The sequence below is a fragment of the Streptomyces sp. NPDC001880 genome (assembly GCF_053594575.1).
On sequence record NZ_JBSFET010000010.1, the window covers coordinates 1 to 57671 of the forward strand.

At 70.2% G+C, this 57671-nt stretch carries 49 protein-coding genes (1 of these 49 running past the window's edge); 26 read left to right on the forward strand and 23 right to left on the reverse strand.

The window, feature by feature from the left end; all coding sequences use genetic code 11:
* The 7 genes from ACWCQ6_RS08565 to ACWCQ6_RS08595 all read left to right on the forward strand — a co-directional run.
* Window positions 1-439, forward strand: a 439-nt coding sequence (locus ACWCQ6_RS08565) for an LLM class flavin-dependent oxidoreductase (protein ID WP_451086813.1), incomplete at its 5' end; no start/stop codon positions are given.
* 200 nt (window positions 440-639) lie between these two features.
* Window positions 640-1497, forward strand: coding sequence for a homocysteine S-methyltransferase (gene mmuM / locus ACWCQ6_RS08570; RefSeq protein ID WP_451087060.1), 858 nt, complete (start codon window positions 640-642; stop codon window positions 1495-1497).
* 214 nt (window positions 1498-1711) lie between these two features.
* Entirely contained in the window at window positions 1712-3235 is a 1524-nt protein-coding gene (locus tag ACWCQ6_RS08575; protein WP_451086815.1) for a 3' terminal RNA ribose 2'-O-methyltransferase Hen1, read from the forward strand.
* On the forward strand, window positions 3232-5805 hold the full coding sequence (locus tag ACWCQ6_RS08580) for a polynucleotide kinase-phosphatase (protein ID WP_451086817.1): 2574 nt from the start codon (window positions 3232-3234) through the stop codon (window positions 5803-5805). Before ACWCQ6_RS08575 ends, ACWCQ6_RS08580 begins: the two co-directional genes overlap by 4 nt.
* 112 nt (window positions 5806-5917) lie before the next feature.
* Window positions 5918-7150, forward strand: coding sequence for an arginine deiminase (locus tag ACWCQ6_RS08585; protein WP_451086819.1), 1233 nt, complete (start codon window positions 5918-5920; stop codon window positions 7148-7150).
* 112 nt (window positions 7151-7262) lie between these two features.
* Entirely contained in the window at window positions 7263-8279 is a 1017-nt protein-coding gene (gene argF, locus ACWCQ6_RS08590) for an ornithine carbamoyltransferase (protein ID WP_451086821.1), read from the forward strand.
* Window positions 8280-8454: 175 nt separating this feature from the next.
* The gene (locus ACWCQ6_RS08595; RefSeq protein WP_451086823.1) at window positions 8455-9897 is read left to right on the forward strand and encodes an amino acid permease; all 1443 of its coding nucleotides are present in this window, start codon (window positions 8455-8457) and stop codon (window positions 9895-9897) included.
* A gap of 9 nt (window positions 9898-9906) precedes the next feature.
* Here the strand turns inward: ACWCQ6_RS08595 and ACWCQ6_RS08600 are convergent, their stop codons facing one another.
* Window positions 9907-10338: an ATP-binding protein gene (locus tag ACWCQ6_RS08600; protein WP_451086825.1), complete on the reverse strand. Its 432-nt coding sequence runs from the start codon at window positions 10336-10338 to the stop codon at window positions 9907-9909.
* A 289-nt stretch (window positions 10339-10627) separates the two neighbouring features.
* Between ACWCQ6_RS08600 and ACWCQ6_RS08605 the strand changes: the two genes are divergently transcribed.
* Together ACWCQ6_RS08605 and ACWCQ6_RS08610 are read left to right on the forward strand one after the other, a co-directional pair.
* Window positions 10628-11455 carry an enoyl-CoA hydratase family protein gene (locus ACWCQ6_RS08605; protein ID WP_451086827.1) on the forward strand — a complete coding sequence of 276 codons (828 nt, stop codon included), beginning with the start codon at window positions 10628-10630 and terminating at the stop codon, window positions 11453-11455.
* A gap of 4 nt (window positions 11456-11459) precedes the next feature.
* Entirely contained in the window at window positions 11460-13772 is a 2313-nt protein-coding gene (locus tag ACWCQ6_RS08610) for a bifunctional salicylyl-CoA 5-hydroxylase/oxidoreductase (RefSeq protein ID WP_451086829.1), read from the forward strand.
* Here the strand turns inward: ACWCQ6_RS08610 and ACWCQ6_RS08615 are convergent.
* The 3 genes from ACWCQ6_RS08615 to ACWCQ6_RS08625 all read right to left on the reverse strand — a co-directional run bounded on the left by ACWCQ6_RS08615 (window position 13759) and on the right by ACWCQ6_RS08625 (window position 16047).
* Entirely contained in the window at window positions 13759-14190 is a 432-nt protein-coding gene (locus tag ACWCQ6_RS08615) for a hypothetical protein (RefSeq protein WP_451086831.1), read from the reverse strand. The genes ACWCQ6_RS08610 and ACWCQ6_RS08615 overlap by 14 nt on opposite strands.
* Complete coding sequence (locus ACWCQ6_RS08620) at window positions 14187-14375, reverse strand: hypothetical protein (RefSeq protein ID WP_451086833.1); 189 nt, start codon at window positions 14373-14375, stop codon at window positions 14187-14189. The genes ACWCQ6_RS08615 and ACWCQ6_RS08620 overlap by 4 nt, the downstream gene beginning before the upstream one ends.
* A gap of 70 nt (window positions 14376-14445) precedes the next feature.
* Complete coding sequence (locus ACWCQ6_RS08625; protein ID WP_451086835.1) at window positions 14446-16047, reverse strand: AMP-binding protein; 1602 nt, start codon at window positions 16045-16047, stop codon at window positions 14446-14448.
* A gap of 194 nt (window positions 16048-16241) precedes the next feature.
* On the opposite strand from ACWCQ6_RS08625, the gene ACWCQ6_RS08630 reads away from it, so the two are divergent.
* Window positions 16242-17369: an acyl-CoA dehydrogenase family protein gene (locus ACWCQ6_RS08630; protein ID WP_451086837.1), complete on the forward strand. Its 1128-nt coding sequence runs from the start codon at window positions 16242-16244 to the stop codon at window positions 17367-17369.
* Complete coding sequence (locus ACWCQ6_RS08635) at window positions 17366-17767, forward strand: RidA family protein (RefSeq protein WP_451086839.1); 402 nt, start codon at window positions 17366-17368, stop codon at window positions 17765-17767. Before ACWCQ6_RS08630 ends, ACWCQ6_RS08635 begins: the two co-directional genes overlap by 4 nt.
* Window positions 17768-17835: 68 nt before the next feature.
* Here ACWCQ6_RS08635 and ACWCQ6_RS08640 read toward each other — a convergent pair whose 3' ends face one another.
* The 5 genes from ACWCQ6_RS08640 to ACWCQ6_RS08660 all read right to left on the reverse strand — a co-directional run bounded on the left by ACWCQ6_RS08640 (window position 17836) and on the right by ACWCQ6_RS08660 (window position 23601).
* Entirely contained in the window at window positions 17836-18969 is a 1134-nt protein-coding gene (locus ACWCQ6_RS08640; RefSeq protein ID WP_451086841.1) for an FAD-dependent monooxygenase, read from the reverse strand.
* A 284-nt stretch (window positions 18970-19253) separates the two neighbouring features.
* Window positions 19254-19823 carry a GTP-binding protein gene (locus tag ACWCQ6_RS08645; protein ID WP_451086843.1) on the reverse strand — a complete coding sequence of 190 codons (570 nt, stop codon included), beginning with the start codon at window positions 19821-19823 and terminating at the stop codon, window positions 19254-19256.
* 6 nt (window positions 19824-19829) lie between these two features.
* A complete protein-coding gene (locus tag ACWCQ6_RS08650; protein WP_401529497.1) occupies window positions 19830-20234 on the reverse strand; it encodes a DUF742 domain-containing protein in 405 nt (134 codons plus the stop codon).
* Window positions 20231-20668, reverse strand: coding sequence for a roadblock/LC7 domain-containing protein (locus ACWCQ6_RS08655; RefSeq protein ID WP_451086846.1), 438 nt, complete (start codon window positions 20666-20668; stop codon window positions 20231-20233). Before ACWCQ6_RS08655 ends, ACWCQ6_RS08650 begins: the two co-directional genes overlap by 4 nt.
* Window positions 20665-23601: a nitrate- and nitrite sensing domain-containing protein gene (locus ACWCQ6_RS08660; protein ID WP_451086848.1), complete on the reverse strand. Its 2937-nt coding sequence runs from the start codon at window positions 23599-23601 to the stop codon at window positions 20665-20667. The genes ACWCQ6_RS08655 and ACWCQ6_RS08660 overlap by 4 nt, the downstream gene beginning before the upstream one ends.
* A 245-nt stretch (window positions 23602-23846) precedes the next feature.
* Between ACWCQ6_RS08660 and ACWCQ6_RS08665 the strand changes: the two genes are divergently transcribed.
* From ACWCQ6_RS08665 to ACWCQ6_RS08705, 9 genes are all read left to right on the forward strand, one after another.
* The gene (locus ACWCQ6_RS08665; RefSeq protein ID WP_451086850.1) at window positions 23847-26774 is read left to right on the forward strand and encodes a Na+/H+ antiporter subunit A; all 2928 of its coding nucleotides are present in this window, start codon (window positions 23847-23849) and stop codon (window positions 26772-26774) included.
* A complete protein-coding gene (locus ACWCQ6_RS08670; RefSeq protein ID WP_451086852.1) occupies window positions 26771-27373 on the forward strand; it encodes a Na(+)/H(+) antiporter subunit C in 603 nt (200 codons plus the stop codon). The genes ACWCQ6_RS08665 and ACWCQ6_RS08670 overlap by 4 nt, the downstream gene beginning before the upstream one ends.
* Window positions 27370-29025, forward strand: a complete 1656-nt coding sequence (locus tag ACWCQ6_RS08675; protein ID WP_451086854.1) for a Na+/H+ antiporter subunit D — start codon at window positions 27370-27372, stop codon at window positions 29023-29025. Before ACWCQ6_RS08670 ends, ACWCQ6_RS08675 begins: the two co-directional genes overlap by 4 nt.
* Window positions 29022-29651 carry a Na+/H+ antiporter subunit E gene (locus ACWCQ6_RS08680; RefSeq protein ID WP_451086856.1) on the forward strand — a complete coding sequence of 210 codons (630 nt, stop codon included), beginning with the start codon at window positions 29022-29024 and terminating at the stop codon, window positions 29649-29651. The genes ACWCQ6_RS08675 and ACWCQ6_RS08680 overlap by 4 nt, the downstream gene beginning before the upstream one ends.
* Window positions 29648-29986: a monovalent cation/H+ antiporter complex subunit F gene (locus tag ACWCQ6_RS08685; RefSeq protein WP_451086858.1), complete on the forward strand. Its 339-nt coding sequence runs from the start codon at window positions 29648-29650 to the stop codon at window positions 29984-29986. The genes ACWCQ6_RS08680 and ACWCQ6_RS08685 overlap by 4 nt, the downstream gene beginning before the upstream one ends.
* On the forward strand, window positions 29983-30336 hold the full coding sequence (mnhG, locus tag ACWCQ6_RS08690) for a monovalent cation/H(+) antiporter subunit G (RefSeq protein ID WP_451086860.1): 354 nt from the start codon (window positions 29983-29985) through the stop codon (window positions 30334-30336). Before ACWCQ6_RS08685 ends, mnhG begins: the two co-directional genes overlap by 4 nt.
* Window positions 30337-30422: 86 nt before the next feature.
* Window positions 30423-31259 (forward strand): hypothetical protein, encoded by an 837-nt coding sequence (locus ACWCQ6_RS08695; protein WP_451086861.1) that lies wholly within the window; start codon window positions 30423-30425, stop codon window positions 31257-31259.
* Window positions 31260-31405: 146 nt separating this feature from the next.
* On the forward strand, window positions 31406-31558 hold the full coding sequence (locus tag ACWCQ6_RS08700; protein ID WP_451086863.1) for a hypothetical protein: 153 nt from the start codon (window positions 31406-31408) through the stop codon (window positions 31556-31558).
* Window positions 31555-32544 carry a transposase domain-containing protein gene (locus tag ACWCQ6_RS08705; protein WP_451086865.1) on the forward strand — a complete coding sequence of 330 codons (990 nt, stop codon included), beginning with the start codon at window positions 31555-31557 and terminating at the stop codon, window positions 32542-32544. Before ACWCQ6_RS08700 ends, ACWCQ6_RS08705 begins: the two co-directional genes overlap by 4 nt.
* Here the strand turns inward: ACWCQ6_RS08705 and ACWCQ6_RS08710 are convergent.
* Window positions 32444-33286: an ABC transporter permease gene (locus ACWCQ6_RS08710; protein WP_451086867.1), complete on the reverse strand. Its 843-nt coding sequence runs from the start codon at window positions 33284-33286 to the stop codon at window positions 32444-32446. The two genes, ACWCQ6_RS08705 and ACWCQ6_RS08710, sit on opposite strands and share 101 nt — an antisense overlap.
* Window positions 33287-33411: 125 nt before the next feature.
* A complete protein-coding gene (locus tag ACWCQ6_RS08715) occupies window positions 33412-34437 on the reverse strand; it encodes an ABC transporter substrate-binding protein (RefSeq protein ID WP_451087062.1) in 1026 nt (341 codons plus the stop codon).
* Window positions 34438-34700: 263 nt separating this feature from the next.
* Here ACWCQ6_RS08715 and ACWCQ6_RS08720 point away from each other — a divergent pair, with 263 nt between their 5' ends.
* Window positions 34701-35486 carry an ABC transporter ATP-binding protein gene (locus tag ACWCQ6_RS08720; protein ID WP_451086869.1) on the forward strand — a complete coding sequence of 262 codons (786 nt, stop codon included), beginning with the start codon at window positions 34701-34703 and terminating at the stop codon, window positions 35484-35486.
* Between the two features lie 2 nt (window positions 35487-35488).
* On the forward strand, window positions 35489-36490 hold the full coding sequence (locus ACWCQ6_RS08725) for an LLM class F420-dependent oxidoreductase (RefSeq protein WP_451086871.1): 1002 nt from the start codon (window positions 35489-35491) through the stop codon (window positions 36488-36490).
* Here ACWCQ6_RS08725 and ACWCQ6_RS08730 read toward each other — a convergent pair.
* Entirely contained in the window at window positions 36396-37721 is a 1326-nt protein-coding gene (locus tag ACWCQ6_RS08730) for an McrC family protein (protein ID WP_451086873.1), read from the reverse strand. The genes ACWCQ6_RS08725 and ACWCQ6_RS08730 overlap by 95 nt on opposite strands.
* Window positions 37718-39535 carry an AAA family ATPase gene (locus tag ACWCQ6_RS08735; RefSeq protein WP_451086875.1) on the reverse strand — a complete coding sequence of 606 codons (1818 nt, stop codon included), beginning with the start codon at window positions 39533-39535 and terminating at the stop codon, window positions 37718-37720. The genes ACWCQ6_RS08730 and ACWCQ6_RS08735 overlap by 4 nt, the downstream gene beginning before the upstream one ends.
* 610 nt (window positions 39536-40145) lie before the next feature.
* Here ACWCQ6_RS08735 and ACWCQ6_RS08740 point away from each other — a divergent pair.
* A complete protein-coding gene (locus ACWCQ6_RS08740; protein ID WP_451086877.1) occupies window positions 40146-40577 on the forward strand; it encodes a hypothetical protein in 432 nt (143 codons plus the stop codon).
* Window positions 40578-40846: 269 nt separating this feature from the next.
* On the opposite strand, the gene ACWCQ6_RS08745 is transcribed toward ACWCQ6_RS08740, so the two are convergent.
* The 10 genes from ACWCQ6_RS08745 to ACWCQ6_RS08790 form a co-directional block, all read right to left on the reverse strand.
* Entirely contained in the window at window positions 40847-42157 is a 1311-nt protein-coding gene (locus ACWCQ6_RS08745; protein WP_451086879.1) for an MFS transporter, read from the reverse strand.
* Between the two features lie 248 nt (window positions 42158-42405).
* The gene (locus tag ACWCQ6_RS08750; RefSeq protein WP_451086881.1) at window positions 42406-43221 is read right to left on the reverse strand and encodes an IclR family transcriptional regulator; all 816 of its coding nucleotides are present in this window, start codon (window positions 43219-43221) and stop codon (window positions 42406-42408) included.
* A 110-nt stretch (window positions 43222-43331) separates the two neighbouring features.
* Window positions 43332-43835 (reverse strand): MarR family winged helix-turn-helix transcriptional regulator, encoded by a 504-nt coding sequence (locus tag ACWCQ6_RS08755; RefSeq protein WP_451086883.1) that lies wholly within the window; start codon window positions 43833-43835, stop codon window positions 43332-43334.
* A gap of 49 nt (window positions 43836-43884) precedes the next feature.
* Entirely contained in the window at window positions 43885-44751 is an 867-nt protein-coding gene (locus ACWCQ6_RS08760; protein WP_451086885.1) for a fumarylacetoacetate hydrolase family protein, read from the reverse strand.
* Between the two features lie 33 nt (window positions 44752-44784).
* A complete protein-coding gene (locus ACWCQ6_RS08765; protein ID WP_451086887.1) occupies window positions 44785-45822 on the reverse strand; it encodes a cupin domain-containing protein in 1038 nt (345 codons plus the stop codon).
* 23 nt (window positions 45823-45845) lie between these two features.
* Window positions 45846-47060: an FAD-dependent monooxygenase gene (locus ACWCQ6_RS08770; protein ID WP_451086889.1), complete on the reverse strand. Its 1215-nt coding sequence runs from the start codon at window positions 47058-47060 to the stop codon at window positions 45846-45848.
* 352 nt (window positions 47061-47412) lie between these two features.
* Window positions 47413-48942: a helix-turn-helix domain-containing protein gene (locus tag ACWCQ6_RS08775; protein ID WP_451086891.1), complete on the reverse strand. Its 1530-nt coding sequence runs from the start codon at window positions 48940-48942 to the stop codon at window positions 47413-47415.
* A 286-nt stretch (window positions 48943-49228) separates the two neighbouring features.
* The gene (locus ACWCQ6_RS08780; protein WP_451086893.1) at window positions 49229-49852 is read right to left on the reverse strand and encodes an RraA family protein; all 624 of its coding nucleotides are present in this window, start codon (window positions 49850-49852) and stop codon (window positions 49229-49231) included.
* A 512-nt stretch (window positions 49853-50364) separates the two neighbouring features.
* Window positions 50365-51261 carry an aminoglycoside phosphotransferase family protein gene (locus ACWCQ6_RS08785; protein ID WP_451086895.1) on the reverse strand — a complete coding sequence of 299 codons (897 nt, stop codon included), beginning with the start codon at window positions 51259-51261 and terminating at the stop codon, window positions 50365-50367.
* A 441-nt stretch (window positions 51262-51702) separates the two neighbouring features.
* Window positions 51703-52347: a class I SAM-dependent methyltransferase gene (locus ACWCQ6_RS08790; RefSeq protein WP_451086897.1), complete on the reverse strand. Its 645-nt coding sequence runs from the start codon at window positions 52345-52347 to the stop codon at window positions 51703-51705.
* Window positions 52348-53100: 753 nt separating this feature from the next.
* Between ACWCQ6_RS08790 and acnA the strand changes: the two genes are divergently transcribed.
* The 3 genes from acnA to ACWCQ6_RS08805 all read left to right on the forward strand — a co-directional run.
* Window positions 53101-55815: an aconitate hydratase AcnA gene (gene acnA, locus ACWCQ6_RS08795; RefSeq protein ID WP_451086899.1), complete on the forward strand. Its 2715-nt coding sequence runs from the start codon at window positions 53101-53103 to the stop codon at window positions 55813-55815.
* Window positions 55816-56217: 402 nt separating this feature from the next.
* Window positions 56218-57177: an aminoglycoside phosphotransferase family protein gene (locus tag ACWCQ6_RS08800; RefSeq protein ID WP_451086901.1), complete on the forward strand. Its 960-nt coding sequence runs from the start codon at window positions 56218-56220 to the stop codon at window positions 57175-57177.
* A 332-nt stretch (window positions 57178-57509) separates the two neighbouring features.
* Window positions 57510-57671, forward strand: partial view of a histidine phosphatase family protein gene (locus ACWCQ6_RS08805; RefSeq protein WP_451087064.1) — the start only. The gene runs 483 nt beyond the window's last position; 162 of the gene's 645 nt are visible here — the first part of the coding sequence; the start codon lies at window positions 57510-57512; its stop codon lies beyond the right edge, outside the window.

The following is a 57671-nucleotide window of genomic DNA, read 5'->3' on the forward strand; positions in this document are numbered from 1 at the left end:
GCCCAAGCCTGCGCAGTCCAGGGTGCCGGTGCTGATCGGCGGTCACGGTGCGACGCGCACACCGCGGCTGGCAGCCCGCTACGCGAGCGAGTTCAACATCCCCTTCGCGTCGCTGGAGGACAGCGAGAAGCAGTTCGGACGGGTCCGGGAGGCCGCCAAGGCGGCCGGCCGTGCACCGGACGACCTGGTGTACTCCAACGCCCTGGTGGTCTGCGTCGGGAAGAACGACGTGGAGGTGGCGCGCCGCGCCTCCGCCATCGGGCGTGAGGTGACGGAGCTGAAGGCGAACGGGCTGGCGGGTTCGCCCGCCGAGGTGGTCGACAAGATCGGCCGGTACGGCGCGATCGGCTCGTCCCGGATCTACCTCCAGGTCCTGGACCTGGAGGATCTGGACCACCTGGAGCTGATCTCCTCCCAGGTCCAGTCCCAGCTCGGCTGAGGCCCTGAGGCCCTGAGGCCCTGAGGCCCTGAGGCCCGGGGCCCTGAGGCCCGGGGCCCGGGCCCGAGAACAGAAGGACATCAGGACGAAGGGAGTCACCTGTGCACCCCGCCCGGCCGTCCGGCGGCCCGTCGTCCCTCCGCGCGTCCGCCCGGGAACCCGCCAGTGCGCTCGGCAGTGCTCTCACGGCGGGGCCGGTCGTGCTGGACGGGGGCCTGTCCAACCAGCTGGAGGCGCAGGGCTGCGATCTGTCCGACGCCCTGTGGTCGGCCCGACTGCTGACCGACGGGCCCGGACAGATCGAGGCGGCCCACACCGCCTATGTGCGTGCCGGTGCGCAGGTGCTCATCACGGCCGGCTACCAGGCGACCTTCGAGGGGTTCGCGCGGCGGGGGATCGGCCGGGGCGAGGCGGCGGAGCTGTTCGCCCGCAGTGTCCGGCTGGCGCGACGGGCCGCCGGTGCGGTGGAGCGGGAGGTGTGGGTCGCCGCTTCGGTCGGCCCGTACGGGGCGATGCTGGCGGACGGCAGCGAATACCGGGGCCGCTACGGGCTCTCGGTTCAGGAGCTGGAGCGCTTCCACCGGCCCCGGATCGAAGCGCTGGCCGCCGCAGGACCCGATGCGCTGGCGCTGGAGACGGTGCCGGACATCGACGAGGCGGAGGCGTTGTTGCGGGCGGTCGAGGGGGTCGGGCTGCCCGTCTGGCTCTCGTACAGCGTGGCCGGCGGGCTGACCAGGGCCGGCCAGCCGCTGGAGACGGCGTTCGGGCTGGCCTCTGGCCACGACGAGGTGATGGCCGTGGGGGTGAACTGCTGCGATCCGGCGGATGCGGACCGGGCGGTGCGGGTGGCCGCCGAGGTGACCGGGAAGCCGGTCGTCGTGTACCCGAACAGCGGCGAGCGGTGGGACGAGGAGGGCCGGCAATGGGCCGGAGCCCCCACGTTCGACCCGGGCAGGGCAAGGGCCTGGGTGGACGCCGGCGCCCGGCTGATCGGCGGCTGCTGCCGGGTCGGCCCGGACACCGTGGCGGAACTGGCCGGGCTGCTGGTGCCCCGATAGGCAACGTTCGCCCCGTCGCGACGCCCGGCACGCGCTCCCGCCGCACCGCCCGAAAGCCCGAGTGCATCCAGTACGAGGACTTCCGGCCGGCACGCCGAGAGCACGCACCGCGCGCCGCACCTCGACGGGCGAACGTTGCCTGCAGCGGCCTAGGGCCCGCGGACACGTGAAAATACCTGGTGGGGGGAGAGTGGACCGGACCATACTCGGACGTGTGTTCCTGACAATCAGCACGACCGGCAACCCCGAACGCCCGGCGACCGACCTCGGCTACCTGCTGCACAAGCATCCCGAGAAGGCGCAGACGTTCTCCACCTCCCACGGCACCGCGCATGTCTTCTATCCCGAGGCATCCGCCGAGCGCTGCACCGCGGCGCTCCTGCTGGAAGTGGATCCCGTGGCCCTGGTGCGCCGCGGCAAGGGCAAGGGCCGGGGCGGCGCTCCCGACGCGGCGCTCGCACAGTACGTCAACGACCGCCCGTACGCGGCGTCCTCGCTGCTGTCCGTCGCCATGAGCGCGGTCTTCAAGTCCGCGCTGAACGGCGTGTGCCGCGCACGGCCCGAGCGCGCACAGGCAGCGATGCCGCTGCGGATCGAGGTGCCCGCGCTGCCGGCCCGCGGCGGTGCGGAGCTGGTGCGCAAGCTCTTCGGGCCGCTCGGCTGGACGAGCGTGGACGCCGTGGCCGTACCTCTGGACGAGCAGTTCCCGGAGTGGGGGGAATCGCGGTACGTACGGCTGGTGCTCCAAGGCGAGTTGCGGCTGGCGGACGCGTTGCGGCAGCTCTACGTCCTGCTGCCGGTGCTCGACGACGCCAAGCACTACTGGGTCGCACCGGACGAGGTGGACAAGCTGTTGCGGGCGGGTGAGGGCTGGCTCGCCGCCCACCCCGAGCAGAAGCTGATCACCAGCCGTTATCTCTCGCGGCGCTGGGGTCTGACCCGGCAGGCGATGCAGCAGCTCGAACTGGTGCGGCTCGCCGAGTCGGACGACCTCGACGTCGAGAGCATCGACAACGCCGTGGACGAGACCACCGACACCGAGGAGAAGCCGGTCCCGCTCGCCGAGCAGCGGCGTGCCGCGATCCTCGACGCGCTGCGGGCCGCGGGCGCGAGCCGGGTCCTCGACCTGGGCTGCGGGCAGGGCCAGTTGGTGCAGGCCCTGCTCAAGGACGTGGGCTTCACGGAGATCGTCGGCGTCGATGTCTCCGTGCGCGCCCTCACCATCGCGTCACGCCGGCTGAAGCTGGACCGGATGGGGGAGCGGCAGGCCGCCCGGGTCACGCTCCGGCAGGGCTCGCTCACCTACACCGACAAGCTGCTCAAGGGGTACGACGCGGCCGTGCTCAGCGAGGTCGTCGAACACCTCGACCTGCCGAGACTGCCCGCGCTGGAGTACGCCGTGTTCGGGTCGGCCCGCCCCCGGACCGTGCTCGTGACCACGCCGAACGTCGAGTACAACGTCCGTTGGGAAACCCTGCCCGCCGGACATGCGCGCCACGGCGACCACCGGTTCGAATGGACCAGGGCCGAATTCCGCGCCTGGGCCGGGGAAGTGGCGCAGCGGCACGGATACGGAGTCGACTTCGTCCCCGTGGGGCCCGACGACCCGGAGGTGGGGCCGCCCACGCAAATGGCCGTGTTCACGATGACCGCGGCCGACGAGACCGCGAAACCCCACCGGAACGAAACCGCGAAGCAGAACAGCGACCGGACCGAGAAGGAGGCGAATGCCGCATGACCACTACCTCACGCACGCTGCCGGTGACCGACCTCTCCCTCGTGGTCCTCATCGGGGCCAGCGGCTCCGGCAAGTCCACCTTCGCCCGCAAGCACTTCAAGCCCACGGAGATCATCTCCTCGGACTTCTGCCGCGGCCTGGTCGCCGACGACGAGAACGACCAGAGCGCCAGCCGTGACGCCTTCGACGTCCTGCACACCATCGTGGCCAAGCGGCTGGCGGCCGGACGGCTGACCGTCGTGGACGCGACCAGCGTCCAGTCCGAGAGCCGCAAGCAGCTGGTCCAGCTGGCCAGGAGCCACGACGTGCTGCCCATCGCGATCGTCCTCGACCTGCCCGAAGAAGTCTGCGTCGCGCGCAACGCGGCCCGGCCCGACCGCGCCGACATGCCACGCCACGTCATCCAGCGCCACCGTCGCGAACTGCGCCGTTCGCTGCGCGGACTGGAGCGCGAGGGCTTCCGCAAGGTGCACATCCTGCGCACCGAGGAGGAGGCGGCCCACGCCGAAGTGGTGCTGGAGCGCCGCTACAACGACCTGCGCCATCTCACCGGCCCCTTCGACATCATCGGCGACATCCACGGCTGCAGCTCCGAGCTGGAGTCCCTGCTCGGCAAGCTCGGCTATGTCGACGGCGCACACCCCGAAGGGCGTACGGCGGTCTTCGTCGGCGACCTGGTGGACCGCGGCCCCGACAGCCCCGGGGTGCTGCGCCGCGTCATGGCCATGGTGGCGGCGGGCAACGCCCTGTGCGTGCCGGGCAACCACGAGAACAAACTCGGCCGCTACCTCAAGGGCCGCAAGGTCCAGCTCACCCATGGGCTCGCCGAGACCATCGAGCAGCTGGACCGGGAGGACGAGAAGGACCCGGCCTTCCGAGGGCAGGTGCGGGAGTTCATCGACGGCCTCGTCAGCCACTACGTGCTCGACGAGGGCAAGCTCGTCGTCTGCCACGCCGGACTGCCCGAGAAATACCACGGCCGCACCTCCGGACGGGTCCGCTCGCACGCGCTGTACGGGGACACCACCGGCGAGACCGACGAGTTCGGCCTGCCCGTGCGCTACCCGTGGGCGGAGGAGTACCGGGGCCGTGCCGCCGTGGTCTACGGCCACACCCCGGTGCCCAACACCTCCTGGGTCAACAACACCATCTGCCTGGACACCGGAGCCGTGTTCGGCGGGAAGATGACCGCGCTGCGCTGGCCGGAGCGCGAGCTCGTCGACGTACCCGCCGAGCGGGTCTGGTACGAGCCGGCCAAGCCGCTGGCCACCGAGGCACCCGGTGGCCGGGAGGGGCGGCCGCTCGACCTCGCCGATGTGCAGGGCCGCCGGATCGTCGAGACCCGGCACATGGGCCGCGTCGCGGTCCGTGAGGAGAACGCCGCCGCCGCGCTCGAAGTCATGAGCCGGTTCGCCGTCGACCCCCAATTGCTCGGCTACCTCCCGCCGACCATGGCGCCCACCGCCACCTCGCGCGAGGACGGCTATCTGGAGCACCCCGCCGAGGCCTTCGCGCAGTACCGGGCGGACGGTGTCGCCAAGGTCGTGTGCGAGGAGAAGCACATGGGATCGCGTGCGGTGGCCCTGGTCTGCCGGGACGCGGCCGTCACCCGTGAGCGGTTCGGTGCGGGTGGCTCCCCGGGTGCCTCCGGATCCGCCGGTGGCCCGACCGGGGCGCTGTACACCCGTACCGGACGGCCGTTCCTCGACGACGTCGCGCTGACCGAGGTGATTCTCGGCAGGCTGCGCGCCGCCGTCACCGCCGCCGGGCTCTGGGAGGAGTGGGGCACCGACTGGGTGCTGCTCGACGCCGAGCTGATGCCCTGGTCCCTCAAGGCGGGCGGGTTGCTGCGCTCGCAGTACGCCGCGGTCGGTGCCGCGTCCGGCGCCGCCCTGCCGGAGGCCAACGCGGCCCTCGCGGCGGCGGCGGCCCGCGGTGTGGACATCGGCGCTCTCGCCGACCGCCAGCGGGGCCGGGCCGAGGACGCCGCCGCGTTCACCGAGGCGTACCGCCGGTACTGCTGGAGCACCCAGGGTCTGGACGGGGTGCGGTTCGCGCCGTTCCAGGTCCTCGCCGTCCAGGGCCGCTCACTGGCCTGCGTACCGCACGACGAGCAGCTGGCCTGGCTCGACCGGCTGGTCGAGCACGACCCGACGGGGCTCCTCCAGACCACCCGCCGGCTTGTCGTCGACACGGGGGACGAGGCGTCGGTCCGCGCCGGCGTCGACTGGTGGCTGGAGATGACCGGCCGAGGCGGCGAGGGCATGGTCGTCAAGCCGCTCGCCGCACTTGTACGGGACGGCAGGGGCAGGCTGGTCCAGCCGGGCATCAAGGTACGCGGCCGGGAGTATCTCCGGATCATCTACGGACCCGAGTACACCCGCCCGGAGAACCTGGAACGGCTGCGCGACAGATTCCTCGGCCACAAGCGCTCGCTGGCCCTGCGGGAGTACGCGCTGGGGCTCGAAGCGCTGGACCGGCTGGCCGACGGGGAGCCGTTGTGGCGGGTCCACGAGGCGGTGTTCGCGGTGCTGGCCCTGGAGTCGGAGCCGGTCGACCCGAGGCTCTGAGGCCTGCCGCGGAGGGCCGGGGAGTCGCCGGCGGGTTTTCCGGTGCGATGAACGGAGAACCCGCTGGCGATTCGCCGGAGTGAACGGGCCTGCGCACGGTGAGGATGGAGACATGGGATTCCACGTCGACTCCGAGGCCGGGCGGCTGCGCCGCGTCATCCTGCACCGCCCCGATCTGGAACTGAAGCGCCTCACCCCCAGTAACAAGGACGCGCTCCTGTTCGACGATGTGCTCTGGGTGCGCCGGGCCCGCCAGGAGCATGACGGCTTCGCGGACGTGCTGCGCGACCGAGGCGTGGCGGTGCATCTCTTCGGCGACCTGCTCCGTGAGTCGCTGGACATCCCCGTGGCCAGACGGCTCGTCCTGGACCGGGTCTTCGAGGAGAAGGAGTACGGACCGCTCGCCACCGAGCATCTGCGGGCCGCCTTCGAGGAGTTGCCCAGCAGCGAGCTGGCCGACGCGCTCGTCGGCGGAATGACCAAGCGGGAGTTCCTGGCCGGGCACAGTGAGCCGACCTCCGTCCGTTTCCATGTGATGGACCTGGACGACTTCCTGCTCGACCCGCTGCCGAACCACATCTTCACCCGGGACACCTCGGCCTGGATATACGACGGGGTGTCCATCAACGCGATGCGCTGGCCGGCCCGGCAGCGCGAGACCGTCCACTTCGAGGCGATCTACCGCCACCACCCCCTCTTCACCGGCCCCGACGCGGGCGCCTTCCACCACTGGTCCCAGGGGCAGGACGACTACCCGTCCACCATCGAGGGCGGCGACGTACTGGTCATCGGCCGCGGCGCCGTGCTCATCGGGATGAGCGAGCGCACCACCCCGCAGGCGGTGGAGATGCTGGCCCGCGGACTGTTCGACGCCGGTTCGGCCCGCACGATCGTGGCGCTCGACATGCCCAAGCGCCGGGCGTTCATGCACCTCGACACGGTGATGACGATGATCGACGGCGACACCTTCACCAAGTACGCCGGCCTGGGCATGCTCCGCTCGTACACCATCGAGCCCGGCGAAGGACCCAGGGACCTGAAGGTCACCGACCATCCGCCCGAGCACATGCACCGGGCGATCGCACAGGCCCTGGGGCTGGACTCGATCCGGGTCCTCACGGCCACCCAGGACGTGCACGCCGCCGAGCGCGAGCAGTGGGACGACGGCTGCAATGTGCTGGCCGTGGAGCCGGGCGTCGTCGTCGCGTACGAGCGCAACGCCACCACCAACACCTTTCTGCGCAAGGAGGGCATCGAGGTCATCGAGATCCGCGGCAGCGAACTCGGCCGGGGCAGGGGCGGTCCCCGCTGCATGAGCTGTCCGGTGGTGCGCGACCCGGTGTAGAGGCCGCAGGGCTCGGGTCGGGCGAGGAGCGCGCCGTATAGCGATGCACGGTGTCGTATAGACTTCCAGAGTCACTGTATGTGCGACCCTCGCCCGACCCAGGAGCTGTCCCATGGCCATAGACCTCGCAGGCCGCCACTTCCTCAAGGAGCTGGACTTCACGGCCGAGGAGTTCCGCGGCCTGATCGAGCTCGCGGCCGAGCTCAAGGCCGCCAAGAAGTCGGGCATCGAGGCGCAGCGGCTGCGTGGCAAGAACATCGCGCTGATCTTCGAGAAGACCTCGACCCGCACCCGCTGCGCCTTCGAGGTGGCCGCCGCGGACCAGGGTGCGTCCACGACCTATCTGGACCCCTCCGGCTCGCAGATGGGACACAAGGAGTCGGTGAGGGACACGGCCCGGGTCCTCGGCCGGATGTTCGACGGCATCGAGTACCGGGGTGACAGTCAGGCGGCCGTCGAGGAGTTGGCCGCCCACGGAGGCGTTCCGGTCTTCAACGGGCTCACCGACGACTGGCACCCCACCCAGATGCTCGCCGACGTCCTCACCATGACCGAGCACAGCGACAAGCCGCTGGAGCGGATCGCCTTCGCCTACCTCGGCGACGCCCGCTTCAACATGGGCAACTCCTACCTGGTCACCGGTGCCCTGCTCGGCATGGACGTCCGGATCGTCGCGCCGAAGGCGTACTGGCCCGCCGAGGCGATCGTCGCCGAGGCCCGCCGGCTGGCCGGTGCGAGCGGTGCGACCATCACCCTCACCGAGGACATCGCCGACGGCGTCAAGGGCGCCGACTTCGTCGTCACCGACGTCTGGGTCTCCATGGGCGAGCCCAAGGAGGTCTGGGCCGAGCGCATCGAGGCCCTGGCGCCCTACGCCGTGACCATGGACGTGCTCCGCGCCACCGGCAACGCCGACGTGAAGTTCCTGCACTGCCTCCCCGCCTACCACGACCTCGGCACCGCGGTCGGGCGGGAGGTCGAGGCCGCCTACGGGCTGGCGGAGCTGGAAGTCACCGACGAGGTCTTCGAGTCCGCGCACTCGGTCGTCTTCGACGAGGCGGAGAACCGGATGCACACGATCAAGGCCGTTCTGGTGGCGACCCTTGCGCCCCCGGCGGCCAAGGGGTGATCGCTGCATGGCCATGCGCCCGATTGGGTGAATATGCGTGGAGGTGGCTAATATGTTGCCTCCTGGTGGGGTTCGGGCTCGCACGCTCGAACCCCATTTCCGTGTGGCGCCGGAGCCCCCACGGCCCCGGCGCACCTCCCCCCCCACGTGCTCCATCAGAGAAGAGATCGACCCCGTGAGTCCGCTGCGCCCACCGAGCCCCCCGCGCCCGTCCGGGCCGCGCATCAAGAACCCCCACCAGCTGATCGCCGAGTCCGGCGCCGACCTGGAGGGGCACGGCCTCAAGCGCACCATGGGGCTCTTCCAGCTGGTGTGCTTCGGAGTCGGCGCCGTCGTCGGCACCGGAATCTTCGTCGGCCTCTCCGACAGCGTCGCCGAGGCGGGCCCCGCGGTCGTGCTCTCCTTCGTGCTCGCCGCGATCACCTGCATCTTCACCGCGTTCTCCTTCGCCGAGCTGGGCAGCGCCATCCCGGTCTCCGGCAGCTCCTACTCCTTCGCCTACGCGACCTTCGGCGAGCGCGTCGCGTTCCTCGTCGGCTGGTGTCTGCTGCTGGAGTACGGCGTCTCGGTCTCCGCGGTCGCCGTCGGCTGGAGCCAGTACGTCAACGAACTGCTGGACAGCCTGTTCGGCGCGCAGCTGCCGGCCGCCCTCTCGGCGGGTCCCGGCGACGGCGGCGTGATCAATCTGCCCGCCGTCCTGGTCGTCCTGATGGCCGCCACCCTGCTGGTGCGCGGTGTCCGGGAGAGCGCCGGGGCCACCGCCGCGATGGCGGTCCTCAAGATCGCCATCCTGGCCCTGTTCTGCGCCATCGCCTTCACGGCCTTCGAGCACGGCAACCTCACGCCCTTCTTCGCCCATGGCGTGGGCGGGGTCACGGCCGGTGCGTCGCTGGCGTTCTTCTCGTACATCGGCTTCGACGCCATCACCACCACGGGCGAGGAGGTCAGGAACCCGCGGCGGAACATCCCGATCGCGATCATGGTCTGCATCGGCCTGGTCACCCTGCTCTACTGCGCGGTCGCGCTCGCCGCCATCGGCGCGCTGGGGCCGAAGGCCGTGGCCGACCGGCCCGCGGCGCTCTCGATCGTCGTCGACCAGGTCACCGGCTCGACCGTCGGCGGCGGAATCATCGCCTTCGGAGCGGTCGTCGCGATCGCGTCCGTCGTGCTCGCGGTGATGTACGGGCAGACCCGCATCCTGATGTCGATGTCCCGTGACGGACTGATCCCGCGGGTCTTCGAGCGAGTCTCGCCCCGGACGTCGACGCCGGTCGCCAACACCTGGATCGTGGCCGTCGTCTTCGCGGTCCCGGCGGCCTTCTCGTCGCTCGATTTGGTGGTGAACCTGACAACCATCGGCACGCTGGCCACCATGGTCGTGGTGAACCTCGCGGTGATCGTGCTGCGGCGCCGCAACCCGGAGGTGAAGGGGTCGTTCCGGGTGCCGCTCTACCCGCTGAGCCCACTCCTGGGTGTCGGCTTCTGTCTCTATCTGATGTACGGGACGGGCTGGGCGACCTGGGTCCAGTTCGCGGTCTTCCTGGCCGTCGGATCGGCGGTGTACACCTTCTACGGCCGCAGCCGCTCCCGGCTGGCCGGAGCCGACGTGACCCGGTGAGGGCGCGGATCAGCTCTGAGGCGTGAGGGACGGCAGGGTGAACCACACCGCCTTGCCGTGCTCCGTCGTGCGGTGACCGCAGGACGAGCTGAGCGTACGGATCAGCAGCAGACCCCGACCGCGTTCCTGCCAGGGGTCCGGCTCGCTGCCGGGCCGGGGGAAGGAGAGGCCGCCCGGCGGGGCGGGGTCGCGATCGTGGACCTCGACCTGACAACCGGTCGGCAGAAGCTCCACCACCAGCTCGATCGGCTCGTCGCCGCGGGTGTGCTCGACCGCGTTGGCGACCAGCTCCGCGGTGAGGAGCTCGGCGGTGTCGGTGTCGGCCGGTGCGTCGATGTCCGCGAGTACGGTACGGATCAGAGCGCGGGCGATCGGTACGGCCGCCGTCGAATGCGGCAGCGCGATTCGCCAGGAGGCGGGACGGGGGACATCGGGGTGCACGGCATGGTTTCCGTTCCTGGGTGAGGGGGCGGGTGCGGGTTCACGAGGGCGAAGGCTCTCTGGGCTTTCCGGGCTCTTCTGGCTCGCCGGGGCTTTCCGAGGGGCAATACTTCTTAGTTTCAACCTTACGAAGCGCAATGATCTGGGCAAGGGACCGCTGACCGGTATGAAAGGGACGTTGGTCACTGTGTTCTCACACTCCGCTTATTGCGTGCTCATGACGGAAGTCACGTACCAGTGATAAGTTCGGGCGCAGGCAGCAGCCCCACGGTTGAAGGGGAGCCCCTCCATGAGCCCGTTTCCCAGCTCCGCCCCGCACACGGACGACTGGCGCCATCTGCGGCTGACGACGGACGACGGGGTTGCCACCGTCACGCTCGCCCGGCCCGAGAAACTCAACGCGCTCACCTTCGGTGCCTATGCGGACCTGCGCGACCTGCTCGCCGAACTGTCCCGCGAGCGCAGCGTGCGCGCTCTGGTGCTCGCGGGGGAGGGCCGCGGATTCTGCTCCGGCGGCGATGTCGACGACATCATCGGCGCGACACTCGCCATGGACACCGCCCAGCTCCTCGATTTCAATCGCATGACCGGACAGGTGGTGCGGGCCCTACGTGAAACCCCCTTCCCCGTCATCGCCGCCGTACACGGGGTGGCGGCGGGCGCAGGGGCGGTGCTCGCGCTGGCCTCCGACTTCCGGATCGCCGATCCCTCGGCCCGCTTCGCCTTCCTGTTCACCAAGGTCGGCCTCTCCGGCGGCGACATGGGCGCCGCCTACCTGCTGCCACGCGTCGTCGGCCTCGGCCATGCCACCCGGCTGCTGATGCTCGGCGAACCCGTCCGCGCACCGGAAGCGGAACGGATCGGGCTGATCAGCGAGATGACCGACGAGGGCCAGGCGGACGTACGCGCTGCCGCGCTCGCCCGAAGCCTCGCCGACGGACCGGCCCTCGCCCTCGCCCAGACCAAGGCCCTGCTCACCGCCGAACTCGACATGCCACTCGCCGCCGCCGTCGAGATGGACGCCGCCACCCAGGCCCTGCTGATGCACGGCGAGGACTACGCGGAATTCCATGCCGCCTTCACCGAGAAGCGGCCCCCGAAGTGGCAGGGCCGGTAGCGCCATGGCGCCCGAAGCAGCTGCGGCCGGTGCGACCCTGACCGGCGTGAAGCGCATCGCGGTCATCGGCGGCGGGCCTGGCGGGCTCTACGCCGCGGCCCTGCTCAAGCGGCTCGACCCGGACCGCGAGATCACCGTCTGGGAGCGCAACGCCCCCGAGGACACCTTCGGTTTCGGCGTCGTCCTCTCCGACGAGACCCTAGGCGGCATCGAACACGCCGACCCCGTCGTGTACCGGGCCCTCAGGGACGAATTCGTACGGTGGGACGACATCGACATCGTCCACCGGGGCGTCACCCAGACATCCGGCGGCCACGGCTTCGCCGCGCTGGGCAGACGCAGGCTGCTGCGCATCCTGCACGACCGCTGCCGGGCCCTCGGCGTACACCTCCGCTTCCGCACCGGGGCGCCGCCGGCCGCCGAGCTGGCCGCCACCCACGACCTGGTGATCGCCGCCGACGGTGTGCACAGCCTCACCCGCGCCGCCCACGCCGACACCTTCCGACCCCGCCTCACCACCCACCGCTGCCGCTACATCTGGCTCGCCGCCGACTTCGCCCTCGACGCCTTCCGCTTCGAGACCGCCGAGACCGCGTACGGAGTGATGCAGCTCCACGGCTACCCCTTCTCGGCCGACGCCTCCACCGTCATTGTCGAGATGCGTGAGGAGGTCTGGCGGGCCGCCGGCTTCGACAACTGCGCGGTCGAGCACTCGACGCTGCGGTGTGCCAAGATCTTCACCGAGGCGCTCGGCGGCCGGCCGCTGCGCTCCAACAACTCCTCCTGGCTCACCTTCCGCACCGTCGTCAACGCCCACTGGTCGCACGGCAACACGGTCCTCATCGGCGACGCCGCCCACACCGCGCACTTCTCCATCGGCTCCGGCACCAAACTCGCCGTCGAGGACGCCCTCGCCCTCGCCGCCTGCATCGAGGAACAGCCCGACCTGCCGCGCGCCCTGGCCGCGTACGAGGCCGAGCGCCGACCGGTCGTCGAATCGACCCAGCGGGCCGCTGCGGCCAGCCTGCGCTGGTTCGAGGAACTGGGCACCTACGTCGACCAGCCACCCCGGCAGTTCGCCTTCAACCTCCTCACCCGCAGCCGCCGCGTCACCCACGACAATCTGCGGCTGCGCGACGCCTCCTTCACCGCCGCCGTCGAGGAGGAGTTCGGCTGCGCCCCGGGTGTCCCGCCGATGTTCGCCCCGCTGCGGCTGCGCGGCCTCGAACTGCGCAACCGCGTCGTCGTCTCACCCATGGACATGTACTCCGCCGTCGACGGCGTCCCCGGCGACTTCCACCTCGTCCACCTGGGCGCACGCGCGCTCGGCGGCGCCGGTCTCGTCATGACGGAGATGGTGTGCGTCAGCGCCGAGGGCCGTATCACCCCCGGCTGCACCGGCCTCTACACCCCCGAACAGGCCGCCGCCTGGACCAGGATCACCGACTTCGTCCATGCGAGCGCACCGGGTACGGCCATCGGCGTGCAGCTCGGCCACTCCGGGCGCAAGGGCTCCACCAAACTGATGTGGGAAGGCATCGACCAGCCCCTCGACCACGGCAACTGGCCGCTCGCCGCCGCCTCCCCGATCCCGTACGCTCAGGGCGTCAACCAGGTCCCGCACGCCCTGGACCGGGCCGGACTCGACGCCGTGCGCGAACAGTTCGTCTCCGCGGCCCGGCGCGCCGACCGCTGCGGCTTCGACCTGCTCGAACTCCACTGCGCCCACGGCTATCTGCTCTCCGGCTTCCTCTCGCCGCTCACCAATCACCGCACCGACGAGTACGGCGGACCACTGCGCAACCGGCTCCGCTTCCCCCTCGAAGTCTTCGACGCGATCCGTGCCGTCTGGCCCGACGACCGGCCCATGACCGTCCGGATCTCCGCCACGGACTGGGCCGAGGGCGGCACCACCGCCGAGGACTCCGTCGAGATCGCCCGTGCCTTCGTCGCGCACGGGGCCGATGCCATCGACGTCTCCACCGGCCAGGTCGTGCCCGACGAGCGCCCCGAGTACGGCCGCTCGTACCAGACCCCGTACGCGGACCGGATCCGCAACACGCTGTGCGTGCCCGTCATCGCGGTCGGTGCGATCTCCTCCTGGGACGACGTCAACTCCCTGCTGCTCGCGGGCCGGGCCGACCTCTGCGCGCTGGCCCGCCCCCATCTCTACGACCCGCACTGGACCTTGCACGCGGCGGCCGAGCAGGGCTACGACGGGCCGGGCGCGCCCTGGCCGCCGCCGTACCGCGCGGGCAGCCGCACCCCGCCGACCGGCCGCACGGACGCACCCAGGCCCCGGCTCACCCTGGACTGACGGGCAGGCACTCGTGACACCGGCACCCGTCCGGGTGCGGGGCCCCGTGGTGGACGTGCCGCTCCTCGCGGGCGACCCGCTCCAGCAGCGCGGCCGGCTCCGCGGCCTCCTCCCGCGTGCCGAACCCCCGACCGTCGCACCGCTTCAGCACGGCCGGGACATACACCAACTGCGCCCGGAAGGTGTGCAGATGACGGACTCCGGTGTCGATGGTGATCCAGCGACCGGTGTGCCGCCCGTGCCCCACCGTGGTCAGCTGCTGGTGCCCCGTCCCCGGGTAGGTGCCCACGACATACACCCTCGCCCCGCCCCGGTACGCCTTCGTGCCCGGCCGCAGCTCCTGGCCCAGCTCCCCGTACCGCCGCCACAGCACCACGTTCGCGGCGACCGGCCGGACGGGTTCCGGCGGTCCGCTCATTGCTCCGCCGCGCTGATCAGCAGACGGTCCGAGACCGGCCGGTAGCCGAGGCGCCGGTACACGCCGTCGCGCCGGAGCGTCGCGGTGACGGTCAGCACCAGGGTGTTCTCGGCGGGCCGGGCGGCCAGCGAGGCGCCGGCCGCGTCCAGGAAGACATCGACGTCATCGGTGAAGGTCCAGGGCACGGTTCATCCTGCCGGGCGAGCGGGGAGCATGGCACCCGCATTTCCGTTTCAGCCGTCACACAGCTCCGTTTCAGCCGTCCCGCAGCCGGAAGCGCTGGAGCTTGCCGGTGGCGGTGCGGGGGAGGGCGGGCAGGAACTCGATGACGCGCGGGCACTTGTGCGGGGCCAGCTCGTTCTTCACGAACGCACGCAGTTCCTCGGCCGCCGTCGCCGCGCCCTCGCGCAGCACCACGTACGCCACCACGATCTGGCCACGCAACTCGTCCGCCCGGCCCACCACGGCCGCCTCGGCCACCGAGGGGTGGCGCTGCAGGGCGTCCTCCACCTCGGGGCCCGCGATGTTGTAGCCGGAGGAGATGATCATGTCGTCGGCGCGGGCCACGTAGCGGAAGTAGCCGTCCGCTTCGCGCACATAGGTGTCACCGGTGAGGTTCCAGCCGTGTGCCACGTAGTCCCGCTGGCGCCCGTCGGCGAGATAGCGGCAGCCGACCGGACCGCGGACGGCGAGCAGTCCGGGCTCGCCGTCCGGCACCGGCCGGCCGTCGCGGCCCAGCACCCGGGCCTGCCAGCCGGGCACGGGGATCCCGGTGGTGCCGGGGCGGATCGCGTCGTCGGAGGCCGAGATGAAGATGTGCAGCAGCTCGGTGGCGCCGATGCCGTTGATGATGCGCAGCCCCGTCCGCTCGTGCCAGGACCGCCAAATGGCCACCGGAAGGTTCTCCCCGGCCGAGACACAGCGGCGCAGCGTGCTCAGGTCGTGCTCGTCGATGCGGTCGAGCATCACACGGTAGGCCGTCGGCGCGGTGAACAGCACCGAGACCCGATGGGTGGCGAGCGCGGGCAGCAACTGGGCAGGACCGGACTGTTCGAGAAGCAGGGCACTGGCACCGGCCCGCAGCGGGAAGACCACCAGACCGCCGAGCCCGAAGGTGAAGCCGAGCGGCGGACTGCCCGCGAACACATCGTCGGGAGTGGGCCGGAGCACATGGGCCGAGAAGGTGTCGGCGATGGCGAGCACATCCCGGTGGAAGTGCATGCAGCCCTTCGGGTGTCCGGTGGTGCCCGAGGTGAACGCGATCAGCGCGACATCGTCCGCCGCCGTGTCCACGGCGCGGTACGGCCCGGTCCTGGCCTCGGCCAGCCGCAGCAGGTCGTCCGGGGCGTCACCTCCGTACACCGTGATCCGCAGCCCCGGCACCTCGGCCTTCACCAGGTCGTCGGCCGCCCGGACGTCGCACAGCGCGTGACTCACCCGGGCGATGGAGCAGATGGTGGCGAGTTCGGCGGACCGCTGCCGGTCCAGCACCGTGACGGCGATCGCGCCGGCCTTCAGCACCGCGAGCCAGCAGGCGGCCAGCCGGGGGGTGGTGGGGCCGCGCAGCAGGACACGGTTGCCGGGGACGACCCCCAGATCGGAGGTGAGGACATGGGCGATCCGGTCCACTCGCTCCCGCAGCTCCCCGTAGCTCCAGACCCCGCCGTCGGGGGTGCGGAAGGCGGGCCGGTCGGGGCCCACGCGCTCGGCCGTGCGGTCCAGCAGTTCCGCCGCGCAGTTGAGGCGGTCCGGGTAGCGCAGTTCGGGAAGGTCGAAGAGCAGCTCCGGCCACTGGTCCTGGGGTGGCAGGTGCTCCCTGGCGAAAGTGTCGAGGTGCGCTGAGGTCTTCGGGTCCATGACGGATCGCCCCCTTGTCGCCCCTGGAGCGTATCGTTTGGGTGACGGTAGTCAACGGTCCGCGATAAGGCGAGTGGACTGGAATTCGAACGAGCGGGAAGACGAGCACGGGAACGGACAGGACGACAGGCCGGAGCGCCGATGCGAAGAACGGGCACGCGAAACCGAGAAGACGCCACAAGAGAGGTGCCGGTATGACGGCATTCTCGCTCGAACCGGCACAAACCGCCTGGTGTGAAGAGCTGAGGACCCTTGCCGAGCAACGACTGCGCCCCCTCGCGGAGAAAGGTGACCCCGGACATGTCAACCGCCCCCTGATCGCCGCACTCGGCGAATCGGGCCTCCTCGACCGGATGCTGGACTCCGGCGCGCTCGACCTCTGCCTGCTCCGCGAGTCCCTGGCCCGTGGCTGCACCGAGGCCGAGACCGCGCTGGCCCTCCAGGGCCTCGGCACCCACCCGCTGCTCCGGTCGGGCACCCCGGCCCAGCGCGGACGCTGGCTCCCCGAGGTGCGGGCGGGCCGCGCCGTCGCCGCCTTCGCGCTCAGCGAGCCGGGCGCGGGCTCCGACGCGGCGGCCCTCGCCCTGAACGCCGATCACACCTCCGGCGGCTGGCGGCTGACCGGTGAGAAGTGCTGGATCTCCAACGCGCCGGAGGCCGATTTCTACACGGTCTTCGCCCGCACGACCCGGGGCACGGGCTCCCGCGGCGTCACCGCGTTCCTGGTTCCCGCCGACCGACCGGGACTGACCGGCACCGCCCTGGACATGCTCTCGCCGCACTCCATCGGGGCGCTGGACTTCGACGGTGTCCCGGTCACCCCCGACGACATCCTCGGCGAACCGGACCGGGGCTTCCGGGTCGCCATGGACACCCTCAACCTGTTCCGTCCCAGCGTCGGCGCGTTCGCCGTCGGAATGGCCCGCGCGGCCCTCGACGCCACGGTGGAGCACACCGCCCACCGCACCGCGTTCGGCGGCCCGCTGAAGGACCTTCAGGCCGTCTCCCACCAGGTCGCCGAAATGGCGACCCGGACCGAGGCCGCCCGGCTCCTGGTGTACGCGGCCGCCGCCGCGTACGACGCGGGGGAGACCGGCGTGCCGCGCCGGGCCGCCATGGCGAAGCTGTACGCCACCGAGACCGCGCAGTTTGTCGTCGACACGGCCGTCCAACTGCACGGCGCCCGCGCCCTGCGCCGCGGCCACCTCCTGGAACACCTCTACCGGGAGGTCCGCGCGCCACGGATCTACGAGGGCGCCAGCGAGGTCCAGCGCACCATCATCGCCAAGGAGCTGTACGCGAGCCGGGAGGCGTCCGCATGAGTCCGGTCCACCGGATCAACCCCGTCGAGCTGTCCCCGCCGACGGGCTTCTCGCACGCCGTCACCGTGACCGGCGGCCAGCTGGTCTTCCTGGCCGGGCAGACCGCCCTCGACCAGGACGGCAAGGTCGTCGGTGACGATCTGCCCGAGCAGTTCGCGACGGCGCTCACCAATCTGCTCACCGCGCTGGGCGCGGCGGGCGGCGCCCCGGCGGACCTCGCCCGGGTCACCGTGTACGCCACCGACGTGGCCGACTACCGCGAACGGGCCGAGGAACTGGGCCGGATCTGGCGGCTGCTGGCGGGCCGCGACTACCCGGCGATGGCGGTCATCGGGGTGGCCAGGCTCTGGGACGAGCAGGCCCTGGTGGAGATCGACGGGGTGGCCGTACTGCCGTGAACGCACCGTACGGGCCCGGTGATCCGGGCCCGTACGGCCGTCGGCGCGTCAGCGCGCATCGGTGCCGATCAGTACGGCTTCACCAGCACGTGCGCCGCACCCGGAATGCCGACCTTCAGAAGCTCGTCCTCCTCGGGCGTCGTCTCGGTGCCCGTCTCCTGCTTGAGCACCGCACGCGACATGGCCTGCACCCACATGGCCCGGGGGCGGCGGCGCGCCTCCCAGGCGTCGAGGGCCGCGGCCACATCGGCCTCGGCGTCCAGCGAATCGGCGAGCACCAGCGCGTCCTCGACGGCCATCGCCGCGCCCTGCGCGATGTGCGGGGTGGAGGCGTGCGCGGCGTCACCGGCCAGGACGACCCGGCCGACGTGCCACGGCTCCTCGACCGTCACCTGGGAGATCCGCGAGTACACCACCGTGGCCGGGTCGGTGACCGCGGCGAGCGCCTCGGCGACCGGTCCGGAGAACATCGACAGCCGCTCCGTGAGCTGCTCGTGGGCCCGCTCCGGGTCCGGCCGGAACTCCTCGGCCTCCGCGAACACCGCACCCAGGTACATCAGTTCCTCGGTGATCGGGGTGAGCAGCGCCTTGGCGTCCTTGCCCGCGGTGCCCATCACCACGCCCCGCACCAGGGGCTGCCGGGGAACCGTCACCCGCCAGTTGGCGAAGCCGGTGTACTCGGGGGTGTAGCGGTCCCCGTAGAGCCGGGTGCGCAGCGGCGAACCGATGCCGTCGAAGCCGACCACCAGGTCCCAGCGGCCCGAGGAGCCGTCGGACAGGGTGACGTCCACGCCCTGGCCGTCGTCGGCCAGTTCGGTGATGGTGGTGCCGAAGCGGATCTTCGCGCCCGCGCCGACTGCGGCGGAGTTCAGCACCCGGGCCAGGGCGGGGCGCGGGATGCCGTTGTTGGACGGGGCGTCGCCCATCCGGGGCTGGGGTATCTCGGCGAGCGTGTTGCCGGCCGGGTCGGCGATGGTCAGGACCTCCCACTCGAAGCCCGCCTCCAGGCAGTCGTCGAGGACCCCGATCTCCCGCATGACGTGCAGTGCGTTGGACGGCTGGATGATGCCGACGCCGAGCGCGTCCACCTCGTCACGGAGTTCGGCGACCTCCACGGTGTGGCCGCGCCGGGCCAGTGCGGTGGCGAGGGTGAGCCCGCCGATGCCGCCGCCGTGAATCAGGACGCGCAGGGGTGTTGCCATCTCAGGTGTCTCCAGAGCGAGAAGGGTACGGAGAGAGTCGGGGTCTTTCGTCGGGATCACGCCGGGCTCGCGGGGTGAGGCGTGATCCGAACGAAGAGGCCTCGGAGGCTGTCGGGTGACCTCGGATCGGAAGGCGGACGCGGTCCGGTGCGAGCGGTTCCAAGGCGGAGGAGGGAGTCAACGCGGAGCGTTGGCGACCGACGACAACGCGGGAAGCGTGCGCACCAGGGCGTGGCCGCCCGGTCGGAGGTCACCCGACAGCCTCTCAGGGAGGAAGCGGACGGTCAGCCGGCCGCGGCGGGCAGAGTCATCAGGTGGTCCACCAGGGCCAGCAGCACGTCCCGGCCGAACGGCCGCTCGCGGACGTCGCCGATCAGCAGCGGTACGTGCGGGTCGAGGTCGAGAGCGGCCCTGATCTCGTCCGGTGTACGGGTGTTGTGGCCGTGGAAGCAGTTGATCGCGACCACGAACGGGATGTCCCGGCTCTCGTAGAAGTCGATCGAGGCGAAGCTCGTCTCCAGCCTGCGGGTGTCGGCGATCACCACTCCGCCGAGCGCCCCGTTGACCAGGTCGTTCCACATGAACCAGAAGCGTTCCTGGCCGGGGGTGCCGAAGAGGTAGACCACCAGCTCGGAACTGACCGTGATCCGGCCGAAGTCCAGCGCCACGGTGGTCGTGTCCTTCTGGCCGACGCCGGCCAGGTCGTCGACGCCGATGCTGGCCTTGGTCAGGTACTCCTCGGTGCGCAGCGGTGCGACCTCGCTGACCGCGCCCACCAGGGTGGTCTTGCCGACGCCGAAGCCTCCGGCGATAAGTATCTTGACGGCGGCGGGGGCCGCCTGACTGCTTGTCATCTTGGTTCAGAGTCTCCGGAGTCCGTCACGAACGGCGGCCAGCATGCCCATGTCGGCCCCGCCCGCCACCCGCGCCACCGAGAGCGGGGCGCGGGCCAGCAGCAGGCCCTGGGCGACGAGGTCGGCCAGCAGGATCTTGGTCACCGACACCGGGAGGCCGAGGTCGGAGGCGACCTCGGCGACCGCGGCCGGGCGGTGGCAGCGCTCCAGGATCATCCGGTGTTCCGGCTGGAGCCTCCCTGGCCGGACCGGCGCACCGTGCTCGTCCCGGGGGTCCTGGGCGGTCGTGAGCACGGTGATGAGGCTGAAGTCGTCCCGCTCGGGAGCGGTACGGCCCCGGGTGATGGTGTACGGGCGCACCATCGTGCCCGCCCCGTCCTCCTCGGCCTCGTCCTCCCAGTACGGGGTCACGCGCGCTGCCCGTCCCCGTTGCCGAAGGCGTCGAACCCACCGCGGGCCGGGGTGCTGAGCTTCTGGCCGACCTGCTGCACGAGGTTGTGCATGGCGAGCGACATGATCTCGGCGTCCACCTCCTGGGAGGCGATCACGGCCAGGTGGGTGCCCTGGGCGGCGGCGATGATGAAGAGCCAGAGCTCGTTCAGCTCGACGATCACCTGGTGCACGCCGCCGCCGTTGAAGAGCTGGCCGACGCCGCGGGCCAGGCTCTGCTGGCCGGTGCAGATGGCGGCCAGCCGTTCGGCGTCGGACCGGTCGATGGTGCGCGAGTGGCTCACCACGAGTCCGTCGTCGGACAGCAGGACGGCGTGCCGGGTCTCGGCCACCGAGTCCACCAGGCCGTCGAGCAGCCAGTCGAGATCCTGGTGGGTGGCGGTTGTGCGTGTCATGGCCGTTCTTCTCTCGTGGGCTGGGGGATGACGGGGGGTACGGACTGCTGCGATGCCTCGTCGGTCGCGCGGGCGGCACGGGACCGGCGCTGGAACGCCCCGATCGCGGCTCCGGCCCGGCGTGGCTCCGGTCGTGGCAGCGGATTCTCCGGCCGGCTCGGCGACTGCGGTGCGGCGGGCCGGGCGGCCGGGGCGATGCGCAGTTCGTCGGCCAGGCTGGCCTGCCGGACCCGGCGCGGCAACGGGGGTTCCGAGCCGGGGGCGGGGAGCGCGGGCGGCTCGGACCCGTGCTCGGTGCTCCGGGCGCGGACGGCCTCCGGCTCCGGCGGTGCGGGGTGGTCCGGTTCGGACACCGGCAGCGGGGCGGGCCGGATGCTCTCCGGACCGGACCGCGTGGGCGCCGGGATCGGCGGGGATGCTGGGGCCGCCCCGGTGCCGGAGGGGTACGGGGTGGCGTACGGCTGCTGCGGATTTCCGTACGGCTCCTCGGGTGCCGTGTACGGGGGCTGGTCCACGGGGTACTGACCCGCGGCCGTCATGTAGGGCTGCTCGGCCGGGCCGTACGGGGCCTCGTGCGTGGCGTACGGCGCGGCCGGTGCGGCGTAGGGGCCGGCCGGCGCTGCGAATGCCCCGCCGGGCGCCGGGTTCGCTGGCTCCGGTGCCGCGTACGGCTGTTCCTGGCCGGCGAACGGGGCCTCGTGTTCCTGGCCCGCGAACGGGGTCTCGGCCGGCTGGTAGGGCTGTTGCTGCTCCGGTGCCGGGTACGGCTGCTCGGCGGTGGCGTACGGGACGCCCGCCGTGTTCAGCGCGGTGACTCCGGCCAGCGCCTGACCCTGTACGCGGGTGGGCAGCGCGTCGCCGGGCGCGGGGGTGGCGACGGGGGCCGCGGGGGCGGCGGGCGCGTCGGGTGCGGCGGCGGGGGACGGCACACCGACCGGGCCGTTCCTCGGCTCGGGGACGGTCAGCTCGTCGGGGACGAGCAGGACCACGCGGGTACCGCCGTACGCCGAGGAGCGGAACTCCACCCGCAGGCCGTGCTGGTCCGCGAGCCGGGCGATCACGTACAGACCCAGACGGATGTCGTCGGAGTGGGCGAGCACGTCCATCCGGGGCGGGTGGACCATGAGTTCGTTGGCCGCCGCCAGCTGGTCCTCGTCCATCCCGAGGCCGCGGTCCTCGACCTCGATCGCGAGGCCGCGGCTCACCTTGGCGGCCCTGACCTCGACCGGGCTCGGCGGCCGGGAGAAGCTGAGCGCGTTCTCGATGAGCTCGGCGAGCACGTGGGAGACCGGGCCGACGGCCCGCTCCGACAGCCAGGGGCTGCCGTCGAGGTCCAGCACCACTCGCCGGTAGTCCTGCACCTCGCCCTGCGCGGAGCGCATCACGTCCAGCAGCGGAACCGGCTTGCGCCAGCGCCGGTGCGGGGAACCGCCCGCGAGGATCACCAGGTTCTCCTCGTACCGCCGCAGCCGGGCGGTGAGGTGGTCGAGGTCGAAGAGACCGTCGAGCACCTCGGGGTCCTCGTGCTTGCGCTCCAGCTCGTCCAGCTTCTTCAGCTGCTGGCCGATCAACTGCTGGGTGCGGCGGGCGATGCGCTGGAGCAGCCGCTCGAAGCCGCGGTGCTGGTCGGCCTGTTTGACGGCCGCCGCCAGCGCACTGGTGCGCGCGAGGTTGAGCGCTTCGCCGAGCCGGGTCAGTTCGTCGCTCTTGCCGCCCTTGCCGTCGTGCTCGATGGCACGCGCCTCGGCCTCGACATCGATCCGTTCGCCCTGGGCGAGCCGCTCGACGACATCCGGAAGTGCCTTCTCCAGTTCCTCGGCCCGCTCCTGCAGACTGCCGATCCGGCGGCGGAGGTTACGGGTGAGGCGCCAGGTGGTCCAGATGACCGCGATCACGGCCAGCAGACCGACGACCGTGGTCAGCACCATCTTGAACAGCAGTGACATGACACTGCCCTTGCCCTCCTCGACCACGAGGGCGGTGCGGTGCTCCAGCAGCTTCTCGATCTGCGGGGTGAGCTCGTCCATCGCCGTGCGCCAGGTCTTCTCCTCGGCGTCGAGAGCGACGAACCCCTCGGCGTCGGCCTCGGCCGGACGCAGCACATCGTTCTCCACCTGCGTCTTGGTCTTCCAGGCCGCGCTGCGGGTGATCTCCTCCCACATCGCCTTCTCGTCCGGGGGCAGCTGGGGAACGACCTTGGTGGAGTACTGGAGTTCCTGGCCGGAAACCGCCTCCCGGACCAGCTTCAGGTCCTTGGTGCTCAGCTTCCCCTCGGACCAGCCGCGCGCCAGCAGGGCGTCCGAACGGGAGATCATCTCCTTGGTCCAGAACAGGTCGACCAGAGGCTGCGAGAGCGTGGTGATCCGGCCGTTGTCGACATGGCTGAGCGCCGCGAAGAGCTGGAGGTCGACCGCGATCAGATCCGTGTAGTAGCCGTACACGGCCTTCTGCTGGTCGCTGCCGCCGTCGTCGACGAGGGCGCGCTGGGCGGGCAGCTGATTGATGGCCTCGCGGGCCTTGCCGACCGCGTCACGGACTTCGGCGGGGGCGTCGTCGGTCGCCACGTCGGAGAGCGCCTGGAAGCTCTCGACGGCCTCGTCGGTCAGCTTGCGCTGCCGCTGGAGTTCGCCGGTGGCGCCCTTGTGCCGGGCGAGTGCCTCGGCGCTCAGCCGGCGCTCCTGCTGCAGGTTGTAGTACACGATGTTGGACGGCTGGCCGGCCTTCTGCGCCAACTGTCCCTGGGCTGCCTGGCGTTGGAAGTCCAGCAAGGTCTGACCACTGGTGACGGCCCAGAGGGCGGCCAGTGCGACACCGGGAACGATGGCCAGAACGAGCAGGGCTGTCCGCAGCGACATGGTGGTCGACTCGGTCCGCCGTGAGGCGCGCGTGCGCAGGGCGTGCTCCTTGATGATGCCAGCCTCAGGACTGGTCAAATCCGTTGAGAACTTCGACGGATAGATACTAGGCACAGTGAAAAAATGAAAAGAAAGCGGGCTCACAAGTGCATCACCGGTCACGCACGGCGCCGCCACAGCCATCCTGAACTGCCGGGTGCGGCGCGCCGTAAGGGTGTAGCGCGGTCGGGGCTATATCTGTATTTAGTGCTCTTTGCCCGTGATGCATCGCCCAGGCCCCGGACGCCCGACCGGGGCGGGCGCGGGACCCCCACCGGGGCCGTATGACCGCGCTCATCGTCTGCCACTTCGTCCTGGCCGCCTGTGCGCGCCCGCTGGTACGGATGCTGGGCAGGCGCGCCTTCGTCGTCCTCGCGCTGCCACCGGCCGCCGCCACCGTGTGGGCGGCCACGCAGTGGAACACCGCGGCGTCCGGCGGCGCGGTCACCTGGTCGTGGCAGTGGATGCCGGCCTACGACGTCACCGTCGTCTTGCGGTTCGACGCGCTCGCCGAGCTGATGGTGCTGCTCGCGGCCGGGATCGGCACCCTCGTCCTGCTCTACTGCACCTCGTACTTCACCGACGAGACCCCGCAACTGGCCGGATTTGCCGGGAATCTGCTGGCGTTCGCGGGCGCCATGCTCGCACTCGTCCTCGCCGACGACCTGATCTCGCTCTATGTGTTCTGGGAGCTGACCACGGTCTTCTCGTACCTGCTGATCGGCTACGACAGCGAGCGCAAACACAGCCGGCGCTCCGCGCTCCAGGCACTCACCGTGACCACCCTCGGCGGCCTCGCCATGCTCGTCGGCTTCCTGATCATCGGTCGGGCGGCAGGCACGTACCGCATCTCCGTGATCCTCGCCGACCCGCCCCGAACCACCCTCGCCGTCTCCGTCGCGGTGCTGCTGATCCTGTGCGGGGCCCTGTCGAAGTCGGCGGTCTGGCCGTTCAGCCTCTGGCTGCCCAACGCCATGGCCGCGCCCACCCCCGTCAGCGCCTATCTGCACGCCGCCGCGATGGTGAAGGCCGGCGTGTACCTGGTCGCGCGGCTCGCGCCCGGCTTCGCGGACGTGCCCGTCTGGCGGCCCGTCGTGATCGTCCTCGGCGCCGCGACCATGCTGCTCGGCGGCTGGCGGGCGCTGCGCCTGCACGACCTCAAACTGCTCCTCGCCTACGGAACCGTCAGCCAGCTCGGCTTCCTCACCCTGCTCGCCGGGGCCGGCAACCGGGACACCGCACTGGCCGCCGCCGTCATGATCCTGGCCCACGCGCTGTTCAAGGCCCCGCTGTTCCTCGTCACCGGCATCGTCGACCACGCGGCGGGCACCCGCGATCTGCGCAGGCTCTCCGGCGTCGGCCGGGCCCTGCCGCACGTCTGCGCGGTGGCGGTGCTCGCCGCCGCGTCCATGGCGGCCCTGCCCCCGCTGCTCGGCTTCGCCGCCAAGGAGGCCGCCTTCGAGGCGCTGTCGCACGGATCGGCCGCCGACCGCTGGGCGCTGGGCGTCACGGTCGCGGGCTCGGCACTGACCGTCGCGTACACCCTGCGGTTCGTCTGGGGCGCCTTCGCCCGCAAGCCCGGGGCCGAGGACACCCCGGTGCACCGGGTCGGCCGGTCGTTCCTCGCACCGCCCGCCCTGCTCGCGCTCTGCGGGCTGGTGCTGGGGCCGGGCGTCGGATGGACCGACCGGCTGTTCAGCGCCTACGCGGACGCGTTCCCCCCGTCCGCCCATCCCTACCACCTCGCGCTCTGGCACGGCTTCGGGACAGCCCCGCTGCTCTCGGCCGTCGCCGTCGCGGGCGGTGTGGTGCTCTTCATGGGGCGCGCCACCGTGACCCGGTTCTCCCGGCGGATCGCCTGGCCGACCGCCGACAACGTCTTCGGCCATCTGCTGCTCGGCATGGAACGGCTCTCCCTCCAGCTCACCGGCTTCGTGCAGCGCGGCTCGCTCTCCGTCTACCTCGCCACCACCCTGCTCGTGATGCTGGCCGGCCAGCTCACCGTCCTCGTCGTGGACCGGCCCTGGCGCACGGCAGCCGCCCCGAGGATCTGGGACGTCCCCCTGCAGGGCGCCGTCGCCGTGCTGACCTGCGTGGCCGCGCTCCTCTGCCTCACCGTCAGACGCCGGATGAAGGCCGTGGTCCTGGCCGGGCTCACCGGATACGGCGCGGCGCTGCTCTTCGTCGTCCAAGGCGGCCCGGACCTGGCGCTCACCCAGTTCTGCGTCGAGACCGTGTCGATGATCGTGTTCGTGCTGGTGCTGCGGCGGATGCCGGTGCACTTCCAGGAGCCGGCCGGCACCTGGCGGCGGGCCGTGCGCATCCCGGTGGCACTGGCCGCGGCGGCGACGCTCGGCGTGGTGGTGTGGGTCGCGGCGGCCGCCCGTTCCGCGGCCCCGGCGGGCGCGGCCATGGTGGAGGAGGTCTCCCACCACGGCCTGAAGGACGTGGTGGCCACCATCCTCGTCGACCTGCGGTCCTGGGACACGATGGGGGAGTCCGCCGTACTGGCCGCGGCGGCGGTCGGTGTGACGAGCCTGCTCTATCTGCACCGCCGGACCGAGGGATCGTTGCCGCGCGAAGAGGTACGGGGACGTACCGCATGGTCGCTGACGACACCCGGATTGACGGGACTTCCGCGGGGCGTCGAAGGGGCGCCGGAGCGCGACTGGCTGGCGGCCGGCTCGACGCTGGCACCCGAACACCGCTCCGTCGTCTTCGAGGTCGTGGCCCGGCTGCTGTTCCATCCGGTCCTGGTGCTCTCGCTCTATCTGCTGTTCTGCGCCGAGAACATGCCGGGCGGCGGCTTCGTCGCCGGACTCGTCGCCGGGCTCGCCCTGATCACCCGTTACCTGGCGGGCGGCCGGTTCGAACTGGCCGAGGCGGCCCCGCTCCAGCCCGGACTCTTCACCGGCATCGGACTGTTCGTCTCCACCGGCATCGCCCTGCTCGGCCTCGCCGACGGAACGGTCCTGCACGCCTGGACCCACCACGGCCGGCTGCCGCTGATCGGCGAGTACCACATCGGTACACCCGTCCTCTTCGACTTCGGGGTCTATCTGCTGGTTCTGGGCGTGGTGCTGGACATCGTGCGCGCGCTCGGCGCCAAGATCGACCGTCAGATCGAGCGCGAGGCAGCCGAGAAGGCGGCCGCCGCAAGCACCGCCGCACCACCGCGACCGGCACCCGGAACGGAAGGCACCCCCGGATGACCGTCAGCGCCTCCCTCCTGGCCACCGCCGCGGTGCTCTGCGCGGTCGGCGGCATCCTCATGCTCACCCGGCCGCTCACCCGCATCCTGCTCGGCGCGGTGATCGCCGGCAACGGCATCAACCTGCTCGTCCTGGCCGCCGGCGGACGGGCCGGTGAGGAACCGCTCCTCTACGGCGTCCCGCTGGGACGGGTCACCGACCCGCTGCCGCAGGCGATCGCGCTCACCGCGATCGTCATCACCCTCGCCACCACGGCGTTCCTCCTCGCCATGGCCTACCGCAGCAACCAGCTGACCGGCACCGACGAGGTCCACGACGACCTGGAGGACCGTCGCATCGCGCTGCGCGCCGAGGTACTGGGGGAGCGGGACGAACTGCGCGAGCGCTACCGGGCCGCCCCCGAAGTCACGGACGAGGAACGCACCCGCTACCGCGAGGAGCGCCGCCGCCTGCGGGCCCGGTTGCGCGCCGACCGTGCCCTCCAGGCCCGCGGCCGCTACGCCACCGGAGACCTCTGGCACGACGTACTGGGCGCCGACCCCGAGGACTACGCATCACCGCAGCCCAACCCGAACGCCGACCCGGGAGCCACCGGATGAACGCACTCGTCCCCCTGCCGGTGCTGCTGCCGCTCTGCGCCACCGGCCTGAGCCTCGCCTTCGGCACCCGCCTCAAACAGGTCCAGCGCCTCATCAGCGTCGCCGTGCTCACCGCCGTACTCGGGCTCTCCGTCACCCTGATGATCGTCGCCGACACCCGCGGCCCGCTCACCGTCCACCTCGGCGACTTCGCACCGCCGCTCGGCATCACCCTGGTCGCCGACCGGCTGTCCGGACTGATGCTGACCGTCTCCTCGGCCGTCACGCTCTGCGTGCTGGTCTACTCCCTCGGCCAGGGCATGGCCGACCGCGAGGAGGAGACACCCGTGGCGGTCTTCCACCCCGCCTATCTGATCCTGGTCGGCGGGGTCTCCTGCACCTTTCTCGCGGGCGACCTCGTCAACCTCTACGTCGGCTTCGAGATCATGCTGGTCGCCAGCTTCGTGCTGCTCACCCTCGGCGGCACCGGACCCCGCATCCGCGCGGGCTCCACCTACGTGATCATCTCGCTGTTCTCGTCGATGCTGTTCCTCACCGCCATCGCCATGACGTACGCGGCGGCCGGCACCGCGAACTTCGCCCAGCTCGCCGTCCGCCTCCCCGAACTCCCGCTCGGCGTCCAGACCCTGATCCAGGCGATGCTGCTCACCGTCTTCGCCATCAAGGCCGCCGTCTTCCCGCTCGCCGCCTGGCTCCCCGACTCCTACCCGACCGCGCCCGCCCAGGTCACCGCCGTCTTCGCCGGACTGCTCACCAAGGTCGGCGTCTACTCCATGCTGCGTACGGAGACACTGCTCTTCCCCGGCAACCGGCTCGGCGATCTGCTGATGGCCGCCGCACTCGCCTCGATGGTCGTCGGCATCCTCGGAGCCGTGGCCCAGACCGACCTCAAACGGCTGCTCTCCTTCACCCTCATCAGCCACATCGGCTACATGGTCTTCGGTATCGGCCTCGCCACCCGGGACGCGTACGGCGGCGCGATCGTCTACGTCGCCCACCACATCACCGTCCAGACGACGCTCTTCCTGGTGGCGGGGCTGATCGAACGCCGCAGCGGCACCACGGAACTCACCAGGATCGGCGGCCTCGCCAAGGCCGCCCCACTGCTCGCCACGCTGTTCTTCGTCCCCGCCATGAACCTGGCCGGCATCCCGCCGCTCTCCGGTTTCATCGGCAAACTCGGGCTGATGCGGGCCGGGGTCGCCGACGGCGGAGTCTGGGCGTGGATCCTCGTCACCGGGTCGGCGGTGACCAGCCTCCTCACCCTGTACGTGATCGCCAAGGTCTGGAACCTGGCGTTCTGGCGGGCCACACCTCCCGGACAGGCCGCGTACGGCACCGTCCTGGAGTCCGACTCCGACGAGGGCGACACCGACGCCGACGAGGGCCCCGACCGCATCCCCGGCACCGGCGACGAACCGGTCCACCCCCGCCACCAGCCCGCCGGACGGGCGGTCGCGGCCACCCTGCACGGCCATGCCGTCACCACCACGACGAAACTGCCGCGGCCGATGACCGGGGCGACCGCGGCGGCCATCGGACTCGGCCTCGCCTTCACCGTCCTCGCCGGACCGCTGACCTCCTACACCGACCGCGCCGCCGCCGAACTCATCGCGCGGGCGCCCTACACACAGGCGGTGCTCGGCCGGTGAAGCGCCTGATCACACTGTCCTTCCGGGGCAAGGACCTGCCGCCCTTCAGCTGCGAGTTCGGCGGTCGGCGACGGCGCGTGCTCGACCTCCCGCTGATCGCCTGGCTCACCCTCATCTGGGTGCTGCTCTGGTCCAGCCCGAACCCGGTCAATGTGCTCACCGGCGCGGTTGTCGCGGTCGCCGTCTGCCTGGCCTTCCCGCTGCCCCGGGTCGACCTCGGGCTGCGCCTGCACCCCTGGGGCATCCTGATGCTCGCCGGATATCTGCTCTACGACATGTACACCTCGGGCGTACGTGTCACCCGGCAGATCTTCGTGGACCACCCGCACCGGGCCGCCGTCATCGCGGTACCACTGCGCTGCCGCTCCGACCTGATGCTCGCGGCCACCGCCGTCGCCGTGTCCAATGTGCCCGGCGGATCGGTCGTCGAGGTGCGCCGCGCCACGGCCACCGTCTTCCTGCACGTCCTCGACGCGGACCGGCCCGCCGCACTCGACGCGGCCCGCCGCTCCGTCTGGCGCCTCGAACGGCTGACCGTACGGGCCTTCGGCACCCCCGACGAGATCGCCCGCGTCGCCGCACCACCGCCTCCGACCACACCACCCGACAGGGAGGGCGCCGCATGAACGTGCCGGAGACCGTCGACCGGGTGCTGCTCACCGCGTCCGTCGTGGTGATCGTCGTCGCCGGAGCAGGGCTCCTCGCCCGGATCTGGTGGGGCCCCTCCATGCTGGACCGGGCCATCTCGCTGGACGTGTGCGCCGCCCTCATCATCGCGGGCCTCGGCGCCAAGTCCGCCTTCGCGCGCGACTCGTTCTACTTCCCGATCATGCTGGTGCTGGCGTTCCTGGGGTTCACCGGATCGGTCGGCATCGCCCGCTTCATCGCCGTACGCGACCGGCCGCCGAGACACGGCGCGAACGGGGACGGCCGCGACAGCTCCGAGGGGCAATCACGGTGAACGCCTGGCTCCAGATCCTCGACCTGGCGGGCGCGGTCCTGGTCTTCATCGGCGCGGCGATCTGCCTGCTCGGCGTGATCGGGATGCTGCGGCTGCCCGATGTGCTCTCCCGCAGCCACGCCGCGACCAAACCGCAGACCCTCGGCATGCTCCTGGTCCTCGCCGGGGTCGCGCTGCGGCTGCGCAGCGGCATGGACCTCGCCACCCTCGCGCTGATCGGTTTCTTCCAGCTGATGACCGGCCCCGTGGCCGCCCATCTGGTGGCCCGGACCGCCTACCGCACCGGCCAGATCGACCACCGCGAGCTGCTCTTCGACGAACTCGACCAGCAGCTGACGGAGGAGGAGTGAACCGGGCCGGGCACCACGGCCATCCACACGAACAACACCGCACGGGTTCCCCCACACGGAAGGCCCCCGCGACTAGCCTCCGCGTCATGCTGCGTATCGCCGACACCCGCACCGGCCACCTCGTGGAAGTCCCCGCCGCCCCACGCCGCCTGCTGCGCAGCTGCGTGCACCTGCCGGACATCCGCACGGGCCCGGACACCGGCACCGGGCTCGGCCCCGTGCACCTGCGCGTCCCCCTGATCGGCGACGTACTGGCACGCACCGCCGAACTGAACGGCCTCCAGGTCGTCACGGTCCTCACCACTCCAGAGCTGACACGGAATCAGATCCGTGCCCTGGAACGGGTGATGGCGGTGCTCGGCATCCATCCCCCCGCCGTCGTCGGAGCGCACCGCCCGGACGCGGCACTGGGCGGCCCCGCCGATGTCCACGTGACCGCCGCCGGCACCGACCCGGGCGACACCGGGGGCGGCGCCCTGATCGAAGTGGGCCGAGTCGCCACGGCTCCACCGACGGAGGACGCCCCCGACCTCTCCGGCCTTCAGGGCCCTTTGGACGCAACGATTCCGGAGACCGCCGACCCGCTGGCGGTACGCCTGCTGCTGCTCGGCCGCCCCTACGCGACTTCGGTCACGGTCACCGGCCTTGCGCTCGCCGAGGCCCGCCGGACACTGCGCGACTGGCGGCGATCGGTCGCCGACTGGGCGCAGCAGCCGTCCAGACCGATCCCCACCGACCTGCTGCGGCAGTCGCACACGGCTTTCACCGAGAATCTCGACATCGCCGCCGTGCTGGCGCTGCTGGCCGAGGTGGCGGAACGGCCCGATGTGCCGCCGGGCGCCAAGTTCGAGACCTTCGCCCATCTCGACCGCGTTCTCGGCCTGGACCTCGCCCGCGACGTCGGCCACCAACGCCGCCCATGACGGCCGACGGACGCTCGGCCGGCGCCCCCGCATTTGCCCCCGCTGAGCCGGGTGACCTACGCAGCGAACTCGGCACGAAACCCCGCCGGTCCACGAGCGCCAGCGGGACATACCGCCTCGACACCCGGGGGTCACGAATCCGCCGCATGGGCATCGACGAGCAGCGTCGCTACGGATCCGCCTTCCGGGCCCTGTCCGAGTTCGAGGAGGTCACGCGCAAGGTCGACGAGCTGAGCAGGCAGCTTGCCGAAGTCGTCCGTGACGGCCTCGCCACGGGCGCCCTGAAGCCGGAGGAGTGAGTACACGGACGGTGCAGCGGCGGCTGCGTGATCTGCCGTCCCGGGTCGGGGTGTACTTCCTGCTCGCGACGTGTCTGTTCCCCGAGGTCGGCTACCGGCTGGTGTGGGACGAGCTGGTCGGCGGCTTGGCGGGTATGCCGGTGGCCTCGCCGAGCGCGGAGGGGTTGCGGGACCTGCGGCGCCGGCTGGGGACCGCACCGATGCGGGCGCTGTTCGAGGTACTTGCCGGGCAGCTGGCCTGGGCGTTGCTGTCGCTCTACCAGGCGTTGCGGGCGGTGATGGTCGAGGCCGCCGAGTCCGTACCCGGCACCGACCCGGACCGCTGCTGCTTCACCGTGGCCCTCCAGACCGCCCGTGACCAGGTCGTCCAGGCCGCCGGCATCGTGCCCGACGAGGTCGGCGGCCTCGGGTTGATCGGCCGACGGGTCCTGGCCCGGCTCCTCCCGTCCCGTCGGCGCCGGGTCAGCACCCGCAAGGTCAAGTCCCCGATGTCCCGCTACAGCGAGCGACGCGACGACGGCCGCCCCGACCACAGCCGCACCGTCACCCAGCTCGCCGTCACCGTCCTCGAACCCGGCCCCGAACAACCGCCGCTGCCCGCGGTCTCGCGCGACGATCGGAACGCCGTCCCTTCCCAGAGCCGTCGGCACTGCATCCTCGCCCTGCTCCAGGACGACCGAACCGCCTGTGGAGAGTTGCAGAGATCGCCGCCCGCTTCGGCGACATCCGGCTGGACACCATGTATCGGCAACTCTCCCGATGGGCGGACAGTGGCCTCATCCACAAGATCGGCCCCGGTCTCTACACAGCCACGACCTGGACACCAACTGCCTTGCAAACAACGGCAGATCGCTAAATTCCTGGCCTTGGGGGAAGCCCCCGTCCTCAGCCGCGCGAGGTGGTTTCCCGGACCCAGGGCAGCGCGAACCGCTCCATCAGCACCAATACGAAGTAGAGCAGTATGCTCATCAGCCCGATCAGGATGATCGCCGCCCAGGCAGTGGCGGTGTCGCCGACCCCGCCGGCCTGCACGATCAGGTAGCCCAGCCCGCTCTCACCGGCCTGGAACTCGCCGATGACCGCGCCGATCGCGGCGAGTGGCATGGCCGTCTTCAGCCCGACGAAGATCTGCGGCAACGCGGCCGGCAGCCGTACCTTCCGGAACGCCTGCCAGCGCGAGGCGTCCAGCGAGCGCGCCAGCTCCGCCAGGTCCGCCGGGGTCGACGTGAGGCCGGTCGCGGTGGAGAGCACGATCGGGAAGAAGCAGAGCAGAAACACCATGGTCAGGACCGGCTTTTGCCCCCAGCCGAGCGCCCCCACGAGCAGCGGTCCGAGCGCGATCTTCGGAACTGCGTTGACCGCGACCAGCAGCGGCGTGAACATCCGCTCCAGTAATGGCGAGCCGGCCAGTGACAGTCCGATCAGAAATCCGCAGGCGGTGGAGAGCACGAATCCTACGACCGTCTCCACCGTGGTGTCGCCGGTGTGCTCCAGGAACCGGCCCGGGGCTGCTGTGAACGCCGAGAGCACGGCACCGGGCGGAGGCAGCACCACCGGGTGGATCACCTCCAGCACCGACGTCAGCAGCCACCACACGCCGAGGGCGACCAGCAGCCCGGCCGAGGGCAGCAGCACGGCGCCAGTGCCCGCCCCGCGCTGCAGGCCGGATCGTGGCACCGGCTCCGGGCCCGCCGCTGAGGTCTGCTGCGGCGACGAGAGTTCGGTCATCCCATCCTCCTTGGGCCGCCCGGCACCTCCTTTAACTCGGGCCGCTCAGCGCGGAGTCGGGGCGGCAGTGCCGGTGCTCCGCGTCGGCCGCCGGCGGGGAGCACACGTTCGGGCAACCAGTGTGATCAGGCTTTCGGTACGAGGTCGAAGTCGATGATCTGCTCGGGGGTCATGCCGTGCGGCAGCGCACCCGCTCCCTGCAGGATCGCGATGCTTCGGGCTACCCTTCCGGAGTCCAGCGTCCCGATCGCGGTGCTGGAACCGCCAGGCGTGACGTACGCGGCCATCAGTTCCAACTCTGCTGCCGCAGCAGTCGGGTTCGTGGCGTCCACGTTCCGCTTCAGGATCTCGGCGGCCTCCTTCGAGTTGGCCAGGCTGTATTCCAGGCCCTTGAGCAGCGCGGTGGCGAACCGCTTCACCATCTCCGGCTTCTGCTCGGCGATCTCCGTCGAGGTGATCAGTACGTTTCCATAGAGATCAGGCATCACGTCGCTGTACGGCAGCAGGACGGCCTTCTTCTCGGTCACCGCCTCGATGGTCGGCTTGCCCACCACGAACTGGCCGATGCCGTCCACCGAGCCGCTGGCGAGCGTGCCCATCAGGGTCTGCGCGTCGCCGTTGACCCAGGTCACCTTGTCGGCGTCCATCCCGGCCAGTCGGGCGTACGTCGGGAAGAGGTTGCGTACGACGGAGCCGGGTGTGTCGGCGAGACGCTTGCCCTCGAGGTCCTTGGGGGCGGCAATGCCCTTGCCCTCGGTGGTCGCGATCGCGGCCATGGTGCGCTGCTGGATGGCGGCCACCGCGACGAAGTCCTTCGCCTGGCCGCTGCCCATCTGCAGCAGACCACCTGTCAGGTCGATCGGGCCGAACTGCGCCTGGCCGCTCACGACGGCCGGAATTACGCCGCCGGTGCCCTGGCCCGGCTTGATCTCCACGTCGAAGCCGGCCTCCTTGAAGAACCCCTTGTCCTTCGCGACCCAGGCGTACGCGTCCCGGCCGAAGTTGCCGAACGAGGTCAGGTAGGTCACCTTCTCCAACACCGTGCCGCCCGCACCGGCAGCCGTGCCGGAGTCCGATCCGCCGCACCCCGACACCAGCGCCAGCGCCGTTGCCAGGGCCAGCGCGGCGACCGTACGGGCGAGTCTGTTCATGTGCACCGTGTTGTCCTTTCCGCGCCGCGGACCTACGTCGGCGGAGCGGGTCGTCGAGACAGAACGGCGTTACGGAACCGCCGGAGTACATGACACTTCGGGCGGGTAACAGCGTACGAGAACACCGCCTGTGTGACACCGGGTGCGAAGAATTTGCTGACAGGGGCGACAGGTACCGCTGAGCCGTCTGGTCCGGCTGACCTGGCCAGGGGTTACGAATCGGACGGCATCGTTGATCGCCAGTGGATGGGGGAGACCGCCGGATGATCGGACTCACCAGTGTGTCCCGGACCTTCACCAGCCGGTCCGGTGCGACGGCGGCGCTCCAAGGCGTCGACCTGCACATCGCCAAGGGCGAGTTCGTGGCGGTGGTGGGCCGGTCCGGGTGCGGCAAGTCCACACTGCTCCGGCTGATCGCCGGACTGCTGCCGGCCACCAAGGGTGAGATCACCATCGGCGGCGATCGAGTCACCGGAGCCCGGCGGGACGTCGCCATGCTGTTCCAGCGGCCGGCCCTGCTGCCCTGGCGGTCCGTTCTCGACAACGTCCTGCTGCCCGTGGAGATTTTCGGCTGGAGCAAGGCCGAGCACCGCGCCCGGGCACACCGGCTGCTGGAGACGGCCGGCCTGGGCGGCTTCGAGCAGCACCGGCCGCACGAGCTCTCCGGCGGTATGCAGCAGCGTGTCTCGTTGTGCCGGTCGCTCATCGGCGAGCCCCGCGTGCTGCTCATGGACGAGCCGTTCTCCGCGCTCGACGCGCTCACCCGCGCGGAACTCGCAGTGGAGCTGCAGCGGGTCCACATGGAGAACTCCGCCACCGTCGTCTTCGTCACCCACTCGATAGACGAGGCCGTGCTGCTCGCCGACCGTGTGGTGGTGCTCAGCCCGCGTCCGGGCCGGATCCGCGAGGTGGTCGACATCGACATCCCCCGGCCGAGGACGCTGGGCCGTACCGCGCATCTCGGCGAAGTGGCCCGGTGCAGCGCCGACCTGCACGAGCTGCTGACGGAACGGGACATGTCGACGCCGGCCGGAGCGGAAGGACGATGACCATGCGGATCTGCGTCTTCACAGAGCCGCACCGCGGTGCCGACTACGACGATCAGCTGCGCTTCGTACGACTTGTCGAGGCCGGCGGGTTCGAGGGCTTCTTCCGGGCCGACCACTACCAGGCGATGGGCGCCGATCCCGGGATACCCGGCCCCACCGACGCGTGGCTGACGCTGGGCGCGCTCGCCCGGGAGACCTCCCGGATCCGGCTGGGCACCCTGGTCACCTCGGCCACCTTCCGGCTCCCCGGCCCGCTGGCCGTGATGGTGGCGCAGGTCGACCGCATGAGCGGCGGGCGGGTGGAGCTGGGCATCGGCGCCGGCTGGTACGAACGGGAGCACACCTCGTACGGCATCCCGTTCCCAGCCGTCGGCGAGCGCTTCGACCGGCTGGAGGAGCAGCTGGCTGTAATCACAGGCCTGTGGCGGACACCGATCGGCGAAAGCTTCAGCTACCGCGGCGACCACTACCGGCTGGTCGACGCACCCGCCCTGCCGAAACCGGTGCAGGTGCCGGGGCCGCCGATCATCGTCGGGGGCCGCGGCCCCAAGCGCACCCCGGCGCTGGCCGCCCGGTACGCCGACGAGTTCAACATGCCTTTCAAGTCGGTGGCGGAGACGGCGCAGGCGTACCAGCGGGTGGTCGAGGCATGCGATCTGACCGGCAGGGCCGACACCGGTCGGCCACCGCTGGTGCTCTCGGCCGGTGTCGTGGTCGCGATCGGCCGTACCGGCGCGGAGGCGCAGCGGCGGGCCGCCCCGCTGCACGTCAAGAGCGCGCTGCCGCCGGAGGATCCGGTGGTCGGATCCCCGGCCCAGCTCGTCGAGCGGCTCGGCGAGTTCGCTGCGATCGGCGCGAGTCGGATCCATCTGCGACTGACCGACTTCACCGACCTCGACCACCTGGAACTCATCGCGAGTGAGGTGCTCCCGCAGTTGGAGGACGTGAAACCCGGGGCACCCTGCGCTTTGAAGTCAACACCGTTGCCGCCGGGGCCAGCTTGAAGGCGAGTTCCCGGATCGTCGACAGGAGTTGTTCAGGCGTACGGGAGAGGTCGAGGCTGTGCTGGTACAGGCGCACCCCGGGCCGGCCCCCGGCGGCCGTGCCGCGCACCTCGTGGAAGCGCTCCGGCTGCCGTCCGGCCGCGTACACGAGGTGGGCCTCGCGCAGGCCGAGCACCGTGGCGTACGCGAGGGCCTGGTACAGGTCGGCGTTGAGGAGCCCGTCGGCCTTCTCGATCTTGTACTTGGCGTCGGCCACGGCGACCGGAGTACGACCGTCCCCGGTGCGGACGACGAGGTCGGGACGCATCCTCACCAGACCCGCGAGGTCGAGGTGGTGGGGGTCCTGGAGCCGCGCGGTCAGGCCGTGCTCACGAAGAGCCTCGCGCAGCGCGACCGTGACGAAGTCCTCGAACAGCTTGTTCATGTCGAACAGGAAGCCGTCCACGGCGAGTGGTTCGGCCCCGGTCGGCCGGTGCTCCGGCGAGGCGTCGCGCAGCACGGCCTCGGCGAGCCGCAGCGCGGGCTGATAGCGGGAGTTGAGGCGCGACGGATGCCAGAGCGGCAGTTCCTGCCCTCGCACCAGCGGCTGGACATCGGCGAGACGCAGGCGCTGATGGGCGAGGCGCCGACGGACCGGGCCGGGCACTCCGGGCATCCGCAGCAACTGCTCGACGGCGGCACGCAGTATGCGGTTCTCGGCGGTGTCGGTCGTGAACGCGTCGTACGAGATCTCCACGGGCGGCGTCCGGCCGAAGTGCCGCCGGATCTGCTCGGCCTCGCGCAGCCGCCCGCGCACGACCAACGCGGACTCTTCCACTTCGCGGTAGCCCTGGAGAACCCCCTGCCGCAGAGCCGCGTCGATCTGCCGCTCCACGGCGTGCGCGAGCGCGGGGACGACGTCGTCGTGAGCACCGGTGTCGATGGTGCCCTCCCGGCTGTCGCGCCAGGCACGTGCCGGGTCGAGACTGAAGCCGAGGAGGAAGAACAGCCGGCTCACCGGGGTCTTGGGCCTGATCCGCAGGACCGGACCGCCGGGAGTGCGCACGGCGCCGACCCGGCTGCCCGCCCGCAGCAGCCAGTGCCCCTCCCGGCCGGGATCCGGGGTCACGCTCTGCAGGATCCCGGCGGCGGCAAGGGCTTGCCCGGCCCCGGCGGACAGCGGGACGGAGACCGAGGGCCCGTACTCGCGCAGCGTCACATCCGGCACGGTCGCGGTGATGGACGCGGTCACGGGTGCTGCTCGCGCAGCGAGTCGAGGCCGTAGCGGGCGGCGACGTCGAGCCCCTCGCCGTAGTGGTGCTCCTCCAGCAGCGGGAGGACCTTCGTGCGCCAGGTGCGGTCGAGGCCGCCGTCGCGGTACACGCCCGGCTTCATCAAGTAGGACGGCCCGATGGCGAAGTCCGGGTCGTCGATGCGGGCGTTGAGGGCGTCGAGAAGACGAGCGGGTTCCCCGTCCTTGCCCTCGCTCTCAAGCCACCGTGCGAGCAGCCCGGCGGTCGGTTCGGTACGGGGCGACAGCTCCACGAACGCGAAACGGCGCCGCATCGCCGCGTCCACCAGTGCGATCGACCGGTCGGCGGTGTTCATGGTGCCGATCACGAACAGGTTGGGAGGCAGCGCGAAATCGTCTCCGGAGTAGGTGAGACGGACGGACCGTGTCCGGTACTCCAGCAGGAAGTACAGCTCACCGAAGACCTTCGCGAGGTTGGCCCGGTTGATCTCGTCGATGATCAGGAAGTGCGGGACGTGCCGATTGCCCTCGCGGGAGGCGAGATCGGCGAGTTCCCGCAGCGGCCCCGCCGTCAGGCGGAAGGCGACCTCGTGTGTCTCGTCGTCCTCCACGGGCCGGAACCCCTCGAAGAAGTCCTCGTAGGCGTACGACGGGTGGAACTGCACGATCTTGACCTGCTCGGGGCCGCCGCCGAAGTGCTCGGCCAGCTTCATCGCCAGATAGGTCTTGCCCGTGCCGGGCGGGCCGTAGAAGACCAACTGCCGCTCATCGACAAGCAGTTCACGTACCTCCTCAAGCCATTCCTTCTCGTGGACGAGGAGGTCGGCCGTGAGGGCATCGGTCACGTCCGGCAGGGACAGCTCCCGGGGCGCGATCCGCTCGGTGACGGGCTGCAGGGCGGGGTCGGCGGGCGCGGCGGGGTCGACGGGAGCGGCGAGCCCGTCCAACGCCTCCAGGACACCGGTCAGGTCGACGACGTCATGCTGCACGGACAGCTTCTGCTGTACTTCCTCCGGCAGTTCTTCGTACGGGTGGCTGCCGGACTCCCAGGTGACCGTCCGCCGCAGATTGGACAGGCCGCCGGGGGAACCGGTCTGCACGGCCTCCCCGGTGATCCGTCCGAGATGAAGCCGGCCGTCGCCTATGGTGACCACCGTGTCGCCGACGCGCATCTGCGTCAAAAATCCGTGCAACTCGTCGACGAGCCCGCGCTTCTGGTTGTACGAGGCCGCTCCCTCGTACCCGTCCTCGACGAAGCGACGAAGTGTGCTCTTGGTCGGATCGCTCTCCTCCAGGGGCGGCAGATGCGCACCGGAGAGCGAGACGAACCCCTCCTCCAGCCACAGCTGCCGCACCAGGTTGTGCCCCGAGACGTTGTTGCCGCGCACCAGCCACGCCTTGCGCGGAGGGCGCCAGGCGGTGGACAGGTAGTCGGCGAGCGGGTGGCCCTCGGCGGTTCGCCAGGACTCCGGCCCGGAGGCGTGGTAGCCGTACACCAGCGCGGCAGCGGCGGAAGAGGAGTTGCATGGGATGTCACGCGTGGCCACCCAACGCGGCAGCGTCCCGGACCGGTCGGGGTCCACCGGGACGTCGACCAGCGCGCCGCTCGCCCGTAGCTCCGCACGGATTAGGCGTCTGTGGGCGTGGAGGCTGGGCGATGCCTCAGCCACCACGAACGATCCCTCGTGCAGGAGGAACTTGTGCGTGCCGTTCCCGCCGAACTCGGTGAGCAGATGCCCGTGCGCCTCCCCACCGTCATTGGGCAGCTTGATCCGGAAGTCGGGCGCCCCGGGGAGACGGTCGGGCTGTGGCATGGGTGACCTTCCGTGCGGGGTGAGGCCTGCGCGAAATACCACGCAGCCTACCTGTTGACGCCGTCAATCGATCTTTGCTCTGTGTCGCCTGGACGGCAGTACGCTTCCGGCGGCGAAGAGACTGCTCGACTCCGTGAACCGATCAGGTCTTGTTCGCTGATCAGGTCTTGTTCGGCGAGGCGCCCGTGGCGTAGGACCTGGGTGCCCTGAGCGGCTCGGTCGCCGCGTTCCACCCCGTTGCGCAGGGCGTTCCGCTCGGCGGGGAGTGACCTCCCGGGCTCCAGATGGTCAGGAAGTCGGCGTACCGGGCGTGGAGTTCGGCCGCCTACCGGCCGACGGCATGCATGGGTTGTTCGGCATGGACGGTGTGCCGCCTGGAACAACGGGAGCGGGGGCTCATGCGCCACCAGGGCGCCACCGCTGCGGCACCGCGTCACATGCACGACTCTGTGGCGCGGACCGAAGCGACGGGCCCGAAGGCCGAAGCTCAGTTGTCCGCGTACGCACATATGCTCGGTACGACGTCGTACACTGCGGCGGTCTCCGGCGACCGGAAGCAAGCGCTCGGGTTCGCCGGCGCGATCGTCGAAAGGGTGGGTGCCGCGTCCTGATGTTCGACCTCGCCTTTGTAGGTCTTGTCCTGGCCATCCCGGCAGGGCTGCTGATGCTGCGCCGGGGCGCGAAGCGGCCTCCGCCGGCACACAAGCAGCCTGTCGCACTTGTCGGTGCCGCTCTGATCTTCGGGAGTCTCGCCTCCATGGTGTGGGGCTTCGGCATCTTCTCGGGCGGTCTGGACGTTCGGGAAACCTGCGAGCTCACCCTCCACACCACCTACGACCAGGCGTGGCGGGACCGCACGGGCGCGGACGGCACTTCGTACTTCCCGCTGGCCGACGCGTGCAACGAGCATGTCAGCCTCGTGCCCGCATGGGTGAACCCCACGATCGTCGCTCTCGCTGTCCTCGCCGTCAGCGCCCTTGCCCTTGCCCTCTTCCGAATTGCTTCCGCGACCCTCCACAGAAGGGAGCTGGCCTCCTCGTGAGCGGTATGACCCGCAGTGGGCGTCTGCTCGGAGGGGACGCAAACACCGCTGTCGGTCACGCTCTTGCCCTCGTCGGGAGACCGTGCAGGCGGTGACTCGACCGAAGCGACTGCCGAAGACCAAGCAGGTGAAGCTGCCGGAAGGCAGGGAATGGTCCGGACGGAAGTCCACGAACGGCTGGACCATCCTGGCCGAGGCCACCGAACACCGGGTCCAGGGCGCACAGAAACTCAGGGTGTCGTCCGCGTGTTCTCCGGACCAGCGGAAGGCTATGAAGCCGAGGGAGCGGGCTCCGCCACGAGTGCGGTGTCCTTTCCGGGCCGCTTCGCGCGCATGGTGAACAGGAGCAGACCCGCTGCGGCGAATACGACACCAGTGGCTACGTAGAGCCCCCGTGGTGTCCAGCCGGAGTGGAGCAGCCAACCCGCCGCGGAGGGAGCGACGATGGCGCCCACGCGACCGACACTGATGGCTGCTCCCACGCCAGTGGCGCGGAGCTGCGTCGAGTAGACGCTCGGCGTGAGGGCGTAGAGGCCGGCGATGCATCCGTTCACAGCCACACCGATGACCGCACCGAGGGAAAAGGCCAGGACGAGTACATCGGTGGAGGCCGCGAACACGGAGACCAGTGCTCCTGCCAGAAAGAGGTAGGTCCGCAGCACGCTGATCAGGGCGAAGCGTGCGGCCAGTGCACCCAGGAGTGCCGTTCCGAAGATGCCGCCCAGGTTGAGCAGAGTGCCGCCGGTCAAGCCCTGGTTCGAGGACATGCCCGCTTCCACCAGCAGCGTTGGCGTCCAGCTGGTGACGAAGTAGAAGGCCGCCATCACCAGGAAGAAGGCTGCCCAGAGCGTCAGGGTGGGGCGACGTAGCTCCCCTGCGAGCAGAATACGGAACCCGGCCGGACGTGAGTGCTCGGCTCGGGGCGACTCGGGAAGCGCGGTGAGCTCGGGATGTCCCATGCGGCGCGCGAGCGAGTTGACCCTGTCCAGGGCGTTCTTGGGTTTCCTCGTGACGAGGAACTCAAGGGACTCGGGGAGGAACCAGAAGGTGAGCGGTACGACGACCAGAGTGGCTATTCCGCCGACCAGGAATACCGACCGCCACCCGTAGTGGTCGATGAGAGCCACGGATGAGAGGCCGCCGACTGTTGCGCCGACGGCATAGCCGGTGGAGTTGAGGCTGACGGCGAGGCCGCGCCAGCGCTGCGAGGCGAACTCGCCGGCGATGACGTTGCTGCAGGCGAGAACGGCGCCGATCCCGACGCCCGTCACGAGGCGCAGTGCTCCCAGCTGTTGCCAGTTCTGGCAGGCCGAGGAGAGCACCATGCCGACCGCCGCCACAATCAGCCCGGCGAGGATGATGGGCCTTCTGCCGATCCGGTCCGCCCAGGGGGCGACGAAGAGGGCGCCCAGCGCCATGCCGGCCAGACCGCTGCTGAGGAGAAGCCCCAGCGTGCCGGAGTCCAGATGCCACTCACCGGAGATCGTCTTCCCGGTGAAGGACATGACCAGCACGTCGAAACCGTCGAGGGTGTTGAGAAGCACACAGATCACGATTGCGCGCCACTGGAAGCGACTCATGCGACCCGTGTCCAGGGCCTCCTGCAAAGAGGCGCTCATCGGACGACTCGCTGAGCGACGACGCGGCTGAAGAACATGTACATGGCGGCACTCCACTGTCGACTGCGGTAGGTATGACGGAGCCCGAAGAGCGGCAAATGGCCTGTGGTGACTTCGGCTGTCGGCGCAGACATGTTCCGAGCACCTGCGCCCGGCGACCAGGGCCTTTTCCGTATGCCGGGAAAGTAGTCGTGACGGACACGTGCATCTCAGGAAACAGGTGTGTGAAGTACTCGCGAGATGGCACGGCTGCTGGTTCGGACGAGATCTGCCAGTGCTCCCACTGGCATGGATCCATGCCGGACGACGAGGGAGACAGCTGCTGCGACCTCGCCGTCGGCGGTCGTGATGGGTGCCGCAACCGAGAGGGTGTCGGCAGACAGTTGCCGGTCACTCACCGCGTAGCCGCACGCCCGCACTTGCGCGAGGACCCTCCTGAGCTGACTGCTGTCGGTCAAAGTGAAGGGGGTATGGCGCTGAAGCGGTCGGGTCAGCGCGGCATCCTGCACATGAGCCGGGGCGTGGGCGAGCAGGGCCAGTCCCACGCCGGTAGTCGTGATGGCGAGCCGGCCGCCCACGCGTGTCAGCGTCGGCACGGCGCTGCTGGAGCCTATGCGCTCCACGAAGACGATCTCCGAATCATCACGGACGGCGAGTTGCACGTTCTCGCGTGTGAGGGCTGCCAGATCCTCCAGATAGGGCAGCGCGCGCTCACGCAGCCCTTGGGTACGGGGCGCCAGGGACCCGACCTCCCACAACCGCAGTCCGACGCGGTAGCGCCCGTGCTCGTCCCGTTCGAGGGCTCCCCAGGCGAGAAGCTCTCCCAGCATGCGGTGCACGGTGGACACCGGCAGGTCGGCCTTGCGGGCCAGTTCGCTCAGATTCAGATGAGGGTGCTGGGCCGTGAAGGTGCCGAGGATCTGCAGGGCGCGGCCGATGACGGGACCCGTGCCCGTGGCCGAGCGGGGCTGCGGCTGCTGCCGCAGGCTGGGCGGGGCTGCGTCAGGAATGCGATAGTGAGGCAAGACGTGACTCCTCATCCGGGCCCGGGGTGTGGGGCATCTCGTGCCTGCGTTGATGCGTGGGATGTCCAGGTGCCGAGTGGGCTGTCGCCGAGGCAGCTGATTGCCGGGCGTTACGCCTCGCCGCGGAACGACCTGTCGTCCATGGTGGCAATTCTGTGGAGGATCTCCACGGCCAGAGCCCGCTCGCTCGCGGGGAGTGAGCTCAAGAGTTGCTCGTTGACCCGTTCCGCCGGAGGGATCAGTGAGTCGAGCAGCTCGGCACCCTGGTCGGTCAGACTCAGCAGGGTTCGTCTGCGATCGTTTTCGTCCCGCACCTGACTCACATGGCGCTGGTCGGTCAGACGGCGGATCATCTGGTTGACCGTGGAGCGGTCCAGCGAGGTGAGCTGCGCGAGTGTGCGCTGGTCGATGCCCGGTTTCTGGCGCAGAGCGTTCAGGACGGAGAACTGCTGGGAGGTGATCTCCCGGGACACATGCTGGGACCACAGAGCGGTGTGTACCTGTTCCGCACGTCGGATCAGGTGTCCGATGTAGTTGTGCAGATCCAGTGCGCGCGCCACAGTGCTCCGTTCGTCCGTCGCCGAGGTGGTGCCGGCCAAGACGACGGCCGGCATGCCCAGGAGTCTACGAGTGCGCGGCACCACCTCGTGTGCGGCCGTTCCGTCAGCGATCTCGGCGCCCGGGACGCTGCTCGTAGGGGGTGGCCCGGGATCCGTCGACGCCCACTTCCAGGCGACCGACCTGCTCGATCTCCAGAACGACCCGGTCGCCGTGGCTGAGCGCCCCCACGCCGGCCGGCGTGCCCGTCGCGATCACGTCGCCCGGGTGCAGCGTCATGACGGAGGAGGTGTAGGCGATCAGTTCACGGACGCCGAAGATCAGATCTGCCGTGTTGGTCCGCTGCCTGGTGGTGCCGCCCACGTCACATCGCAGATCGAGGGTGTCCGGGTCCGGGACCTCGTCCGCGGTCACGACCCAGGGGCCGATGGGGGTGAATGTGTCGAACGACTTCCGCGTGGAGCGGTCCTCGCCGGAACGGACGGTGATGTCCAGCACGCATGTGTAGCCGAACACGTGGTCCAGCGCGTCGTCGGCGCTGACGTGCGTGGCGGTGCGTCCGATGACGACGCCCAGTTCGCCTTCCTGGTCAGTGCGCTTGTCGGTGTAGGGCAGGAGGATGTCCTGGCCGGGTCCGATGACGGACGAGTTCGCCTTGAGGAAGACGCCGAGGTCGGCGACCGAGGTGGTGTACTCCATCTCGGCCTTGTGGTCGAGGTAGTTGACCGGCGCGCCGACGATCTTGCCGGGGCGTGGTAGGGGGGCTTCCAGGACTGCCTCGGCGAGCGGGACGCGTGCGCAGCCGGTGAGGTCGATCTCTGTCGCGCCGCCGCGGGCGGCGAACTCGATGTGCTGGTGGAGCGCACCGGCCGCACCGGGGGTGCCGGAGCCGGCGAGTTGTTCGGTCACATCGACGAGTTCGTAGCCGTCGACGAGTCCGAGTCGCCCCTTGTTGAACAGGGCCAGACGCATCGTGGCCTCCTTCTGAGGTGTCGAATGGGCGGATCAGGCGCCGGGGTCGGCGCTTTCCGTGCGGTAGAGGCCGAGGGAGCGCATGACGGGCTCGTCGCTGTAGGAGAACAGGACGGCGTCGTGCGAGGAGGATGAGTTCAGATGCCGATAGGACGCCCAGCCAGGCACGGCGAAGGTGTCGTTCTCGGACCATTCCAGCCGCATGCCGTCCACGATCGTGGCCCCCTCTCCGCGTACGACGCTGAAGACGGTGGAGGCCGTGTGCCTGCGTCCGGCTCCTTGGAAGCCGGGGCGCAGACGCTGGATGCGGCAGCCGATGGTGGGCATCACCGGACCGCCCGTCCACGGATTCGTGTACTCGAGGACGATGCCGTCGACATCGCTTCCTTCGGCGGTGTCGGCGATGCTTTCCAGGGCCCGATGCGTCTCCTGCCAGGTGTAGCGGGTGACAGGGGAGTTGGGCCCGTCCTGGGAGAGCCAGACGGGGGTCAGCCGGCCGTGCAGGAACTGCCTGCTGCCTGCGTCGTCGGGCCGGGTGACAGGCTGGAGACGCTGGGGGTACTGCTCGTAGAAGCCGGCTTCCAGAGCGTTGACGAGTGGGTAGTCGAGAGCGTCGAGCCACATCATCGGCTCGTCGCCCTCGTGGGTGTGGTCGTGCCAGTGCCAGCCGGGAGTGAGCAGCAGATCGCCGGGGGACATGAAGACCCGCTCACCGTTGACCGTCGTCCATGCGCCGCTTCCCTCCAGGATGAAGCGGAAGGCGTTGGACGTGTGCCGGTGCGCCTGCGCGGTCTCGCCGGGCAGGATGATCTGCAGGCCGGCATAGAGGGTGTTGACGGTGGCCGGGGGATCGGTCAGGCCGGGATTGACCAGCATGAGGACCCGTCGTTCGGCCTCCTCCAGCGAGAGGGTCTCGGAGAAGTGCAGCAGGTGCGGGCGCAGTTCCTGCCAGCTCCAGCGGTAGGGCACGGCGCGGCTGCGCGGCTGGGCGGGGAACAGGTTCCCGTAGAAGTTCCACAGCGGCGCGGCCCCCAGGCCCTCCAAAGCCTTGTAGGCGAGTTCGTCGGTCATCGTCTCCTCCTGCGGTTGCGGGCTCACAGGGCAGGTGCGCCGGTTGCGGTCGGCGTCCACACCCAGGAGATGTCGTCGAAGTCGTCAGGCGTACGGGATGAGAGGAGCACGTTGCGCAGGGTGGCCCCCATGCCCTCCAGGTGACAGATTTCGCCGAAGCGGCGGGCGTTGGTCTGGATACGCGCTGCCCGCTCGCGGCGTTGGGCGGCGTACGATGCGAAAGCGTCGGCCGGGTCGGAGAACGTGCGCAGTGCCTGTCCCAGTGCGACGGCGTCTTCCAGTGCCTGGCAGGCTCCCTGGGCCAGGTACTGCAGCATCGGGTGGGCGGCATCGCCGAGAAGCAGGATCCGGCCGTGCACCCAGTTGTCGATGGGCAGGCGGTCGTACAGCGGCCAGCGCCGATCGCGCGACACCAGCGGCAGAGAGTCGCGTATGGCCTGACAGGTGCCGGCGAAGCGTTCCTCGAGCTCAGCCTCGGTGCCCCAGTCGTCGGAGTCCGCTGTGTAGTGGTCGCTTTCGAAGACAGCGACCTGGTTGTACAACTCCCCGCGCCGCACGGGGTATTGCACCAGATGCATGCGGGGTCCGGCCCACACCATCACCGCCTCCGAAGCGGCGTGCTGCGACATCCGGCCGGTCATCTTCCCGGTCGGCAAAGCGCCGCGGAAGGCCACGTAACGGGAGCAGACCGGTTCCCCATCGCCCACCAAGGCCTGGCGCAGACGTGAATGCAGGCCGTCTGCGGCAACGACCGCATCCGCGGTCAGGATCTCCGACGACTCGGCGAAGTGCAGCTGCGCCCCGGATGCGTCCTGTTCGACGTGGGTGACGGTGTGCCCTGTGCGAAGTGTGATGGCAGGGTGCTCCTGGCAAGCGCTCAGCAGCGCGGCGTGCAGATCCGTGCGGTGCGTGACCAGGTAGGGATGCGTGAAGCGCTCGGTGTAGGCCGCGCCGCGCAGGTCGAGGGAGGTGATCTGGTCCCCCGTCAGAGCATCCATCATCACGAGTCGTGGCGGGGCAACCGCGCTGCGCTGAACAGCTGTGAGGACGCCGAGTTCCTCAAGTGCGAGAGAGGCGTTCGGAGCGAGCTGCAGGCCGGCTCCGATCTCGCCGAACTCGGCGGCTCGTTCCACGAGCGTCACGTGGTGCCCGGAGCGGGCGACTGCCAGCGCCGCAGCCAGTCCGCCGATGCCGCCGCCGACGACGGCGATGCGGAGAGGATCAGGAGTCACGGGCATATGACCTCCTAGCGTCGAAGGGGTGGAGGACACCGAGAGAGGAGGCGGTGAGCGCGAAGCCTCCAAATGATCTGTACATCAATCATTGGTGTACGGATTATCTTGCGGTGGTGTTACCCCGATGTCAATGGGTTGCCGAGGGAGGGGTCCACGGAGCGTGAGCCGGTGGCTCGGGTGGTACGCCTCTTGATCGGCAGACAGACGTGAGGGTCTTCGTGAGATCACGGGCCGGACGGTGGCCGCAAGAACCCCGCGGTGCAGGCCCGAAGCTCCAGAGAAGTCCCGGGTGCCGCCGCACCCCCTTCTGACCCGCATCCCGGCAGGTCGGACAAGGTGCGGCGGCGTTCGTCGTTCAGATGTCCCGGAAGATCTCGATCTGCGCGCCCACGGAGTTGAGACGCTCCGCGAGCTCCTCGTAACCGCGGTTGATCACATACACGTTGCGCAGTACGGACGTGCCCTCCGCCGCCATCATGGCGAGCAGCACCACCACGGCGGGGCGCAGTGCGGGCGGGCACATCATTTCGGCGGCGCGCCATCGGGTCGGGCCCTCGACCAGTACCCGGTGCGGGTCCAGGAGTTGCAGCCTGCCGCCGAGGCGGTTCAGGTCGGTGAGGTAGATGGCCCGGTTGTCGTAGACCCAGTCGTGGATGAGGGTCTGGCCCTGGGCCGAGGCGGCGATCGCCGCGAAGAAGGGCACGTTGTCGATGTTGAGCCCGGGGAACGGCATGGGGTGGATCTTGTCGATCGGCGCCTCCAGTTTGGAGGGCCGGACGGTAAGGTCGACCAGCCGGGTGCGGCCGTTGTCGGCGGCGTACTCCGTCGTACGTCCGCAGTCGACGCCCATCTCCTCAAGGACCGCGAGCTCGATCTCCAGGAACTCGATCGGCACCCGACGGATCGTCAGTTCGGACTCCGTCACCACGGCGGCGGCGAGGAGGCTCATCGCCTCGACCGGGTCCTCGGACGGGGAGTAGTCGACGTCCACGTCTATGTGCGGAACTCCGTGCACGGTCAGTGTGGTTGTGCCGATTCCGTCGACGCGTATACCGAGCGCCTCCAGGAAGAAGCAGAGGTCCTGGACCATGTAGTTGGACGACGCGTTGCGTATGACGGTGGTGCCGTCGTGCCGGGCGGCGGCCAGCAGCGCGTTCTCGGTCACGGTGTCGCCGCGCTCGGTCAGTACTATGGGGCGGCCGGGGGTGACCGAGTGGTCGACCTGGGCGTGGTAGATCCCCTCGGTCGCAGCGATCTCCAGACCGAAGCGGCGCAGCGCGATCATGTGCGGCTCGATGGTCCGCGTACCGAGGTCGCAGCCGCCCGCGTACGGAAGCTTGAACCGGTCCAAGCGGTGCAGCAGCGGGCCGAGGAACATGATGATGGAGCGGGTCCGGCGCGCGGCGTCCGCGTCGATGGTGTCCATGTCCAGCCGGGCCGGCGGGACGATCTCCAGATCGGTTCCCTCGTTGATCCACCGGGTCCGCACGCCAATGGAGTTCAGCACCTCCAGGAGACGGTAGACCTCCTCGATCCGGGCCACCCGGCGCAGCACCGTACGGCCCTTGTTGAGCAGCGAGGCGCAGAGCAGTGCCACGCACGCGTTCTTGCTCGTCTTGACGTCGATGGAGCCCGAGAGCCGACGTCCGCCGACCACCCGCAGGTGCATGGGTCCGGCGTAGCCGAGCGACACGATCTCGCTGTCGAGTGCCTCACCGATGCGCGCGATCATCTCAAGACTGATGTTTTGATTGCCGCGCTCGATGCGGTTCACGGCGCTCTGGCTGGTGGCGAGCGCCTCGGCGAGTTGACTCTGTGTCCAGCCCCGATGTTGACGGGCGTCACGGATGAGCTTGCCGATGCGTACGAGGTAATCGTCTGACATGACGAAAGGCTATCTCAGATATGAGATGGGACCTGCGCCGGGGTGTGGTGTTCGGGTGACGCTCGCGCGTGTCGGCGCGGAAGATACAGGCCGGCCTGGTGCAATGCGCGGCCCGGTGTGCGCTGTGCGTTCCATGGTCCACCCCGATCGCCGCGACCGCGCGCGGTGTGCGTCCGTACGGGGAGGGGAGGGGAGGGGAGGGGAGACGGGGACGTCCGGGGGCCCGGCCCTCCGGGAGTGGTCTCCCGAGGACGCCGTGGCCCCGGACGTCGTCATCCTCCGGTCATCAGACCTGGAAACCGCCGCTGCGCAGGATGCTGTCGATGCGGGCCCGGTGCGCCGCCTCCCACGCGTCGAGGGATTCGCCGGCCTCCTTGGCCACCTTCGCGCGGGCGTCGATGAGCACCTGCTCGTGCCGGGCGCGGGGAACGACCACGATGCCCTCCTCGTCCGCCACCACGATGTCGCCGGCGTCCACGTCCACCCCGCCGCACCGCACGGGGCCATTGAGCGGTTCGACGGCCTTCTTCGTCCCCGGGATCGGGATGACGCCCCTGGCGAAGACGGGGAATCCCGACTCGCGTACCTCGGCGAGGTCGCGGATCACCCCGTCGGCCACGAACGCCGCGATTCCCCGGCGTTGGGCCACGGCGCAGACGTTGCCGCCGGCGAGCGCGTAGTCCACGTCGCCCGACTCGACGACGATGACGGAGCCGGGTGCCGCGCGATGGATGGCCGCGTGCAGCATGAGGTTGTCGCCCGCAGGACACCGCACGGTGAACGCCGGGCCAACGACCCTCGGGATGGAGGGCCACAGCGGCCGGATGCCGATGTCCATGACCTGTCCGCGCCCCAGGAGATCGGCGAGGGTGGTCGGGGAGATGTCCTTGAACTCGCTTGTGTCGTTCATGTTCCTCCTCGTCCGGGACCGCATGTCCGGTGTCGTACTGACTCTCCCAGGGGGCGTGGACGCCGAGGCGGGCGGGGTGGATCTCGGCCCGGTCGCCCTCGCCGACGTCGCGGCGTTCGACGAGCGGTCGCACTGGATCTCCGACGGACTTCCACGGCGAAGTCGTGGACAGGGGAACGAACATGAGGGCACCGTGGGCCCGGACAGCCCTTGGACACCGACCGGCCGGACGGCGCGGCTCGCGCCACATGTCCCACGGAGTCGGATGGTCTGCGCGTCGGACACGGCCCCGGCCTGCACCTCCGGCGGCACCCAGAAGGCCGCCGCGGGCTTGGCGCGCTCGCACACGCCTGTTCCACCATCGACGGGAACCACCGCGGTTGAGATGTCACGAGCAGGCAGTGGTCTGTTCGTCTCCACGGGGAGAACATCGTGGGCGACGCGAGAGCGGCTTCGCGGCACCAGATTCCGCTCCGGCAAGCGAGTTTCGGAGGAGGCTCGTTGCTCCGGATCTATACCAAACCGTCTTTCAGAACACGATCGAGGGCTGCCCGGCCTGCGGGTCCCCACGTCGGCTTGCCGCCAGGAAGGCCCCGGTCTCCGTTCTGCCCCATCAGCATGAGGAACAGGCTTTTCATAGCAGCCAGCCCGCGGGCTCGCCGGATCGTCGCCTTGTCCGCATGCGCGTACACGTCGAAGAACCGTGCGGCGGCACCTGCGGGAAGGATGACCCATGCGGCCGCGAGGTCCCACGCCGGATCACCGGCGAACATGGCACCGAAGTCGATCACACCCGAGAGCGTTCCGTCCGAGACGACGACATTCGCGGGATGAAGGTCACCGTGCACCCAAACCGGCGGACCCGCCCACTCGGGCGCTGCAACGGCATCCTCCCAGACGGCCCGGACCTCGTCGGCAATGCCGCCGGGGACAACGGCTTCGAAGAAGTGGTCGAAGTCGTCCGTGCACTTCTTGGGGTGAGCACCGAAGTCCGAACTGGTCGGCGCCTCGGCTGGTGCCTCCACATGGAGCGCCCTGAGGAAGCCCGCCAGCGTGTCAGCCGCGTGGTCGCCGCGGCTGATCGAGGCGTAGTCCAGTGGCTCGCCGGGAACCCACGTCATCACGGTCCAGTGCTTGGGGAAGCGCTCGGACGGTTCGCCGAACCGCACCGGGGTCGGCACCGGGAGCGGCAGGAGCGGGGCCAGCACGGGCAGCCACCGCCGCTCCTTGAGCTGGAGTTCCGGGGTGGGGTCCATACGCTGCATACGCACAGCCAACTCGTCCCCGAGGCGCCACATTTGGTTGCCCCAGCCGCCGGGCACCTCGCGGATGGCCAGCCCTGCAAGGTCCGGATGCTGCGCCTGCAGCAAGTCGTGGACAAGGTCTGCGGTGATCTCGGAATCGGTCATGCGGAGCCACAGTACCGGGCCTGGCGGAGCGGCTCTCGCTCTTCGGCTCCGGACAGCAGACCCCGAGAGCCATTCAACGTTCGCCGCGATATGCCCGGCGGCTGGGCCGGCATCCGCAAGGGCTTTCGCCAGGAACCTCCGTCGAGCGTCCGCTGAGGGCGGCGAGGCGGCTCAGCTGGGTTCTCCGGCCGGTTTCATGGGGCGGTGGCGTGAGATGTCGCAGGAGATCGCCGGGACTGAGGTGGTTGGCGCGGGCGAGTCGCTGGACGCAGTGATCGGTGGTCTCGCCGAGCCGGGGACGGACGTTGATGGGGGAGAGGGGCGAGAGGCAAAGGCAGGTGATCGGTCACTGTCGGCGTCCGCGGTTGTCGGCGCGGTGAGGATGCGGCCGGTGGGCACTGTCACTGAATGTGGTCGGCCGCAGCCGGACCACTGACGGGGCTAGGACTGGCGGCGTGCGAAAAGGACCGCCCCTGGAACGCTCTCGTCGGGGTCGAGCAGTATCTGGGCCTCGACCGTGAACCCGGCATCGCGCAGCCAGGCCGCCACTTTGTCAGGCCGGCGGCGGTGGACGTAAACGTTCATCGGGTGACCGCCGTAGCCCTGGGTCTTCAGCTTTGACTCGTTGCCGACGTGAAAGCCGAGCAGAAGTGGCCCGCCGGGACGCAACACCCGCCGGAAGTGCCCGAAGACCGTAGGGACGTCATCGTCGGGGATGTGAATCAACGACCAAAAAGCGAGCAGACCGGCGACCGAAGCATCGGTGAGGGCGAGGTCCGTCATCGAGCCCACTTCGAACCGCAGGCGAGGGTGGTCACGCCGAGCGACGTCGATCATCACGGGGGAGAGGTCGATGCCGAAAGCATCCGTACCCAACTCGTGGAGGTGGGCGGTGACGTGTCCAGGCCCGCAGCCCACGTCCGCCACCGGTCCGCCGCCGGCGGCATGGACCAAGTCTGCGAACAACGTCAGAGTCGCCCGAAGATACGGTTTCCCGGCCAGAGCCTCGCGTATTTGGTCGGCATAGTTGACCGCGACCGTGTCGTAGGAGGTCCGGGTGTCTGCCAACCAGTCGTCCGTGTTCATGGCCCGACACAGTAGTCGAGTGGTCAGGGTGACGAACCAGATCAACGATGAATCATGGAAGGCCACTTGAGACGGGGGCCGGATCCTTCGGGATGGGACAGCCGGTCCTCTGCGCCCCGTCGCAGGGTGCCGTCGGGCGGTCTGTCGTTGCGGGCTGCCCATGGACACCGAGATGTCGTGGACGCCCATCAGGTCCGTCCAGATCTCCTTGGGCCCATCCCACTCACGATCATCGAGTTGATCTGTGCCTCGACCGGCTCGGCGATGGCGGACCGGTTCCGGCAGGTCTGGCGGTCGGGAAAGATCGCGGAGTCCAGGACACGGTGGACCAGCCGGCACGGGACATTCCACCGCCCCGCGATCTGCCGGACGGTCGCGTCGCCCCGAAGCGAGCAGAGGATCGCCCTACGCGCGTACCGGTTCCCCCCCACCGTCTCCCCAGACGGCCGGCCCTGAACGATCACCCAGCCTTCGGTGAGAAGACCTGGCGGTCACCAACCTTCGATGGCAACGCTCGGCCTTCGCTGCGAGGGATCAGGTGGCGCCCGCGCATGACCGTGCGACGGTGATGTACTAGAGTTATCTCGACATCGAGATATATGCCGAAGGCGCACCGCAGTCCGCCACTCGGTAAGGGTTACCTAACTAAGCCTTACCTTAGCGGATGGTCGAGGGGCCGTAGGCGGCACCACGCGGCGCCCGGCCTGATGTGGCGCGGCGCGGAGTACGCGCACATTGATGAAGGAGACTGTCGTGTCGGCGAACAGCTTCGACGCCCGCAGCACGCTGCGCGTGGGCGACGAGTCGTACGAGATCTTCAAGCTGGACAAGGTCGAGGGCTCCGCGCGCCTCCCCTACAGCCTGAAGGTGCTGCTGGAGAACCTGCTCCGCACCGAGGACGGCGCGAACATCACCGCCGACCACATCCGGGCGCTCGGCGGCTGGGACTCCCAGGCGCAGCCCAGCCAGGAGATCCAGTTCACGCCCGCCCGCGTGATCATGCAGGACTTCACCGGTGTGCCGTGTGTCGTGGACCTCGCCACCATGCGTGAGGCCGTCAAGGAGCTGGGCGGCGACCCGGCCAAGATCAACCCGCTCGCCCCGGCCGAGCTGGTCATCGACCACTCCGTCATCGCCGACAAGTTCGGCACCAACGACGCGTTCTCGCAGAACGTCGAGCTGGAGTACGGCCGCAACAAGGAGCGCTACCAGTTCCTGCGCTGGGGCCAGACCGCCTTCGACGAGTTCAAGGTCGTCCCCCCGGGCACCGGCATCGTCCACCAGGTCAACATCGAGCACCTGGCCCGTACGGTCATGGTCCGTAACGGCCAGGCGTACCCCGACACCCTCGTCGGCACCGACTCGCACACCACCATGGTCAACGGCCTCGGTGTGCTGGGCTGGGGCGTCGGCGGCATCGAGGCCGAGGCCGCGATGCTCGGCCAGCCGGTCTCGATGCTCATCCCGCGCGTCGTCGGCTTCAAGCTGACCGGCGAGCTCCCGGCCGGCACCACCGCCACCGACCTGGTGCTGACCATCACCGAGATGCTCCGCAAGCACGGTGTCGTCGGCAAGTTCGTCGAGTTCTACGGCGAGGGCGTCGCCGCCACCTCGCTCGCCAACCGCGCCACCATCGGCAACATGTCGCCGGAGTTCGGCTCCACCGCCGCGATCTTCCCGATCGACGACGAGACGCTGAAGTACCTGCGCCTGACCGGCCGTGACGAGCAGCAGGTCGCCCTCGTCGAGGCGTACGCCAAGGAGCAGGGCCTCTGGCTCGACCCGGCCGCCGAGCCGGACTTCTCCGAGAAGCTGGAGCTGGACCTGTCGACGGTCGTTCCGTCGATCGCCGGCCCGAAGCGCCCGCAGGACCGCATCGTCCTGGCGAACGCCAAGGAGCAGTTCGCCCAGGACGTGCGCAACTACGTCTCGGACGACGAGGAGGCGGGCAAGGAGTCCTTCCCGGCCTCCGACGCCCCGGCCGCCCACAACGGCGTCCCGTCGAACCCGACCACGGTCACGGCCCCCGACGGCACGACGTACGAGATCGACCACGGCGCCGTCACCGTCGCCGCGATCACCTCCTGCACCAACACCTCGAACCCGTACGTCATGGTCGCCGCGGCGCTCGTGGCGAAGAAGGCGGTCGAGAAGGGCCTGACCCGCAAGCCGTGGGTCAAGACCACCCTCGCCCCGGGCTCGAAGGTCGTCACCGACTACTTCGACAAGGCGGGCCTGACCCCGTACCTCGACAAGGTCGGCTTCAACCTCGTCGGCTACGGCTGCACCACCTGCATCGGCAACTCCGGCCCGCTGCCGGAGGAGGTCTCCAAGGCCGTCAACGAGCACGACCTGGCCGTGACCTCGGTGCTCTCCGGCAACCGCAACTTCGAGGGCCGGATCAACCCCGACGTCAAGATGAACTACCTGGCGTCCCCGCCGCTGGTCGTCGCGTACGCCATCGCCGGTTCGATGAAGGTGGACATCACCAAGGACGCCCTGGGCATCGACCAGGACGGCAAGCCGGTCTACCTCACCGACATCTGGCCCACCGAGGCCGAGGTGAACGACGTCGTCGCCAATGCCATCGGCGAGGACATGTTCAACAAGTCCTACCAGGACGTCTTCGCGGGCGACGCCCAGTGGCAGGCGCTGGCGATCCCGACCGGCAACACCTTCGAGTGGGACCCGCAGTCCACCTACGTGCGCAAGCCCCCGTACTTCGAGGGCATGACGATGGAGACGACCCCGGTCGAGGACATCACCGGCGCCCGTGTGCTCGCCAAGCTGGGCGACTCGGTCACCACCGACCACATCTCCCCGGCCGGTGCGATCAAGGCCGACACCCCGGCCGGCAAGTACCTCACGGAGCACGGCGTCGAGCGTCGTGACTTCAACTCCTACGGCTCGCGCCGAGGCAACCACGAGGTCATGATCCGCGGCACCTTCGCCAACATCCGCCTGCGCAACCAGATCGCCCCGGGCACCGAGGGTGGCTTCACCCGTGACTTCACCCAGGCCGACGCTCCGGTGTCGTTCATCTACGACGCCTCGCAGAACTACCAGGCCGCCGGCACCCCGCTGGTCATCCTGGCGGGCAAGGAGTACGGCTCCGGCTCGTCCCGCGACTGGGCCGCCAAGGGCACCGCGCTCCTCGGCGTCAAGGCCGTCATCGCCGAGTCCTACGAGCGCATCCACCGCTCCAACCTCATCGGCATGGGCGTCCTCCCGCTCCAGTTCCCGGAGGGCGCGAGCGCCGAGGCCCTCGGCCTGACCGGCGAGGAGACCTTCTCCTTCACCGGCGTGACCGAGCTGAACAACGGCACCACGCCGCGCACGGTCAAGGTGACCACCGACACCGGTGTGGAGTTCGACGCGGTCGTCCGCATCGACACCCCCGGTGAGGCGGACTACTACCGCAACGGCGGCATCATGCAGTACGTGCTCCGCAGCCTGATCCGCAAGTAGCCGGTCCGGGCAGGGCAGTGGGCCGCACCTCTTCGCGGGACGAAGGGGTGCGGCCCTTTCCCATGCCGACTGCCGTTGCGCGCCGGCTGCCGCCCCGGCTCAGCGCCAACCGCGCACTGGGCCACCGCTACAACGAGGCCGAGACGCTGGTCCACCTGAGCCGGGCCCACCTTGCGACGGAGGCTGTCGAGCCGGCCGGAAGGGCCCTGGTCCACCTGAGCCGGGCACCTCGCGACGGAGGCCGTCGAGCCGGCCAGAAAGGCCCTGCGCGAGGCTCTCGCCATCTATCTCGACATCCGCGTCCTCGACCCTGTGGTGGACGAGGTCCGCGCACTGCTGCGTGACCTGGGCGGTGCGCCGGAGCCGGAAATGAGTTGACCGGTGAGGGCGCGGACCGGTCGTATGAACCCGGCCGACAATCGTCGCCACCTCGACCCCCGAAGGGTGCTCATGCGGCCGGGCAGGATGCATGCCGACGAACCGGACTTCACCGAATCCCTCGTACACCGGCTGATCGCCTCGCAGTTCCCGGACTGGGCCTCACTGCCCGTCGAACCGGTCGCCCCCGTGGGCACGTCCCACGCCATGTACCGGCTCGGCGAGGACCTGGTGGTGCGACTGCCCCGTACGGCGGGGACGGCCGGTGAGGTGGAGACGGAGCAGCGCTGGCTGCCCCGGCTCGCGCCCCAACTGCCTGCCGCGATCCCCGTACCGCTGGGCAGGGGAAAGCCCGCGGAGGGCTATCCGTGGCACTGGTCCGTCTTCTGGTGGCTCGACGGCGCGAACCCGGTACCCGGACAACTGGCCGAACCCGGCCTGTTCGCAACGGACCTGGCGGACTTCGTCACCGCGCTGCACCGGGCCGATCCGGCCGGCGCGCCGCCCTCCTTCCGCAGTGAGCCCCTGGCGGCCCGCGACGCCTCGACGCGCGCCGCGCTCGCGGAACTGCACGAGGCAGTGGACACCGGCGCGGCGCTGGCCGTGTGGGAGGCGGCGCTGCGCGCCCACGCCGCGACCGGTCCGGCCGTCTGGATCCACGCGGATCTGCAACCCGGCAACGTGCTGCTCGCGAACGGACGGCTCAGCGCCGTCATCGACTTCGGCTGCATGGGGCTGGGCGATGCCGCCGTCGACCTGATCGCGGCGTGGTACCTGCTGCCGACGCACGTACGCGGAACCTTCCGTAACGCCGTACACGCCGATGACGCGGCCTGGGCGCGGGGCCGGGGCTGGGCGCTGTCGACCGCGCTCGGCGAACTGCGCTACTACCGGGAGTCGAACCCGGGCATGGCGGCGATCGCCCGGCACGTCATCCGCGAAGTCCTCATGGACGGGGGGTGCGAAGGTGGGGCGACGGTGTGAAGCCGGCGTGGCAGCTTCCTGACGCCCACGGTTCGGGACGGGGCGCGGATCAGGTCCAGCGGCCCCGGGAAACGCTTGTCCGGCTCGCTCTCGCTCAAGGGTGGCCGCGCGGCGGCAACAGCCGGGAGCAGCACGCCGCGTGACCGTTCGCGGCCCCGTCCGGTCCGTCCGGCTGGGGCATTGGGCGGAATGTCGCGAACCATGCGGCTGCGGTACCCGGAAACAAGCCACCGTCCACATCGTCGTGGGCATGCGGAATGCGAGGGTGGCCCGACGGGTTCACAGATCTGCGGACCACGCGGAACGAACGGCACAGAGAGCGGATGACACCCATGGGCGAGCTGATCCTGATCCGGCACGGCGAGACGGAGTGGTCGAGGTCCGGGCAGCACACGAGCTACACCGATCTGCCCCTGACCCCCTTCGGGGAGCGGCAGGCCCGCGCACTGGTGCCCCTGCTCGCCGACCGGCGGATCGCGCTCACCCTCGTCAGC

Bases quoted from the DNA above. Each gene is read 5' to 3' on its own strand.
- ACWCQ6_RS08720 (WP_451086869.1), top strand. From the start codon at position 34,701: ATGATCGGACTCACCAGTGTGTCCCGGACCTTCACCAGCCGGTCCGGT.
- ACWCQ6_RS08745 (WP_451086879.1), bottom strand. From the start codon at position 42,157: ATGAGTCGCTTCCAGTGGCGCGCAATCGTGATCTGTGTGCTTCTCAAC.
- ACWCQ6_RS08740 (WP_451086877.1), top strand. From the start codon at position 40,146: ATGTTCGACCTCGCCTTTGTAGGTCTTGTCCTGGCCATCCCGGCAGGG.
- ACWCQ6_RS08725 (WP_451086871.1), top strand. From the start codon at position 35,489: ATGCGGATCTGCGTCTTCACAGAGCCGCACCGCGGTGCCGACTACGAC.
- ACWCQ6_RS08615 (WP_451086831.1), bottom strand. From the start codon at position 14,190: ATGAGCGGACCGCCGGAACCCGTCCGGCCGGTCGCCGCGAACGTGGTG.
- ACWCQ6_RS08605 (WP_451086827.1), top strand. From the start codon at position 10,628: ATGAGCCCGTTTCCCAGCTCCGCCCCGCACACGGACGACTGGCGCCAT.
- ACWCQ6_RS08665 (WP_451086850.1), top strand. From the start codon at position 23,847: ATGACCGCGCTCATCGTCTGCCACTTCGTCCTGGCCGCCTGTGCGCGC.
- ACWCQ6_RS08640 (WP_451086841.1), bottom strand. From the start codon at position 18,969: ATGGCAACACCCCTGCGCGTCCTGATTCACGGCGGCGGCATCGGCGGG.
- ACWCQ6_RS08675 (WP_451086854.1), top strand. From the start codon at position 27,370: ATGAACGCACTCGTCCCCCTGCCGGTGCTGCTGCCGCTCTGCGCCACC.
- ACWCQ6_RS08585 (WP_451086819.1), top strand. From the start codon at position 5,918: ATGGGATTCCACGTCGACTCCGAGGCCGGGCGGCTGCGCCGCGTCATC.
- ACWCQ6_RS08800 (WP_451086901.1), top strand. From the start codon at position 56,218: ATGAACCCGGCCGACAATCGTCGCCACCTCGACCCCCGAAGGGTGCTC.
- ACWCQ6_RS08670 (WP_451086852.1), top strand. From the start codon at position 26,771: ATGACCGTCAGCGCCTCCCTCCTGGCCACCGCCGCGGTGCTCTGCGCG.
- ACWCQ6_RS08780 (WP_451086893.1), bottom strand. From the start codon at position 49,852: ATGAACGACACAAGCGAGTTCAAGGACATCTCCCCGACCACCCTCGCC.
- argF (WP_451086821.1), top strand. From the start codon at position 7,263: ATGGCCATAGACCTCGCAGGCCGCCACTTCCTCAAGGAGCTGGACTTC.
- ACWCQ6_RS08715 (WP_451087062.1), bottom strand. From the start codon at position 34,437: ATGAACAGACTCGCCCGTACGGTCGCCGCGCTGGCCCTGGCAACGGCG.
- ACWCQ6_RS08625 (WP_451086835.1), bottom strand. From the start codon at position 16,047: ATGGACCCGAAGACCTCAGCGCACCTCGACACTTTCGCCAGGGAGCAC.
- ACWCQ6_RS08700 (WP_451086863.1), top strand. From the start codon at position 31,406: ATGGGCATCGACGAGCAGCGTCGCTACGGATCCGCCTTCCGGGCCCTG.
- ACWCQ6_RS08755 (WP_451086883.1), bottom strand. From the start codon at position 43,835: ATGCCGGCCGTCGTCTTGGCCGGCACCACCTCGGCGACGGACGAACGG.
- ACWCQ6_RS08645 (WP_451086843.1), bottom strand. From the start codon at position 19,823: ATGACAAGCAGTCAGGCGGCCCCCGCCGCCGTCAAGATACTTATCGCC.
- ACWCQ6_RS08635 (WP_451086839.1), top strand. From the start codon at position 17,366: ATGAGTCCGGTCCACCGGATCAACCCCGTCGAGCTGTCCCCGCCGACG.
- ACWCQ6_RS08610 (WP_451086829.1), top strand. From the start codon at position 11,460: ATGGCGCCCGAAGCAGCTGCGGCCGGTGCGACCCTGACCGGCGTGAAG.
- ACWCQ6_RS08735 (WP_451086875.1), bottom strand. From the start codon at position 39,535: ATGCCACAGCCCGACCGTCTCCCCGGGGCGCCCGACTTCCGGATCAAG.
- ACWCQ6_RS08630 (WP_451086837.1), top strand. From the start codon at position 16,242: ATGACGGCATTCTCGCTCGAACCGGCACAAACCGCCTGGTGTGAAGAG.
- ACWCQ6_RS08710 (WP_451086867.1), bottom strand. From the start codon at position 33,286: ATGACCGAACTCTCGTCGCCGCAGCAGACCTCAGCGGCGGGCCCGGAG.
- ACWCQ6_RS08765 (WP_451086887.1), bottom strand. From the start codon at position 45,822: ATGACCGACGAACTCGCCTACAAGGCTTTGGAGGGCCTGGGGGCCGCG.
- ACWCQ6_RS08760 (WP_451086885.1), bottom strand. From the start codon at position 44,751: ATGCGTCTGGCCCTGTTCAACAAGGGGCGACTCGGACTCGTCGACGGC.
- ACWCQ6_RS08685 (WP_451086858.1), top strand. From the start codon at position 29,648: ATGAACGTGCCGGAGACCGTCGACCGGGTGCTGCTCACCGCGTCCGTC.
- ACWCQ6_RS08580 (WP_451086817.1), top strand. From the start codon at position 3,232: ATGACCACTACCTCACGCACGCTGCCGGTGACCGACCTCTCCCTCGTG.
- ACWCQ6_RS08695 (WP_451086861.1), top strand. From the start codon at position 30,423: ATGCTGCGTATCGCCGACACCCGCACCGGCCACCTCGTGGAAGTCCCC.
- ACWCQ6_RS08790 (WP_451086897.1), bottom strand. From the start codon at position 52,347: ATGAACACGGACGACTGGTTGGCAGACACCCGGACCTCCTACGACACG.
- ACWCQ6_RS08770 (WP_451086889.1), bottom strand. From the start codon at position 47,060: ATGCCCGTGACTCCTGATCCTCTCCGCATCGCCGTCGTCGGCGGCGGC.
- ACWCQ6_RS08655 (WP_451086846.1), bottom strand. From the start codon at position 20,668: ATGACACGCACAACCGCCACCCACCAGGATCTCGACTGGCTGCTCGAC.
- ACWCQ6_RS08775 (WP_451086891.1), bottom strand. From the start codon at position 48,942: ATGTCAGACGATTACCTCGTACGCATCGGCAAGCTCATCCGTGACGCC.
- ACWCQ6_RS08785 (WP_451086895.1), bottom strand. From the start codon at position 51,261: ATGACCGATTCCGAGATCACCGCAGACCTTGTCCACGACTTGCTGCAG.